The 57,671-nt window shown below is 39.1% G+C and carries 49 protein-coding genes and 1 pseudogene (2 of these 50 only partly in view); 11 read left to right on the top strand and 39 right to left on the bottom strand.

Going from position 1 to position 57,671, the window contains the following annotated elements; genetic code table 11:
- The 4 genes in view from BANVL01_RS07860 to BANVL01_RS07845 are tightly spaced (at most 2 nt apart) and all read right to left on the bottom strand, a layout consistent with a single transcriptional unit that may run on beyond the window.
- Nucleotides 1-431: the 5' portion of an ABC transporter ATP-binding protein gene (locus BANVL01_RS07860; RefSeq protein ID WP_066083728.1), read on the bottom strand. 319 nt of this gene lie to the left of the window's left edge; the window shows 431 of its 750 coding nt (coding positions 1-431); the start codon lies at nucleotides 429-431; its stop codon lies beyond the left edge, outside the window.
- On the bottom strand, nucleotides 428-1,582 hold the full coding sequence (locus BANVL01_RS07855) for an ABC transporter permease (protein ID WP_066083727.1): 1,155 nt from the start codon (nucleotides 1,580-1,582) through the stop codon (nucleotides 428-430). The genes BANVL01_RS07860 and BANVL01_RS07855 overlap by 4 nt, the downstream gene beginning before the upstream one ends.
- Complete coding sequence (locus tag BANVL01_RS07850; protein ID WP_066083724.1) at nucleotides 1,576-2,775, bottom strand: ABC transporter permease; 1,200 nt, start codon at nucleotides 2,773-2,775, stop codon at nucleotides 1,576-1,578. Before BANVL01_RS07850 ends, BANVL01_RS07855 begins: the two co-directional genes overlap by 7 nt.
- 2 nt (nucleotides 2,776-2,777) lie before the next feature.
- Nucleotides 2,778-4,547, bottom strand: coding sequence for a zinc ribbon domain-containing protein (locus tag BANVL01_RS07845; RefSeq protein ID WP_066083722.1), 1,770 nt, complete (start codon nucleotides 4,545-4,547; stop codon nucleotides 2,778-2,780).
- A gap of 247 nt (nucleotides 4,548-4,794) precedes the next feature.
- Here BANVL01_RS07845 and BANVL01_RS07840 point away from each other — a divergent pair, with 247 nt between their 5' ends.
- The 3 genes from BANVL01_RS07840 (at nucleotide 4,795) to BANVL01_RS07830 (ending at nucleotide 8,194) form a co-directional block, all read left to right on the top strand.
- Nucleotides 4,795-5,166 carry a DoxX family protein gene (locus tag BANVL01_RS07840; RefSeq protein ID WP_066083721.1) on the top strand — a complete coding sequence of 124 codons (372 nt, stop codon included), beginning with the start codon at nucleotides 4,795-4,797 and terminating at the stop codon, nucleotides 5,164-5,166.
- 142 nt (nucleotides 5,167-5,308) lie between these two features.
- Nucleotides 5,309-6,421, top strand: coding sequence for a GIY-YIG nuclease family protein (locus tag BANVL01_RS07835; protein WP_066083717.1), 1,113 nt, complete (start codon nucleotides 5,309-5,311; stop codon nucleotides 6,419-6,421).
- A gap of 282 nt (nucleotides 6,422-6,703) precedes the next feature.
- Nucleotides 6,704-8,194 (top strand): peptide MFS transporter, encoded by a 1,491-nt coding sequence (locus BANVL01_RS07830; protein WP_066083716.1) that lies wholly within the window; start codon nucleotides 6,704-6,706, stop codon nucleotides 8,192-8,194.
- Nucleotides 8,195-8,287: 93 nt separating this feature from the next.
- Here BANVL01_RS07830 and BANVL01_RS07825 read toward each other — a convergent pair whose 3' ends face one another.
- The 7 genes from BANVL01_RS07825 to BANVL01_RS07795 all read right to left on the bottom strand — a co-directional run bounded on the left by BANVL01_RS07825 (nucleotide 8,288) and on the right by BANVL01_RS07795 (nucleotide 16,449).
- A complete protein-coding gene (locus BANVL01_RS07825; protein ID WP_066083714.1) occupies nucleotides 8,288-8,611 on the bottom strand; it encodes a nitrous oxide-stimulated promoter family protein in 324 nt (107 codons plus the stop codon).
- Nucleotides 8,612-8,737: 126 nt separating this feature from the next.
- Complete coding sequence (locus BANVL01_RS07820; RefSeq protein ID WP_066083713.1) at nucleotides 8,738-9,643, bottom strand: Gfo/Idh/MocA family protein; 906 nt, start codon at nucleotides 9,641-9,643, stop codon at nucleotides 8,738-8,740.
- A gap of 179 nt (nucleotides 9,644-9,822) precedes the next feature.
- Nucleotides 9,823-10,260: a DUF4870 domain-containing protein gene (locus BANVL01_RS07815; protein ID WP_066083712.1), complete on the bottom strand. Its 438-nt coding sequence runs from the start codon at nucleotides 10,258-10,260 to the stop codon at nucleotides 9,823-9,825.
- A gap of 167 nt (nucleotides 10,261-10,427) precedes the next feature.
- Nucleotides 10,428-13,556 (bottom strand): efflux RND transporter permease subunit, encoded by a 3,129-nt coding sequence (locus tag BANVL01_RS07810; protein WP_066083708.1) that lies wholly within the window; start codon nucleotides 13,554-13,556, stop codon nucleotides 10,428-10,430.
- A gap of 130 nt (nucleotides 13,557-13,686) precedes the next feature.
- Nucleotides 13,687-15,042: a sensor histidine kinase gene (locus BANVL01_RS07805; RefSeq protein ID WP_066083707.1), complete on the bottom strand. Its 1,356-nt coding sequence runs from the start codon at nucleotides 15,040-15,042 to the stop codon at nucleotides 13,687-13,689.
- Nucleotides 15,039-15,716: a response regulator transcription factor gene (locus tag BANVL01_RS07800; protein WP_066083705.1), complete on the bottom strand. Its 678-nt coding sequence runs from the start codon at nucleotides 15,714-15,716 to the stop codon at nucleotides 15,039-15,041. The genes BANVL01_RS07805 and BANVL01_RS07800 overlap by 4 nt, the downstream gene beginning before the upstream one ends.
- Before the next feature lie 109 nt (nucleotides 15,717-15,825).
- Nucleotides 15,826-16,449, bottom strand: a complete 624-nt coding sequence (locus tag BANVL01_RS07795) for a hypothetical protein (RefSeq protein WP_066083703.1) — start codon at nucleotides 16,447-16,449, stop codon at nucleotides 15,826-15,828.
- An 84-nt stretch (nucleotides 16,450-16,533) separates the two neighbouring features.
- Here BANVL01_RS07795 and BANVL01_RS07790 point away from each other — a divergent pair, with 84 nt between their 5' ends.
- Nucleotides 16,534-17,373 (top strand): hypothetical protein, encoded by an 840-nt coding sequence (locus BANVL01_RS07790; protein ID WP_066083701.1) that lies wholly within the window; start codon nucleotides 16,534-16,536, stop codon nucleotides 17,371-17,373.
- Between the two features lie 91 nt (nucleotides 17,374-17,464).
- Here the strand turns inward: BANVL01_RS07790 and BANVL01_RS07785 are convergent, their stop codons facing one another.
- Complete coding sequence (locus BANVL01_RS07785) at nucleotides 17,465-18,646, bottom strand: C40 family peptidase (RefSeq protein WP_066083699.1); 1,182 nt, start codon at nucleotides 18,644-18,646, stop codon at nucleotides 17,465-17,467.
- A gap of 359 nt (nucleotides 18,647-19,005) precedes the next feature.
- On the opposite strand from BANVL01_RS07785, the gene BANVL01_RS07780 reads away from it, so the two are divergent.
- A complete protein-coding gene (locus tag BANVL01_RS07780; RefSeq protein WP_066083698.1) occupies nucleotides 19,006-20,361 on the top strand; it encodes a DUF4910 domain-containing protein in 1,356 nt (451 codons plus the stop codon).
- Nucleotides 20,362-20,526: 165 nt separating this feature from the next.
- Here BANVL01_RS07780 and BANVL01_RS07775 read toward each other — a convergent pair whose 3' ends face one another.
- The 7 genes from BANVL01_RS07775 to BANVL01_RS07745 form a co-directional block, all read right to left on the bottom strand.
- The gene (locus tag BANVL01_RS07775; protein WP_066083697.1) at nucleotides 20,527-21,234 is read right to left on the bottom strand and encodes a M48 family metallopeptidase; all 708 of its coding nucleotides are present in this window, start codon (nucleotides 21,232-21,234) and stop codon (nucleotides 20,527-20,529) included.
- A 28-nt stretch (nucleotides 21,235-21,262) separates the two neighbouring features.
- Nucleotides 21,263-21,760 carry a YehS family protein gene (locus BANVL01_RS07770; RefSeq protein WP_066083696.1) on the bottom strand — a complete coding sequence of 166 codons (498 nt, stop codon included), beginning with the start codon at nucleotides 21,758-21,760 and terminating at the stop codon, nucleotides 21,263-21,265.
- A 146-nt stretch (nucleotides 21,761-21,906) separates the two neighbouring features.
- Nucleotides 21,907-22,755: an MBL fold metallo-hydrolase gene (locus tag BANVL01_RS07765; RefSeq protein WP_066083694.1), complete on the bottom strand. Its 849-nt coding sequence runs from the start codon at nucleotides 22,753-22,755 to the stop codon at nucleotides 21,907-21,909.
- Nucleotides 22,756-22,969: 214 nt separating this feature from the next.
- Nucleotides 22,970-23,608 carry an NAD(P)-dependent oxidoreductase gene (locus tag BANVL01_RS07760; protein WP_066083693.1) on the bottom strand — a complete coding sequence of 213 codons (639 nt, stop codon included), beginning with the start codon at nucleotides 23,606-23,608 and terminating at the stop codon, nucleotides 22,970-22,972.
- Between the two features lie 153 nt (nucleotides 23,609-23,761).
- Complete coding sequence (locus BANVL01_RS07755) at nucleotides 23,762-24,361, bottom strand: NADPH-dependent FMN reductase (RefSeq protein ID WP_066083691.1); 600 nt, start codon at nucleotides 24,359-24,361, stop codon at nucleotides 23,762-23,764.
- Between the two features lie 22 nt (nucleotides 24,362-24,383).
- Complete coding sequence (locus BANVL01_RS07750) at nucleotides 24,384-25,445, bottom strand: LLM class flavin-dependent oxidoreductase (protein WP_066083689.1); 1,062 nt, start codon at nucleotides 25,443-25,445, stop codon at nucleotides 24,384-24,386.
- A 16-nt stretch (nucleotides 25,446-25,461) separates the two neighbouring features.
- The gene (locus BANVL01_RS07745; RefSeq protein WP_066083687.1) at nucleotides 25,462-26,313 is read right to left on the bottom strand and encodes a VOC family protein; all 852 of its coding nucleotides are present in this window, start codon (nucleotides 26,311-26,313) and stop codon (nucleotides 25,462-25,464) included.
- A gap of 245 nt (nucleotides 26,314-26,558) precedes the next feature.
- Here BANVL01_RS07745 and BANVL01_RS07740 point away from each other — a divergent pair, with 245 nt between their 5' ends.
- Both BANVL01_RS07740 and BANVL01_RS07735 read left to right on the top strand, forming a co-directional pair.
- Nucleotides 26,559-26,891, top strand: a complete 333-nt coding sequence (locus tag BANVL01_RS07740) for a winged helix-turn-helix transcriptional regulator (RefSeq protein ID WP_066083685.1) — start codon at nucleotides 26,559-26,561, stop codon at nucleotides 26,889-26,891.
- Nucleotides 26,892-27,077: 186 nt separating this feature from the next.
- A complete protein-coding gene (locus BANVL01_RS07735; protein WP_066083682.1) occupies nucleotides 27,078-27,737 on the top strand; it encodes a lysozyme inhibitor LprI family protein in 660 nt (219 codons plus the stop codon).
- Nucleotides 27,738-28,085: 348 nt separating this feature from the next.
- Here BANVL01_RS07735 and BANVL01_RS07730 read toward each other — a convergent pair.
- The 4 genes and pseudogenes from BANVL01_RS07730 to BANVL01_RS07715 form a co-directional block, all read right to left on the bottom strand.
- A pseudogene (locus tag BANVL01_RS07730) lies at nucleotides 28,086-28,406 on the bottom strand (tRNA-dihydrouridine synthase); the annotation flags it as partial.
- Between the two features lie 428 nt (nucleotides 28,407-28,834).
- Nucleotides 28,835-30,493, bottom strand: a complete 1,659-nt coding sequence (locus tag BANVL01_RS07725) for a M28 family peptidase (protein ID WP_066083679.1) — start codon at nucleotides 30,491-30,493, stop codon at nucleotides 28,835-28,837.
- Nucleotides 30,494-30,943: 450 nt separating this feature from the next.
- Nucleotides 30,944-31,531, bottom strand: coding sequence for a CalY family protein (locus BANVL01_RS07720; RefSeq protein WP_066083676.1), 588 nt, complete (start codon nucleotides 31,529-31,531; stop codon nucleotides 30,944-30,946).
- 319 nt (nucleotides 31,532-31,850) lie between these two features.
- Nucleotides 31,851-34,133, bottom strand: a complete 2,283-nt coding sequence (locus BANVL01_RS07715) for a M6 family metalloprotease domain-containing protein (RefSeq protein ID WP_066083675.1) — start codon at nucleotides 34,131-34,133, stop codon at nucleotides 31,851-31,853.
- Nucleotides 34,134-34,977: 844 nt separating this feature from the next.
- On the opposite strand from BANVL01_RS07715, the gene BANVL01_RS27685 reads away from it, so the two are divergent.
- A complete protein-coding gene (locus BANVL01_RS27685) occupies nucleotides 34,978-35,154 on the top strand; it encodes a hypothetical protein (protein ID WP_156487426.1) in 177 nt (58 codons plus the stop codon).
- 12 nt (nucleotides 35,155-35,166) lie between these two features.
- On the opposite strand, the gene BANVL01_RS07710 is transcribed toward BANVL01_RS27685, so the two are convergent.
- The 13 genes from BANVL01_RS07710 to cax form a co-directional block, all read right to left on the bottom strand.
- Nucleotides 35,167-36,060, bottom strand: a complete 894-nt coding sequence (locus BANVL01_RS07710; RefSeq protein ID WP_066083673.1) for a peptidylprolyl isomerase — start codon at nucleotides 36,058-36,060, stop codon at nucleotides 35,167-35,169.
- A 289-nt stretch (nucleotides 36,061-36,349) separates the two neighbouring features.
- The gene (locus BANVL01_RS07705; RefSeq protein ID WP_066147769.1) at nucleotides 36,350-36,937 is read right to left on the bottom strand and encodes a TasA family protein; all 588 of its coding nucleotides are present in this window, start codon (nucleotides 36,935-36,937) and stop codon (nucleotides 36,350-36,352) included.
- A gap of 169 nt (nucleotides 36,938-37,106) precedes the next feature.
- Nucleotides 37,107-39,398 carry an FIMAH domain-containing protein gene (locus tag BANVL01_RS07700; protein WP_066083668.1) on the bottom strand — a complete coding sequence of 764 codons (2,292 nt, stop codon included), beginning with the start codon at nucleotides 39,396-39,398 and terminating at the stop codon, nucleotides 37,107-37,109.
- A 1,510-nt stretch (nucleotides 39,399-40,908) separates the two neighbouring features.
- Entirely contained in the window at nucleotides 40,909-42,291 is a 1,383-nt protein-coding gene (gene rlmD, locus BANVL01_RS07695) for a 23S rRNA (uracil(1939)-C(5))-methyltransferase RlmD (RefSeq protein ID WP_066096187.1), read from the bottom strand.
- A 103-nt stretch (nucleotides 42,292-42,394) separates the two neighbouring features.
- The gene (locus BANVL01_RS07690) at nucleotides 42,395-42,823 is read right to left on the bottom strand and encodes a hypothetical protein (RefSeq protein WP_156482212.1); all 429 of its coding nucleotides are present in this window, start codon (nucleotides 42,821-42,823) and stop codon (nucleotides 42,395-42,397) included.
- A 70-nt stretch (nucleotides 42,824-42,893) separates the two neighbouring features.
- A complete protein-coding gene (locus BANVL01_RS07685; RefSeq protein ID WP_066083664.1) occupies nucleotides 42,894-44,252 on the bottom strand; it encodes a sulfurtransferase in 1,359 nt (452 codons plus the stop codon).
- Nucleotides 44,253-44,515: 263 nt separating this feature from the next.
- On the bottom strand, nucleotides 44,516-45,283 hold the full coding sequence (gene pdaA, locus BANVL01_RS07680) for a delta-lactam-biosynthetic de-N-acetylase (protein ID WP_066083663.1): 768 nt from the start codon (nucleotides 45,281-45,283) through the stop codon (nucleotides 44,516-44,518).
- A 65-nt stretch (nucleotides 45,284-45,348) separates the two neighbouring features.
- Nucleotides 45,349-46,305: a nuclease-related domain-containing protein gene (locus BANVL01_RS07675; RefSeq protein WP_235845507.1), complete on the bottom strand. Its 957-nt coding sequence runs from the start codon at nucleotides 46,303-46,305 to the stop codon at nucleotides 45,349-45,351.
- Between the two features lie 607 nt (nucleotides 46,306-46,912).
- Nucleotides 46,913-48,457, bottom strand: coding sequence for a fumarate hydratase (locus tag BANVL01_RS07670; RefSeq protein WP_066083659.1), 1,545 nt, complete (start codon nucleotides 48,455-48,457; stop codon nucleotides 46,913-46,915).
- Nucleotides 48,458-48,619: 162 nt separating this feature from the next.
- Nucleotides 48,620-48,820, bottom strand: a complete 201-nt coding sequence (locus tag BANVL01_RS07665) for an SE1561 family protein (protein WP_066083657.1) — start codon at nucleotides 48,818-48,820, stop codon at nucleotides 48,620-48,622.
- A 166-nt stretch (nucleotides 48,821-48,986) separates the two neighbouring features.
- Nucleotides 48,987-49,787 (bottom strand): YfkD famly protein, encoded by an 801-nt coding sequence (locus tag BANVL01_RS07660; protein ID WP_425311860.1) that lies wholly within the window; start codon nucleotides 49,785-49,787, stop codon nucleotides 48,987-48,989.
- A gap of 90 nt (nucleotides 49,788-49,877) precedes the next feature.
- Nucleotides 49,878-50,495: a YczE/YyaS/YitT family protein gene (locus BANVL01_RS07655; RefSeq protein WP_066083653.1), complete on the bottom strand. Its 618-nt coding sequence runs from the start codon at nucleotides 50,493-50,495 to the stop codon at nucleotides 49,878-49,880.
- 398 nt (nucleotides 50,496-50,893) lie between these two features.
- A complete protein-coding gene (gene cax / locus BANVL01_RS07650; protein WP_066083650.1) occupies nucleotides 50,894-51,952 on the bottom strand; it encodes a calcium/proton exchanger in 1,059 nt (352 codons plus the stop codon).
- A 175-nt stretch (nucleotides 51,953-52,127) separates the two neighbouring features.
- Here cax and BANVL01_RS07645 point away from each other — a divergent pair, with 175 nt between their 5' ends.
- Both BANVL01_RS07645 and BANVL01_RS07640 read left to right on the top strand, forming a co-directional pair.
- Nucleotides 52,128-53,303: an MFS transporter gene (locus BANVL01_RS07645; RefSeq protein WP_066083648.1), complete on the top strand. Its 1,176-nt coding sequence runs from the start codon at nucleotides 52,128-52,130 to the stop codon at nucleotides 53,301-53,303.
- A gap of 351 nt (nucleotides 53,304-53,654) precedes the next feature.
- A complete protein-coding gene (locus BANVL01_RS07640; RefSeq protein ID WP_066083646.1) occupies nucleotides 53,655-55,571 on the top strand; it encodes a heavy metal translocating P-type ATPase in 1,917 nt (638 codons plus the stop codon).
- A 234-nt stretch (nucleotides 55,572-55,805) separates the two neighbouring features.
- Here the strand turns inward: BANVL01_RS07640 and BANVL01_RS07635 are convergent, their stop codons facing one another.
- Both BANVL01_RS07635 and BANVL01_RS07630 read right to left on the bottom strand, forming a co-directional pair.
- Nucleotides 55,806-56,642 carry a YihY/virulence factor BrkB family protein gene (locus BANVL01_RS07635; protein ID WP_066083644.1) on the bottom strand — a complete coding sequence of 279 codons (837 nt, stop codon included), beginning with the start codon at nucleotides 56,640-56,642 and terminating at the stop codon, nucleotides 55,806-55,808.
- A 14-nt stretch (nucleotides 56,643-56,656) separates the two neighbouring features.
- Nucleotides 56,657-57,028 (bottom strand): YtxH domain-containing protein, encoded by a 372-nt coding sequence (locus BANVL01_RS07630; RefSeq protein ID WP_066083642.1) that lies wholly within the window; start codon nucleotides 57,026-57,028, stop codon nucleotides 56,657-56,659.
- 232 nt (nucleotides 57,029-57,260) lie between these two features.
- Between BANVL01_RS07630 and BANVL01_RS07625 the strand changes: the two genes are divergently transcribed.
- Nucleotides 57,261-57,485: a DUF1128 domain-containing protein gene (locus BANVL01_RS07625; RefSeq protein WP_024029733.1), complete on the top strand. Its 225-nt coding sequence runs from the start codon at nucleotides 57,261-57,263 to the stop codon at nucleotides 57,483-57,485.
- A 40-nt stretch (nucleotides 57,486-57,525) separates the two neighbouring features.
- Here BANVL01_RS07625 and map read toward each other — a convergent pair whose 3' ends face one another.
- A protein-coding gene (map, locus tag BANVL01_RS07620) for a type I methionyl aminopeptidase (protein ID WP_066083640.1) crosses the window boundary here: on the bottom strand, nucleotides 57,526-57,671 show its 3' portion. It continues 604 nt past the right edge of the window; 146 of the gene's 750 nt are visible here — the last part of the coding sequence; its start codon lies off the right edge, out of view — the gene reads right to left on this strand; it ends in the stop codon at nucleotides 57,526-57,528.

The raw sequence follows: 57,671 nt of genomic DNA, 5'->3' as shown, positions 1-57,671 counted from the left end.
GCAGCAGCGATATTTAATTTCCGTTTCATGCCGCCAGATAAACTTGAAACCTTTTCATTCCATTTCTCCTCTAAACGGACGGTCCGACAAAGCTCATAAAGTTCCTCTTTAGACACCCGTTGTTTGGAGAATTTACTCCAAAAAATCAAGTTGTCCTTTACTGTTAAATGCTCCCATAATGCGACATCCTGCGGGACATAGCCAATTTGCTCCCTGACTAGTTTTGCTTGCTTTTTTAGGTCAAGGCCATTGATTTCGACCCTGCCGGCAGCAGGCTTGGAAATCGTGGACAAAATAGATAATAACGTCGATTTCCCTGCACCATTAGGGCCAAGGACACCGAATACCTCCCCTTTTTCTATCTTCAATGTCACACCTTGAAGTGAGGGTTTTTTGCCATAATATTTACTCACATTTTCAATTTGTATCATCGCTTTTCTCTTAACCTCCGAATCGCAAGCATCCATAAAACAATCGCTCCAGAAACAAAAAGCGGTGTATGAATTTTCACCTGATCATTACTTAACAGTAAATTCTGTGGAAAAAACATAGACAACTTTAATAGTGTGGACGAAAATTCCTGGACAGGAAAAAAGCTTCCGCCTAAAATTCCAATAATTATTACGAATAAAAAACTTACAATATAATAGCTGCCAATCTGCTTTGTAAAGCTCGCCGACCAAACGCTTAATGCCATACAGACGAACGGATAAACAATCATCAACATCAAAAGTTCAGGCCGCATCTGGATGATATTTATTTTTCCAAAAATATAAAAAGCCAGCATTGTCTGGAAGCTATGAAAAAGAAAAAGGGCACCTGTGCTTTGAAGCAGATAGGACACAAGTCCATGATAGGTGCTTTGAATTCTTAAAAACAAGACACCCTTCTCGCGGATGATCCAATCGGATGTTAAAAAGCAGCTTAACATGGTAAAAAAAGTCCACAGCCTCAGGTAAGGGGAATCCCCTAATTCCTTCCTATCCTCTCCTGATTCTTCTAAATAAAGTTGGTCATACTGAATTGTCATCAACGGCTCAGGTTCCCACTGACTATCCGTATAATGGTAGGCGGCATTCCAGGTTTTCGACTGGTCTATGTGAATATCTAAATTCTTAAATACCTTCACAACCCAATCTGCGGCTTTCACATCACTTGTTAATCGGGCCGTCTCACTAGCAATCACTTCTCTTACAATTCCTTCAGCTATGGAAGAAGGGGAAGTCCAAACATCAATAATTTCTTCACGTTGCCCGGTTAGCAGCCTCTTTTGGAACCCTTTTTTGATCACAAATACACTATCAACATCATTTTTCAGCAGCATTCGCTCAGCATTCTCACCTGAAACCTTATAAAGATGGAGTTTTGCTTGACTCGATATTCTGTCAACTAGTAATCTTGAAAAATCCGAATGATCTTCATCAATAATGGCTATCGGGATTTCAAGTTGTTTTTGGCCCTTTTCTACCATGTGACCCACAATAAGCGTTAATCCCAGTGGAACGAAAAAGATCAAGAGAAGGGACAGCGGGTGACGAAGAATCTCCCGAATTTTAAAATAGGTAATACTTAAATTCACCATTTACACCTTCTATTGCCTGTTTTTAAATAAACGGCGCTAAAAACCAAACAGGAAATTGTTATTAGCCCTAGCATTTGTATCGATTGAAGGGCTGTTGGATCAAAAATTCCCCTTAATGCCCAGCTGTTTATTGTGAACGTTCCGATTCGTTCTAACCAATCAGGAAAGTAGATGGCAGGGATAAAATGCCCTCCTGCTACTGATCCAACAATGATCAAGCCGATTCCGAGTAATAAAAACAATTGATCATTCGAGACTAGGACCGCAAGCATCATGAAAAAGGCGGAAAAAGTTAAAACAATAAGAACTATGTACAATAAGATACCGTTATTGAGCGCTGTGCTGCCAAACCACCAGGTAATTGGCAGGGATAGTAAATAACTAATCAGTGAAACACTGACAACAATAGCGGCAAAACCTGCGAATTTTTCTTTCCATTCCGTTATTCCTCTAGAATTGAGCCGATTTCGAAGGGGCGCATTTATTCTTCCTCGCAGTAAAACATGGAAGCCAAAGCTCCAGATTATGATTAAAAGAAGGTAAAATGAGATCACATAATATTGAAGAATGTCCTGTTGAAATAGGCTTTTCTTCTCTTTCATCTCGAATATTGTCCCCCTGCCAAGGATGTGAAGCGAGAATGATAAAAGACTTTTTTTAAACTCGGCATTCCGGACATTATTTGGAACATCTTCTTCAGCTAAAAAATGATCAATCGTATTAATTCCGCTTTGTGCAGCTGTAGTCAGTTTTGCTGCACTCTCCATTAAATGGCGGACTAATTGTGCTTGCAAGGGGCGCTTCCCATTTCCAATGACTTTTACAGGGGTGTTTCGTCCTTTTTTCACATCCCGGCTAAATCCATCTGGAATCACAATCATCGCTGCTACTTTGTTCTTTTTCATCAGCTTACTCGCTCTGGCATAATCCACGATAATTACCTTCGTTACTTTTGTAAGATGGCTGTTGTCTAGCAATTGCCCAATTACATACTTAGTTTCTAGTGTCTGGTCTTCATCCACAATGGCAATTTCAAAAAGCTGCACATGAGCTTCTTCGCTAAAAAGCTTGATGCAAACTAACCCTATGCCTGCAAAAAACAGCATAGGGGTTAGCAGTAATACCACGGTTATTTTCCAAGAATGTACCAAGGCTTTTAATTGAAAAAATAGTAAAGTGAAAAAATCCTTCATAATTAATAATCAGCTAATCCGAAATCCTCAAGTATACCTTCCATGCTGTTTTCCATTTCAAAGAGGATTTCATTAATATCATCATCTGTTAATTCAGCTACATTTTTCCCCTCACCTGCATTTAAACTTGGAAGTTTAATAGATTCTTTTAACTTCGTTTTTGCATCCACTGTCAGAGAAATGATTCCCGGTGAGGGCACGTCCTGAACATTAAGCTTAATATCAAATTTTTGATTGGAATATTTATCTTTCAAACTGATATCTTTCGTTTGATAAATACTTCCCTTGAAAGCTGGAACATCCCGAAATTGATCTCCCCCTAATCGCAGGTTAAAATCTCTTTCCACTGTTTGTTTGCTTGCGCTCTTTCCTTTAAATAATGAGTTCATAGTGAAATCCACTTTTGATTCAATGTCTCCTCGATTTTCGAAAGTGAATAGCACTTTTACGTCTTCTTTTCTTATCTCTTTATCCTTTGTAATCGTATTGGTATAGCGCAATTCCATTTTTCCTTCCGCTGCATCCTTAGGAGCTATTCCGATACTTACTTCTTCAAAAATCTTATTATTATTCAGAGGAACATGTTTTGTCTCGATGACAAACTTAGCAAACTCTTTATTTTCGCCTACAGCAAAGTTGATTTTACGGTCAATAATTTGTTTGTTTTTATCAATTAATAAGACATATTTGAAACCGTCTGGATAGTTAAGCCTGTTCATTTCCTTCTTCAATTCTTTTAAGCCTGAAATAAGCTCTTCTTTCACATATGCTTTATCTGTTAAATCCTTGCCAACCTGGTCATCTAACGAGGCAGCTTTAGCAACTTTCACAACGCGATCTGTAATTAATTTTTGTAATTCATCATCTTTTATTAATTGATCTAAAAAGCTGTTTATGAAAGCGTTCGTTTCTGCTGGAGAAAGTTTAAAGGTAATTTCCCGCAAGGAAAGTGATTCGCCTTCATGGTCAAACTTAACTCCTTTTTTTAGCGTAAAGTTTTCCTCTTTCATTGCGGTTAATAGGAATTTTGAGTATCGCTTTGTTAGGCTTTCTTTTTCCTTCTCGCTCAGCTTTAGTTCATTCCATTGTAAAGTATTTATTTCAAGTGTCTCTGGCCCCTGATAATATGGATTAACCTTCCGCATAAACTCGCCATATTGATTAAAGTTCAAGTAAAAAAATTGGTCATATATCTTCGGTATTTTTAAACCCGCCTGTTTTTTTGTTTGTACATACTCAACATCTAATGCTTTCGTTCCATCGATATTTAGTGCAACTGTAGAATGATTCGCTTGTTTAATTGGATCCTGATTTGTTTTGATAGTGATTGCTGACTGCTTTAATAATTCTAGTAACATTTCTTCTTGATAATCCATATTTCCTTCATCCAAATCTAAATTTCCAGAAAGCTTAATCTCTGAACTTGATGGACTTTCAAGAAGCTTTTCTTGAAATGCCAAATCATCTCCATACATTGTATTCCAATCGTCTGCCATTTGCTGATACGAGTTGTACTCGGAAAGTAAGAAAAGCTCTTTTGGACTATTATTTAAGAAAAACATTCCCACTGCTGTTCCCCCGCCGATTAAAACCAAGGCTGCAATGGTGATTAACACCCATTTTTTTGAGAAGTTAAATTTTGGTATTGTTCTAGTCTCAACGTATTCTAATGAAGAAGCTGTTTCCTCCATCTGTTCAACCGGCGCGCCGCAAGAATTACAGAACCTCCCTGCACCTGAAAGTTCCTTCCCGCAATTTCCGCAAAACTTCATTTCATATCCCCCTTAATTCTCTCTACTTATTACATGTAGAACGGTATATCCCTTGTTTATCATAAGAGAAGAAGGTCTATTTCACCATAGATTCGACAAAAATAGACAATTTCTGTAATGGAAAACTACTGATTTTGGCGAATGACCGTTATAGATTCCCTTTGTTAGAAATAGGTTTGCTTCATTTATGGTTTTTCAGTGCTTGTTTGTCCTATTTCTGCATAGAGTTTTACAAAGGAGGACGGACATGAACAATTACACTTCTTTAGCTTCAGATAAACTTATCCGCTATGCTGTTGCTTATGTCTTCATTACATCAGGATTAATGAAATTAATCAGTGCTGAATTAGCTAATGGTTTTCTGAGCTTAGGGCTTCCCTATCCACAAATATTGCTTAAGCTTGTAATATTGCTGGAGATAGGGTGTGGAATTCTAATACTGGTTAATAAAGCGGTTAAAAACGCAGTAATTCCTTTAATTGCGATTATGATTACAGCCCTTCTCTTAACAAAAATTCCAACACTACACACGGGCTTTGTACAATTTGCTTTTAACGCACGCTTAGATTTTGTTATGTTAGTTTTACTGATAATTCTATATAAACGATATCCAAAATGAGAAGGTTGACAATACGGACCATTCTATAAACTGCACCGGTAACTAGGCAGTTTTCTAGGATGGTTCTTTGAAGTTCTGCAGCAGATTCCATTCTTTGTGGTAAAATGATAAAGATTTAAGCTATAGGAAGGGACGTATTCCTATGAATTTAAAAGACAAAGTAAAAAACCTGCCCGCATCCCCCGGTGTTTACCTGATGAAAGATTCTTCTGCTAGAATCATTTACGTGGGGAAAGCAAAAAATTTAAAAAACAGAGTACAGACCTACTTTCAAAACTCTAAGTCCCACTCACAAAAGATAAAAAAGCTGCAAGCAAACATTAACGATTTCGAAATTATCCTCACAGATACAGAATTTGAAGCCTTTTTATTGGAATGTAAATTAATACAGGATATTAAACCATTATTTAATAAAAAAATGAAAAATCCGCAATCATACACCTATATCCTGATCGATATGAAAGAAGACACGCGTAAACTTGAAATAAGCAATAATCCCGAAAAGGGAGGCTATCTATCATTTGGGCCATTTACCAGTATACATTCAGTTGAAAAAGCCGTTCAAGGACTCAAAGAATTCTATCAAATAAGCTGCAGCAGTCCTGCAAATAAGCACAGTCCATGTTTGAATTTTTCCTTAGGATTATGCCTTGGAATGTGCACCGGGGCTCCACAAGCAATTGCCCAGTACAATTACATACTGAATAAAATCATCGCCTTGCTGAACGGTTCAGACACAAGTATTCTTGAAGAAATCAAACAAAGAATGTCACTTGCAGCCGAGGAATTTGATTTTGAGACTGCTGCAAAATATCGGAATTACCTCGATGCCATAAACTTTCTTATCAAAAAAGAAGCTGTCATTGGTTTCACAGAAGCTAATAAAAACATCGTCATCATAGAACCGTTAACTGAGGACACTATTAAACTATTTCTTATTAAGGGGAACATAGTTTTATTTAGTGAGAGATATTTGTTACCGGTCATAAACTTGGAGCAGCTGGTTCATGAGATAAAGATTGCTATTTTGAGCTATTTTAACTCTAAGGCACACCATTTATCGCAAAAAGTAAGCAAGAATGATATCGACAAAGCCCAGATTATCCATAGCTATTTAAAAAGCAGAAATTGCATCCATCGAATTATTCCGCAAAAATGGATAAAGACAAGGGATTCTGCCAAAATAGCTGAAGCCTTAACCAAAACCCTGGTTAAAGTGAAAACAAGGTTAGAAAAAACCAATCTTCTCTCATAATAATAAAGCCCTCGTTTGCAAATCAGACAAAGGGCTTTTCGTGTTTCCAAAAATAATCTAGTATTTTACAGATTACTAATTCTATTTATCTATTTAGAGCAAATAATTAGTCGTTTTCGAATTTATTTACTATTTCAAAAAAACTTTCTTTTTTTATTTTATTTCTTCGAAACCTTAGTAAAATCAATGTTTGTAAGCGCTTAACTCTTATTTACCAAAAAATTAGTTTTGACAACCCAAAACCCTAATAAGTATTATAAAATAATAAGAGGAGGTTGGATTATGTCAAATATAAATAGGCAGAAAATTGTGGATAGTGTACCGCAATCAGGATTTTTTGGACATCCAAAAGGATTGTTCACACTATTCTTCACAGAATTCTGGGAGCGTTTTTCTTATTATGGAATGCGGGCAATCCTTGTATTCTATATGTATTACGAAGTCTCTAAAGGCGGCTTGGGGCTTGATAAAACCCTTGCGCTTTCGATCATGTCCATTTACGGATCACTTGTTTATATGTCCGGAATTATTGGCGGCTGGTTAGCTGACAGAGTCTTTGGTACATCGAAGTCAGTGTTTTACGGTGGAGTATTGATTATGTTTGGACACATTGTCCTCGCCATTCCTGGCAGTGTCAGCATGTTCTTCGTATCCATGGTATTGATTGTCCTTGGTACAGGATTGCTTAAGCCAAACGTTTCTAGCGTTGTCGGTGAACTTTACAGTGAACAAGACAATCGTCGTGACGCAGGTTTTACCATTTTTGTTATGGGGATTAACATGGGGGCATTTATCTCTCCACTAATTGTTGGAGCCGTAATGGACTATAGCTTCCACATTGGTTTTGGTATTGCCGCTGTCGGCATGTTTTTGGGACTAGTCATGTTTACTTTAACAAAGAAGAAAAACCTTGGACTTGCTGGTACAATCATTGCAAATCCAATGTCACCATCTGAAAAGAAAAGAACCTTTACTATTTTTGGCATTTGTGTCGTAATTCTTGCTATTATATGTGCTATTTTAATCCCTAACGGACTACTGACATTTAAGGGATTTGTCAATTTAGTTACCATTCTTGGCTTTTTGATTCCAATTATATATTTTGTTGTCATGTACAACAGCACGAAAACAACTGCTGTCGAACGTTCGCGTATTCTTGCTTATATACCATTATTTATTGCATCGGTTATGTTTTGGTCGATTCAAGAGCAAGGCTCCACTATTCTTGCCAACTATGCGGATGAACGTACTCAATTAGATTTTGCAGGAATTCACATTTCACCGGCATGGTTCCAATCATTAAACCCATTATTTATTATAATTTTTGCACCAATATTTGCTTGGTTATGGGTAAAATTGGGGAAACGCCAGCCAACGATTCCACAAAAATTTTCGTACGCTCTGCTTTTCTCTGGGGTATCATTCTTAGTGATTTTACTGCCAGCTTACCTTGGCGGTTCAAATTCTTTAGTAAATCCTTTATGGCTTGTTCTTAGTTATTTAATTTGTGTATTCGGCGAATTATTATTATCACCTGTAGGTTTATCAGCGACTACTAAGTTAGCGCCAGCAGCCTTCTCAGCACAAACGATGAGCTTATGGTTCTTATCAAATGCTGCTGCACAAGGGCTCAATGCACAACTCGTTAGATTTTACAAACCTGAAACTGAAATGACCTATTTTGGTGTGATCGGTGGAGCTTCCATCGCGCTTGGTATTTTGCTATTTATGCTATCACCGAAGATTCAAGGCTTCATGAAAGGTGTTCGGTAAGAAATAAAAAAGGTTCCTGCTTCCATCGAAAGGATGGAGGCAGAAACCTTTTTTTTGATATTTTACAGCCCGGCCGCGATCACCGCCATACTCTTACCTATTCAACAAGTGTTTTACTGAATAAACCGGATGATATAGGAGCATCCATGGGCCTGCATGGCGCATTACATTCTTCATCTGTTGTCGATAATTTGGTTTATAGCAGTGGACTTTGCAATTGGAGCAGGCACTTTTTTCTTCGCCGAACCTGCAGTGGGAAAGTCTTAAAAAGGCATAGTCTTTTAAATTCTGGCATTCCTCACAAAGCTCTTCACCGTGATGCTTTTTACGGCAATATAAACCGATCATTTTATTAACAATTTCTTTTTCCTTTTGAATATTTGGACCATTGTTAAGTTCTTTTACATGTTTACTCATGATTAATCCATCCTTTCGCAGGATAACTACAACAGTATCTTTACTTAGACGATACCATATATCCCTTTGTTTAAATGGAAAAATCTTTACAATTTCCGGACAAATGCAAAGTAGTAATGATTTGTTCTACTCAGTCAATTTTGCAATGATTTTTTCGCAGATCTCATGGGTCTCTAATGCATCCGCAGCTGAGATCATCGGCAAGCTATTTGTTTGAACAGCTTGAATGAAATCCGCAACCATTTGCTCAAAGCCACGTTTCCTTAAGGTCGATTCCCAGTCACTGCCCCGGACCTCGATATTTTCCATGTCTTTAGATATCATCAGCTGGGAGACATTAGAAACGGTTCTTTTCTCCATTGGCCCCATAACCTGGGCAACTTCTTCGTTCGTCCCATTATCACGATTCATAATCCCGACCGCTGTTGCCCCATTAGAAATAAACTGAATGACCACGTGATAAAGTGTTTCACCCTCCATACGGCCGTTCACGAGAAGCTCCTCAATTGGGTGTGGGAATAAATATCTCAGCGTATCCACGACATGAATAAAATCATCAAAAATAAAGATCCGTGGCTCACCCGGAAGACCTTTGCGGTTTTTCTGGACAATCACCATATTTGGATTGGCGACTTCCTTTAGTTTCAGGTAAGAAGGTGCATACCTGCGATTAAAGCCAGTCATCAGAATAAGACCTTTCTCTTCCGCAAATTCGACAAGTCTTTTCGCGCCCTCAAAATGGTCAGTAATCGGCTTATCAACAAACACATGAATACCACGATTAAGGAGCCGCTGAACAATTTCCTCGTGCGAAGCTGTCGCCGAATGGACGAAAGCACCAACAATGCCGCTTTCGACTAATGACTCAAAATCAGTATGAAGATGGTCAAAACGATATTGCCCGCCAATAGACCTTAGCTTTTCTTGATTTCTAGTATAAAAATGAAATTCAACATTCTTCATACTGCTATAGACCGGCAGATAGGCCTTTTGCGCAATATCTCCGAGTCCGATAACCCCAAATTTAATCATTGAAAAACCCCCATTTCTTTTCACCATTATCTCCATTCTTACCATACACCTTTGGGTCTTGAACTACCAATATTAAATAATAAAAGCTGCGGGATCACTTGCATCCACACAGCTTCCATTTATTGCTCTTTGCTTTCATTCAGCTCATCTATCAGTTGTTTATTACTGGGCAAATTCATTCACTTTAAAATTGATATATTCCCGATAATTGGCAGCGGTTTTTGTTCACCCTTATAGGCATTTACCATCCCAATAATCATCAAAGCGAACAATGCCAGACCCCATAAAGAAGAAACTAAAGACATTACTATCCACAATTGCCACAAAATGGCTGAAATGATGGACAACACAATTTGCCCGCCAACTGCAGTAATTAACAGGACAAGACTTTGATTGGCATGAAAGCGTCCAACCTTAGAATTAGGGCAGGCAACAAGCGGCAAGAAAAATAAGATTCCTAGATACGAGAGCACGAAAATCACCTTATTATCTTGATCCTCATTTTTCGCAGCAGGGGCTGTATTTTCCGTCTGTGGTTCGTTGTTTATTGCTGCGCCACAACCGTCACAGAACTTTGCATGATCCGCAAGCTGCTTACCACATTTGTTACAAACCATTTTGAAACACCTCCGGTAATTTGTATACTCCCCACCAGTTTATTTATATTTATGTATCTTTGTGCCAGGATTTACCTTGTCCCAATAATAAAAAACAGGCACCTATTAGGCGCCTTAAAACAAACTGCAACTTTTTATTTCTGCCTTTTGTTTACCCAGAACCCATATTAAAGTTCTGAGGTTAAATTCTTTCTAAACTTGCCGATAAGTGCATAGAAGACAGGGACAAAAATAAGGGTTAACAGTGTTGATGTTGTTAAACCGCCGATTACTGTAACGGCTAGACCCTTTGAAATTAACCCGGATGATTCTGATGTTGACATCGCAAGCGGGACAAGAGCAAAAATAGTCGCGAAGGCCGTCATTAGGATTGGGCGTAATCGCGTCTTCGCTGCCTCGACGACAGCCTCTTGTAGCTCAATTCCTTTTTTGCGATTTGCTTCCACACGGTCGAGGAGCACAACGGCATTGGTAACAACCACACCTATTAGCATCAGCATTCCAATTAATGCGCTCATGGAAAGTGGCTGTCCGCTAATTAGTAATCCTCCGAGAGCCCCAATTGGCACGAAAATCAACGAGGATAGGATGACAATCGGTGTCAATATGCCGCCAAATGTCACACTAAGGACTAAGAACACAAGGCCGATGGCTGCTCCCATGGCGATTCCCATATTAGAGAAACCATCTTGAATCATTTTCAACCCGCCGCCATATTGAATATCGACTCCACTCGGTAATGACAAGGCATTGACATCTTTTTTAACTTCCTTTGTTACACTAGCAGTGTCGTTTCCATTAATCACGGCAGACACTTTGACAAGTGGTTTACCGTCATCATGATACAAAGTTGTTGGAACCTTCAATTCTTTGATTGCAGCGACATCACTGACTTTTTGGATACCTGCCAACGTTTTTATTTCAATACCTTCAATATCCTCTTTAGAAGTCACTTTTTTATCATAGCTTAAGGTGACTTCCTCCGTATTTCCGTTTAGTTCGTATTCACCAACCGTGACGGGCGACAAATACTCGCGAATGGCTTGCATAAGCTGAAGATACTGAACACCGGCCTTTTCTCCATTATCGCTTATCACAAGCTGCCATTTCGTTTGTTCATCACCGAGGTTACTAGTGATATTTTTCAACTGATGGTTTTTCGCTAATAATGACGTCACTTTGTCTGACGCATCCGTTAGCTTCGCTAAATCTGAACTATAAAGCTGAATATCAATTGTATTCCCTGACGGAGGTCCGCCTTTTTGTGTTTCGCTCACTGTCACAATAGAATCTTGATATTGCTTCTGCACGATTTCCTCAATATTTTTTTGATACGTAGTTAAGACATCATTTACTTTTTCGCCCTTTTTCAATTGAATGAACAGTTTAATTTTATTTTTGCTGCCACTCATTAGCATGGCACGCCCATTTGACATGCCGATAGATACTTGACTGTAATCAATCGCTTGTTGATTTTTTAAAAATGATTCCACATTCTTTGCCACAGTATCCATTTGTTCAAGACTCAGCGTACTTGGAACCGTTACATCTGCCTGCATTGCGTTTGATTCGCTTGCAGGCAGGAAGGAAATCCCCAGTTTAGGAATCAACGCGAATGAACCGATTAACAGAAGAATCGATAAAGCAATGACAAGTCCTTTTTTTCGAAATGCCGCTCTTAACAGCTTTTCGTAAAGTTCTGCTAACCTGCTTTTCCTCTCGACATGTTTCACTTTCTTAAAGAACATGCTCCCTAAAACCGGAATTAAGATGATGGCAACGATTAAGGATACAGAGATTGAAAACACTACCGCGAGTGCGAATGGCCGAAACATCTCTCCAATAATCCCGCCAACAAAAGAAATTGGCAAAAAGACGACCAGTGTTGCAAGTGTGGATGATGTAACCGCTCCAAACACTTCTTTTGTCGCATGAAGTGCTACTTGCTTCATGCTTAGTTTATCTCCCTGTTCTTGACGCCAGCGGAAAATATTTTCAATGACAACAATACTGTCATCAATTATTCGGCCAACGGCAACGGCCATTCCCCCAAGTGTCATGATATTAAGGGTATAGTCAAATTGATGCAATAAAGAAATAGTAGCCAAAATCGATAACGGTAACGAAACGACCGCAATCAAGGTTGCACGGATATTACGTAAGAACAACAGAATTATCAGCACGGCAAACAGTACACCGTACCCGCCTTCCTTAACAAGTGAGGAAATCGATGATTCCACTTCTTTTCCTTGATCCTGCACGGTATAAAGCGTTAAATGGTTGTCCTTTTTAAATGTGTTGATTTTATCTTTTACATTCCGGACGGCTTCCGCTGTATTGGCATCCTGTGTCTTTGTCACAGAGACTAGGTAGCTGTCTTTACCATTGAAACGAGAAATTTCTTCTTGTTTCGTTGTTGTTTTGACTTCAGCGATATCTGAAAGCTTTACCTTCGTTTGCTGCGGAACGACTTGCTGCGACGGATTCAGGCCATTTGGCTGTTGCCCGGACACACTATTTTTCATCCCGTTTTGTGAAAAATTTGCTTGGCCATTTGTTTGGCTTACTGTAATTTCAATGTCATTTAACTCATCGAGGTTTTTAATATCCCCTGCCATCTCTAGCGGGATATTTGTTCCACCGTTGTTTACTTGGCCAAGTGAAACTTTATAATTTTTCAATTGAATGGCGTCTTTCACATTTTGTAAGGTAATGCCATGTTCCTTAGCTTGCTCTTGATTAAGCTCGATGGAAACCTTCTGCTGCTTCGCCCCTTGAAGCGTTACAGTCCCGACTCCGTCTACTTTTTCAAGTGTTGGAACAAGATCACTCTCTATTAATGATTGGATATTTTGTGTTGTGTTATCAGCCGTAATGGCAGCCTGATAGACTGCTTGACCGCCCATATCAATTTGTTTAACCTCAACCTTTGCCCCTTCCGGCACCTTTATCTTACTAATGACTTCTTCAAGCTTTGTCTTTTGTTTATCAATATCTGTTCCGTAAGGATAATTGACGGTGACTGTCGCCGCATTGTTTCTAGAAGTACTGGTTAATGTGTCATATCCTTTTTGCTGCTTTATACTGTCTTCAATTGGGTTTGTTAGCAGCTCTTCCAATTCTTGTGTTGAATGACCCATATAGGATGCTTGGACAAATAGGGCTGGAAATGTAACATTTGGAAACGTTTCTACTCTTATTTTATTAGTAGAATAGACGCCGCTGGCAATCACGAGAATCACAAGCAAGAGGATCGCCACTGAATTTTTCAAGCTTAGCTTAATTAAGTTGCTCAAAACAAACACTCCTTCTTCGATGATAACAACCAAAAGAATATACTAGTTTTGTGTCCTGAATGTGACCTAGTGAACAATTTATCAAAAAAATAACAGACCGAATTCGGCCTGTCCTTCTTATCATCTATCATTAATTTCCCTGTTTAGCTAACCGAACCACGAAAACTGTTTCCTGTCCCACAACACTTGTTACCGAGATTTCGCCGTTATGAAGCTCAATAATCCGTTTCACGACGGCCAATCCCAGTCCATAGCTTTCTGTTGTTCTCGTATGTGCCTTCTCGACGCGATAAAACCGCTCAAAAATATGCGGTAAATCATTTTGAGGAATCCCAACACCCGTATTGCTTATTACGACCTCAACATCGTCATCCAGCTCATATCCTCGAACTGTAATCCTTCCATTCATCCGATTGTACTTGATAGCATTTGCGAATAAATTACTCCACACCTGACTCATTAAACTATCATCGGCAAAAACCTTAAGCTCGGGGATGTCGAAATCAACTTCAAGCTGTTTTTCCATCCATAATGATTGCATCGCCACAAGCTGATTGCGGAGCTGCCGATCTAAACGATATTGTTTCGGCTGAAACGGTGATTGGTTTGCTTCAAGCGAGGATAAGTTCAACAGTTGTTTCGTTAAACTTGATAGCCGTTCACTTTCTTGTTCAATCAAAGCAAAATAATGCTTTTCTTCCTCCCGCTCGACCACACCATCTTTTAAAGCGATGGCCATCCCCCTAATCGCTGTAAGTGGAGACTGCAGTTCATGAGACACATTCGCAACAAAATCCTTGCGCATTTGTTCCGTTTTATCAAGTTCCTCAACCATGAAATTAAAGCTTTTCGAAAGTTCACCAATTTCATCTTTACTTTTTATCGGTAAACGGATTTGAAAATTTCCTTTTGCTAATTCCTTTGTCGCATGGGTTACACGAACGATTGGTTTTACCAAAAAGCGCGTCGTTACCAAAATAAGCGAAATACCCAAGAAAAGGACGAGCAATAGCGCCGTATATAAAATTTTCCTGATCTGACTAAATTGCTCCTTCAGACTAGGCTTTATGAACATAGCCAACCGTTCATTCTTATCATCAAACGGCAGGCCAATCAATTTATGATGTGAACCAGAATCTGATAGATTCCGATACACACCGCCATCTAGAACATAATCAATGTTTTTTTGATCAAATCCACTTGTTTGGGAAGCCTGAGGTGATTTGGTCACTAATCCATTCCGCTTATAAACATATATTTCATAAGGTATGGTAGTGAGGCTCTCCAAATATTCGTTAAACCCCGCTTCACCCAATCGTTGATATAAAGTAATGATTCCCTTCCCTTGCTCGATTGTTTCGGCTTCGCGCATTTGAATGACTTGCTTTTGATAAATGAAAAATGTGATCACGAATGAAAGAATTAATGAGACGATAATCACGAAAAAATAGTTCAGTATATTCTTTAGATAAATCGACCTAATCATGATGGGATCTCTACTTTATAACCAAGTCCCCTGACCGTTACAATTTGGAGCTGGTCTTCATATTCCCTGAATTGCCTGCGAAGCTTTTTAATATGGGAATCAACTGTTCTTTCATCACCCTCATAATCGATTCCCCAAATTCTTTCAATCAACTGATCCCTGGTAAAAATTTTCCCTAGATAGCTTGCTAACAAATACAATAATTCAAATTGTTTAGCTGGCAGGGGAACCACTTCACCCATAATTTGTACTTGATAACTGCTGCTGTCAATGGTGAAGTTAGTAAATTGTAAGTTTCCCGCAGCAATCACACGATACCTTTTTAATAGCGACTTTACCCGCATGACTAGCTCAACGGGATGAAATGGTTTTGTAAGATAATCATCGGTACCAAGCTGAAATCCTTTGATGATATCTTCCGTTTCGGCTCTTGCGGTCAACATCAAAACGGGAATCTCATAGTACGTTTTGATTTTCTCACACAGCTGCCAGCCATCTATATTGGGCATCATTAGATCAATAACCGCACAATCAATTTTCTCTGTTTCTAACTTGTTGAGAGCTTTCGCACCGTCACAAGCGATTGCGGTTTGAAACCCTTCTTTCTCCAAATAAAGCTGTGTTACCATGCGAATATTCGAATCATCATCGGCAATTAAAATCGTCGGTTTCATTATCCTGCTGCTCCCCCCAAAAAAATCTTAAATTCATCTTTCAATATTCTGAAGCTTTTTAGAGAAAATATCAATACTACCTGTATGGGGAAAGCAATATCTGTGTATTTTAGAATTCGATAGTTTTTTTGGCTTCGCTGAATGCTATCTCAGCCCGATTCAATAATGAGCAAACTTGAACAAAGACATAGATGAGAGCAGCCATCACCGCGATAATCAATAAAAATGCACTCAAACCATCGATAGAAATAGTAGGAAATGGCTGTTTGAAAACAATAATGGCTATTAAATTGACAGCTGCAATACTCATTGTATAAATAGAAAACAGTCTAAAAACTTTTCTTGCTTTTTCAGCTAGGGACTTATTATCTAATTCTTCTGCCGCCATTTCAATCCCTTTCGTGAGATGGAAGAACATATATACCATCATCGAAAGATAAGTAATCGTAAAAAGAACTACAAACACTCTGCCCTGGATCGTTTCAGGATTATTGATCACTCCATCTAAAAAAGATGAGTATTTAATAAACATATCCAAAGCGTTCAGGAAGATTAATAAAAGGCATGTTTTTTTGAAAATAGCAAAGTATCTATTTCCCATTTTGCTGATTACCTTTGCAGCTGCAAAATATATAAAAATGTAGCCAATTAAATCAGGCAAGATGTTTATTTTGCCAAAGTTAAAATCAAAAAATATAAAGAAAAAGCCCAATATCATCGTGCTAAAGCCCATTTTATCCCCCCCTAAAATTATCTCGAATTTTCCAATTATTACTGGTATTATTATACTATCAAATTATGGAAAGCAGGGGGGAATATGGGGACAAAGAAAAATTTTCTTCAGGCAGCGACAGCAATAACGGTGTTACTTTTTCTATATACCGCTTTAATTTATTTTGACCAGACATTTCAAGCATTAGTTATTACCAATCCGGAGAGACTTGAATCCAGCCAATCAGTCCATTCTGAAAAAAATGAAGCAGATGTCCAGCATTTAAAGAAGTTGGGTTTTTCCGACATAGTTATTTCACAAATGACTCAACCGGAAATTGACCAATATCAAGGTATTAACGGTAGTGTTGTCGATGAGCAATACATATACAGGAAAGTAACGGGGGAAAATGAGAAGCGATTGTCAAAGAAGGAATACAATAAATTATTACAAAGCTATTCAGAATCCAAATGGGCGCATAAAGCAGGCTTGGAACGAGTTCAACTAAAACTTGTCAATGAAGGGAATTATAAATTTCTAATCATTTCGGAACATCATTATGATTATGGCCCTAATAGGTTAAAACCTTTAGGAATTGAGGTTCAGTTAAGGTCGGAATATAGTTTACTAAATCAAACCTCCAAACAAATTTGGTGGACAACCTCAAGCTTTAAGCCTGAAAAAATAATATCCGGTGTAGAATATATCACTCCCTCCAACCAGATCCAGGAAAACAAGGAGTTAGGTTTAATAAATATAGTATCCGGTGACTCATTACTTTATTCTGTTCCCTGGAAGAAGCCTGGCTTATTTGAGGATGTAGTGGGCTTACACTTTTATACCGCTACTGAATTTGAGGTTCCAAAGGAATATACCATTATTGACGCCTTTATTCAGGGGCAAAATCCTTATCTTTCGGCGCATCTTCAGCATCAAATGTACTAGTAAAATTGAGATTTTCATTAAAAAGAAGAGCTGTTAAATAAAACAGCTCTTCTTTATTGTTAATCGTTATTTACTTCAAATATCTCCATTATTATGGCAATACTCTAGCTGCACTAGTAAATTTAGCCGGATTATACGAAGCAATTTTCACTACATCACCCGTTTGCGGGGCATGGATATATTGCCCGTTACCAATATAAATGCCGACATGATAGGCAGGAGAACCCCTAAATACTAAATCTCCTGGCTGCACTTGACTTGGAGAAATTCTTGTTCCAACATTTTGTTGATCTCGTGATACTCTTGGAAGACTAATGCCAACTGAACGAAACACATACGAAGTAAATCCCGAACAATCAAATCCACTTCTCGGATCTGTACCGCCCCAAACGTAAGGAACGCCCAAATATTTTTTAGCTTCCGCAATGACCGCACTAGCAGTAGCAGTAGGACTAGAGTTAGTTGGATTAGATACTCCAGCCGATGGTGTTGAATTGGAAGCTTTGTTAACTTTAGATTGCGGCTTGGACTGTTGCTGGGCTAATCTGGCTTGCTGCTCCAAAAGTTGTCGAGCCTGTTCCTCCTCAAGCTGTCTGGCTAATTGAGCCTGCCGCTCTTCTTCTTGTTGTTGCGCCAGTTGATCCTGTTGGTTTTGTAATATGTTTTTTGCATCTGCTAATTCTTTTGCAATTTCATTTTTATCTGCTTCGATCTGTTTTTGTTCAACAGCTAATTCATCCTGGCTCTTTTTTAATTTGTCGACTTCACTATGTAATTTTTCCTCTGCAGCCTTTAACGCTTGTTCCTTTTCATTTAAACCATTTAGTAAGTCTGTGTCACTTTCCATGATTTGAGATATCGCAGTGAAACGAGTTAAAAGCTCAGAAAGATTCTTAGAAGATAGCAAAAGTTCAGCGTATGTAGCAATTGACTGTTTTCCCTCTAACTGTATACTTTTTAATCGTTCAGAATAAACCTTTTTGTGAGTGTCTAATGACTTTTTAGCTGTTTCAATTTCAGCCTCGGTTGCTTCAATTTTCCCTTGTTGCGTTTTAATTTGATTATTCAGCTTTTCACTTTTCTCCATTGATGAAGAGATTCGGTCGTCCAATTGTTGAATCTTGGTTTCAAAGTCATTAATTTGTCCTTGTGTAGCATCAATTTGTCCTTGTGTTACTGGTGGAGCTACTGGACTAGCAAAAGTAGGTGTTGCTTGAATCATAGTAGCGAGAACCGCGGCCGATACCGTATATTTAATTAGTCTTTTTATCATATCAAAATCTCCTCTTATTCCCTATCATTAATTCAGCTTCCTAATATAATACTAGTGTATAGTCTAATAGGACTAAAAACAATGAAACTGTCGGTAATGTAATATAAATGTAATTTTATGTAGAAATATCTCATAAAGAATCGACTTTTCTATGAATTTTTTATAGGAAAAGGAGGAGCAGCCTAAAGACCTGCGCAATTATTACTTCAACTTCAAAAATCACCGAACCTTAAGTACCAAATATTACTTCAATTTAACCTACCGAATAGTTTAATAGATTCAATTTTCAAAAAAGGAGAGGATTACACATAGCGTAAGCGAATACATATGAGGAATTCAAACTCAAGGAGGTAATCATTTTGAAAAAAGGAAAAAAACGCTCTTCCATTATGCTATCTACTATACTAGTAACTTCAGGTTTGTATTTTTCTCCTGTGAATTTCGGTACTCAGGTGGAAGCAGCGGCCCAGAATAGTGTTAACCCTAGTGTAAAGGCTTTTGACCAGAAGGTAATTGCAAGAGTCAGTGCCGAACGAATTTATAAGGATATTCACTTTTTATCCGAAACTATTGGTCCACGTGTTACCGGAACTGAGGGGGAAGAGCTGGCAGCTAAATTCATTAAAGAACGCCTTTTATCTCTTGGCTATAAGGTAGAGACACAAGAATTCAGCGTTCCAGACAAAATGATTGGCCATTTACATACAAGTGATCATAATGAAGTGCTAGTTAATATCCCTTCTGGATCTGAGGCTACATCGAATGAGGGCGTTACTGCTAAACTTTTCAATGCCGGATTGGGAAAAGTAACAGATTTTACTGCAGAAGCAGCGGGTAAGATTGCCCTTATCTCAAGAGGAGACTTAACTTTTAAAGAGAAAGTGGACAACGCAATTGCGGCAGGGGCTATCGCAGTGTTAATTTATGATAATATCAATCAGACAGGTCCATTAAATCCTTCCATTGGAGGCAATGTAAATGTACCAGTAGGCGGAATAACTAAAGTGAGTGGTGAAGCATTACTGCAGGACGTGGTGGCACCGGGTAAAACGGTGTCGCTGAATGTGACACGGATTGCAAATGCGAAATCACAAAACATTATCGCGACCAGAGCCCCTAAACAAGGTAAAAACCACGACATAGTGCACGTATCTGCCCATATTGATAGTGTTCCGTTTGCGGCAGGAGCAAATGATAATGCTTCAGGAACGGCTGTTGCTTTGGAATTGGCCAATGTTTTAAAGAGTTATCCAATTGATAAGGAATTACGGTTTGCTTTTGTCGGCGCAGAAGAGATTGGCTTAGTCGGTTCGGAATATTATGTTAGTCAGTTAAGTAAGGATGAGGTCGGACGCAGCATCGCGAATTTCAATATGGATATGGTTGGAACTTCATGGGAAAATGCCACAGCGATTTATATGAATACACTAGATGGGAAGGCAAACATAGTGACAGATACTGCTCGGGCGACAGCAGCAAGAATCGGTACACCATCTCAATTGGTGTTATACCAACGCGGATCTTCTGATCACGTTTCATTCCATGATGCAGGGATCCCAGCTGTTAACTTTATCCGTCGTGAGCCAGGAACAGCGAACCTAGAGCCTTATTATCATACACCGCTTGACAAGATCGAGCTTAATGTCAGTCTTGAGCGTCTGAAAGAAGCTGGTGACTTAGTTGGAGCCTCTCTATACAGCCTAATCAGAAAATAGCCATTTGAATAGATAGTAAAAATGCTAGTTTTAGGAATGTTTACTCTTAAATAAATAAGCCTGAAATATATATAAAGGTGAATAAACCCTTATATATTTTCGGCTTTTAAAAAATAGTCGCTTTGATAAAATCAAATAAATTATATTCTCGATACCAGTGGGCTGCTAAACAGTCATTTTCCAGTTTGATATGGCCAGCCAGTTTTCCTTTTCCTTATAATCAGGAATTATTTTTCCAACAAGGCGCCAGAAGGAACGGTCGTGATTCAGATGGATCATATGGCACATTTCGTGGACGACTACATAATCAATTACTTCCTGTGGTGCCATGGCCAGCCTCCAATTAAATGTTAACTGTAATTTAGAATCACAGGTTCCCCATGTAGTTTTACTATCCGAGATATGAATAGAACGTGGTTTGGTTTTAAAATTGCTTTGATAGGATGAGATACTCTTCTTAACAAGAGCCTTACATTGCTGATAATAAAATCGTTTTAAAGCTTGTTTTATTTTCTCATCCTCAAGCAAATTTAAATATATAAGTAACTTCTCTCCCTCAAACACCACATAGTCCTGCTCGATATTTTTGACTTGAAAGATCTGTATCGGATAGGTGTTTCCTAAATAAAGAAAGGGTTCCCCATGCTCATAGACCTTTTCCTGTGGCCCTTGCAGCCTATCATTCATTTCATGTAATTTTTGCTGAATAAGATCCCATTTTTCCTCTAATAACTGAAGCACTCTTTCATCAGGGATCCCTTTCGGAGCCTGGACTTCAACATTTCCATAACTATCTATTGTAATTCCAATTGAGGTTCGGTTTTTGTATTTTATCTCAAAACGTATTGTCGTACCTAAGTACGTATGTATCATATCATCACCTGTAGATCCATTAATGCCGTTATCCCCTGTATTTGATTGCTAGTCCTTTTAAGAAATTCCTGGCAAATTTATCGCCGCACTCTTTATAATTCTTATGGCCTTCTTTTCTTAATAAAGCTCCGAGTTCACCTTTTGTTACGGTAATTCCTGCCTTTTCGAATAGCTCAAGCATATCTTCAGTAGTTAATGCTAGTGCTATTTTTACTTTCTTTAACAGGAGATTATTAACGTTCGCGCTTTTTTTGAAAGATGTCTCTAGTGTATCAGGCTGTCCTGGCTTCGGCTCTTGTTTTCCTCTTTTATAAATAATAAATCCATTTAAAAATGAATCGAACATACTGTTATTACATTTTATTTGCTCGTCATTTTCAGCTTCATCATCATCTGATTTTGTAAGAATTTTTATCACTTCTGGTACGGTTACCTCCACGCCGCCTAGATTAAATATTTCTGCCATTTCTTTATTTTTTATTTCCAGAGCATATCTCAATCGAATTAATATATCGTTATTATCCATTAATGTGCCTCCTATTTTAAAAACTAGTGCCTGTCCCCCGAAGCAACAAGCACGCTCATTCGTTTCTTCCTTTAATCGTTTTGACTAGCTAAGATTGTAACACAATGACAGCTAAATAGAGAAACCCCGTGGAGAATCTATCACTTTTAAGAAAATCCATTTATAAAATAGTCGATAGTTTCAATCTCTAATTCGTTTAATCCCCTATGTAACCTTTCAGACATTTCTCTGAAAATGGCTTCTTGTTCTCCCTTATACTTTTTGGTAAGAAGGGCTGCATCTTTTAAAAGCTGGATAAAAGACCCGAATTCCTCTTTGGTTAAGGGAGCCTCATGATGGGAAAGAAAAAACGTTTCTGCATCATATTTTTCAATTTTAGAAATCAGCTGAAGCATATTCTCAATGGTATAATTCCATTTTTCCGAATAAAGATTTGCATAGAGGCAATCCCCAATAAAAAGGCATTTCTCCTCACGAATATAAACAATGCTTGAGTCATTGGAATGATCTCCACCCACATGTTCGATTACACAGGACAGCCCCCCTAAATTTAATTCCATTTGGGTTTCAAACGTAATATCAGGTTCAGAAAGAAGGATATCCCGTTGATTTCCCAACTCTATCTTCATTGCATTCGCACAAAATGGAATTTCAATTCCTTCCTTAACACGCAGATCTATATCTCGATCTTCCCAGGACAACTTCTGTAATTCTTTGATTTTTTCCCGTGTCATGCTATGAGAAATAATCGGAACTCGGAACTCACTCATTCCAAATATATGGTCCCAGTGCCAATGAGTGAGGACAAGCCAGTCGCCGCTAATATTACGTTCTTCTAGTTGTGATATAAATAATTGGGCATGGCTTGAAGAGTTCCCGGCATCGATAAATAGTGTTTTTTCTTCTCCAACTATCGCTGCTAATATGGGCCGATCTGTTTCTTGATACGGTGGTAAGTATAAGATACGATTGGAGATTTGTTTTAGTTTTTGCATTTCCTTCCTCTCCTAATTCAATTTAATGAAAAGCATGATACTACTGTTTCCACATACAGATAACGCACTTTAAACAGTTAATTATTTACTCATAGGGTTTGAAAATATTATTACCTGAGTTTAATTTAACTAATTATATTACATATTTCCAAATAGCAAAGTACCATTAGTGTGAACACTAATGGTACTTTGCATGTTTATTGATTTTAAAAATTTATTCTGCTTCACCGACAACTGTAAAACGTTCATTTATATGTTGTGGATTTTCAATTTCATCCAATACTGCAATAGCATAGTCTGCATAGCTGATATAACTTTCACCTTTTGAATTAACTAGAAGGTGGTCTTTTCCAGACTGATAAGATCCAGTTCTTTTTCCTTCCGCATCAAATACCGCAGAAGGGCTGATAAATGTCCATGTAATAGTAGATGTTTCTTGTAATTCTTGCAAGTTTCGTCCTTGCCCTTTCGCTGTTGGGAGAACGATTTCTGGAAAATCAGGTGTATCTATTACCTTAACGGTTTTATTTTCATCTACATAAAGACTTCCAGCTCCACCTACAATGATGGCTCTAGTATTTGTTCCTTTCAGCGCCTCAATTAAAGCATGGCCAGCATCAACGTGTGCCTGCTCTTCACCAAGAGGAGCACCAAAGGCATTAACCACTACTTCAAACGTTTTAACATCATCTGATGTTAGATCAAAAATATTTTTTTCAATAATAGAAACACTTTTATCTTTAAGTTTTGACGCATCTCTTACAATTGCTGTTACTTCATGTCCCCGACTAACTGCTTCTTTCAAAATAAGACTTCCTACTTTACCACTCGCACCAATAATTCCAATTTTCATTATATAGCCCTCCTATAATTACAAATTATTAATTTTCCTGTTGCTCCAGTCAATATTATTTCCGCTAATTTCCATCTAGATTACATAAAAAGAATATCAGACACCTAAATTGCGTCTGATATTCTTGGTACAGTTCATTTATAATATTTAAATTTAACGTAAGGTTTTTAAAGCTCCGCTCCAAGCAAGAACATCATCAAGCATAGCATTTACATTATCGAGATGTAATTCTTGTGGCTTAAACTCCGTTCCATTAACAAAATCAGTAAATAAACTCAAAGTTGGATGTGTGCGAACATCCGCAACTTTCTGTTCTGCAAGAATACCACGTAAATGTTCAGCTGCACGAGCACCACCGGTAGAACCATAACTTACGATACCAGCTGCTTTGTTATACCATACTTCACGGGCAAAATCGATGGCGTTTTTTAACGCACCGGTAATACTGTGATTGTATTCTTGAACAATGAATACAAACCCATCAAGACTTGCCAGTTTCTCATTCCAAGCAGCAATACCTGGCTCCGTTCCATCAGTTGTTCCTAAAAACGGAAGATTAAAGTCAGCAATATCGACAATTTCATAATTCGCGTCTCCACGTTTGTCAGCAATTCCTTTTACCCATTCTCCTACTTGTGGGCTCACACGTCCTTGACGAGTGCTTCCTAAAATAATTCCAATGTTTAATTTTTCTGTAGTCATTGTTTCTTCCTCCTTAGTTTGTTTACCAAATAGTTTTTCTAAAAAACTCATTTTTAACACCGCCTATAAAGATTTATTTACTTGTTTCTCTTCGAATTATTGGAGCAATTTCGGTTGCTAACAATTCAATACCTTTTGCGACATTCTTAAAAGGTTGACCACCAATATCTAACTGTGCAAGGAAACGTTGGTGACCAAAGAGTTCGTATTGTTTAAGAATCTTTTCGATGACTTGCTGTGGACTTCCCACAAACAAAGCAGTATCCGGACTAGCCATATGTTCAAAGTCATCCCAAGACATCCTTGTCCCCATTCCACGCTGGCGGTTCACATATCCCCAATAATTGGAGTAATAAGGATAAAACTCGTCTTTTGCTTGCTGAGTTGTCTTGGCTAGATAAGCATGGCCGGTTACACCAACCTTCAATGTTTCTGGAGTGAGTCCTGCGTCTATTCCTGCTTGACGATAAAGATCGACAAGTGGCTTAAACCGTCTTGGATTACCACCCAAGATAGCTAAAGCCATTCCCACCCCAAATCTTCCAGCACGAACGGCACTCTCGGGTGTACCTCCGACTCCAATCCAAATTGGTAATTTTTCTTGTACCGGTCTCGGGGCAATTTCAGCATCCCTTAAAGAAGGACGGAACTTCCCCGACCATGTGACGGTCTCATTTTGGGTCAGTTGTAATAGGAGGTCCAAATGTTCTTCAAACAATTCATCATAATCGTTTGTGCTATAACCGAAAAGTGGAAAAGATTCTATAAATGCTCCCCTGCCAGCTAGTATTTCGGCTCGACCATCCGAAAGTAAATCCAAGGTAGCAAAATCTTCAAATAGACGAACAGGATCAAGCGTACTTAAAACACTTGTTGTACTGGTTAATCTAATTTGTTTTGTTACTTGTGCAATAGCAGCCAATAGAACCGCAGGGGAAGAAGAAGCGTAATCCAGACGGTGATGTTCTCCTACCCCAAATACATCTAGTCCTGCCTCATCAGCAAGTTTTGCAGCTTGAATGATTTCTTTTACTCTTTGACCAGCCGATATGGTTTTTCCAGTTAGGGGATCCGCACCAATATCGGCAAGCGTATAAATACCTATTTCAATACCTGGACTTTCTTTAGCAGCCATTTGGATACCTCCCATCTTATACAGCTAATTCGATGCGATTTCCAGAAGGATCAAAGGTTATATAATTATTATTGTCTTCAAACACATCCGCATCAATACGCTTTAAATTCGTTATTGCTTGTTTACGAGCCCCTTCATTATCAAAAATGAGCGTAAACGATTCGAGACCTACACTATTTTTGGCCGGTGCTGGAGCCCCTGCACCATTCCAAGTGTTGACCCCGACGTGATGGTGGTATTTTCCGTAGGAAAGGAATAAGGCCTGCCCCCCAAATCGATTTACGACGTCCATTCCCAGTCCTTTTACATAAAATTCTTCTGTCTTTTTAAGTTCTGACACGTGTAAATGAATGTGACCCATTACCGTTTCAGCCGGCATTCCTTGCCATGGTTTACTTGGTGTAGCATATTTAAGCAAATTTTCAAAGTCGAGTGGATCAACAGTCATTGCCACTTCATCACTATTCCAATTCCACTCAAAAGGAGCCCGATCACGATAGATTTCAATCTCGTTTCCATCTGGATCATGCAGGTACAATGCTTCACTAACAAGATGATCTGAAGAGCCAAAACGAACTCCTTTCCCCACCAAATGAACAACAATATTTGCTAAAGCCGATTGATCTGGTAATAAAATCGCAAAATGATATAAACCAGTAGTTCTTCCCTGTTTTGGGATAACATTTTCAGGTTGTTCTAGTGATAAAAAACTCGTTTTCCCATCAGTTGTTAGTTTTACTGTTGAAGTTGTTTGTTCTAAAATATTGAATCCCAGGACATCTTGATAAAATTCTATTGAACGTTGTAAATTTTCCACTTTTACTTTTACATGCCCAATAAATGTTGTTGGTTTCTTGTGAAATCCCATAGATAACCCTCCTAGAGTACATTTTTTATGATTGAAAAAATATTTGATCCAATGAAATTTTTGATTTCTCGACAAAAACGAAATAAATTGATACGGCTAATAAACCTACTTCTTTTCTAATTAAGTTACTTTATGTAAGTAAGTATATTTATATAATAACATAATGTCAAGTAACTTGATTTTAATTTGTAACTTAATTTCTGTATTTGTGGTACAATAAAAATCAAGAGAGGTGCATTTAGAAAATGAAACAACCTACAATTTGCCCAAAATTTGAAAAGGCAATTTCGCTATTAAGTCAGAGATGGACAGCATTAGTTATCTATCAATTATTATTGGGACCACAAAGGTTTAATGAAATTCTATCTTCCATTGGTATAAGTGGAAAGGTTTTATCAGATCGTTTAAAGGAATTGGAGTACCAAGGGTTGGTAAAACGTGAGGTTATACCTGAAACACCAGTCATCATTGAGTATTCTTTAACAGAAAAAGGACAATCCATTGAACCCATTTTGAGAACAATTGAAAACTGGTCACAGCTTTGGGTTAAAGAGGAATCAGATTCAACTGAAAATTAGTAGAGGGAATGTACAGATTTTATGAAGTTAATTGAAAATCAAAAAGAGACATTAACATAGGATTCCTTATTTGGAGTCGCTTTGCTAATGTCTTTTTTTAATCATTATCTTCGTCAAGCCATTGAATTAAACTGCTATCATACAGCATTATTACCTAGATTACAGAAGAAGAGAGGTTGAAGTTTAATGAAAAATAATCGTAAATTTTTAATGGGAATGTTAACAGCAGTATTAGTTATATTGGCTGCTTGTGAAAACTCATCTGACAAGTCAAGTGCTAGGTTGGATAATCAGTCACAAAATAATAACTCGACTCTTAACACAAACGACGATTCTCTGAATGCAGTTTCGACAGAGGATGCTTCAAAAACTGACAACACTAATGAAGATACCATTGATACAGGAAATAATGATGCAAACGAAAAAGTAGATACAACAAACAATGTACTTAAAAAAGTAGAAGACTTCTCAACAAATAATACAGCGAGTTTGAAGGAAGGATATCTCAATAAATTAAATGATGCTAAAAATGAAGTGGAAGAGATGCGAAAAAATCCTTTAGACGACACAACATTAGCTTTGAAAAAAGTAGAAGGAGATACATACGATGTTTGGGATGGATTGTTAAATGAAATTTATGAAGTCCTAAAGCATCAACTCCCTACAGAAGAGATGGACCATCTAAGAAAAGAACAACGTGAGTGGATTGATTACCGAGATAATACTGCAAAAGAGGCATCACTTAAATATAAAGGCGGTACAATGGAACAATATGAATATGTAAGGGTCGAGAACAATCTTACAGAAAAAAGATGCTTTAAATTAGTTGAAGACTTTATGAAATAATTTTTCATCATAAAGAGTAATTGATTATCCTTTAAGTCATTCCCTCCATTGACCATAATCGTAACAAGACATTGGAAGTATTACCACTTTTACTCATAAAAAAACCGAAGGTCTACCGGACAAATAACGGAAAAAACCTTCGGTTTGGAAACATTGATTTTCTTTAAGGAACGTTATTCTCTTTTAAGATTCTTAAGACCTTTTTCTCTCAGAAAACAGACTTTATCAAAACATAAGTTGCCGGCTGCAAAGAAACTTGGAACTGAATAAAATAAGTAAACATGAGTTGATGGGATTCATTTTTCTCTAACTTTTTGAGAGTTACATCATTCTACTATCCCCGTCCCATCAACTTCCTTTTCCAAAGTTATCAAGCAATGAACGCACTTCATCTGTTGATTTTGTGCTCATCAATTGATTCCTTAATTCTCCAGCTCCACGGAATCCTTTGACATAAATTTTGAAAAAGCGATGAAGCCCTGTGATTGAACGTGGCAGTGCTTTCGCATATTGATCTTGAATATCAAGCTGCAGTCTTAAAAGATCAAGGTATTCTTTACTGCTATGCTCTTTTGGCTCTTTTTCAAAAGCAAAAGAATTTTTAAAAATTCCTCGCCCGATCATAACGTCATCAATACCATATTGTTCAGCAAGCTGCAGCCCAGTTTTTATTGATACCTTTGGATATCCATCTGGTTAGATAGATTCCACACCAGAATTTGTCAAATCAGATATAAAACGCGGAATAAATTGCTTATTCAAAGCAAGTTTATTTCCAAAAGTGTCACGAATTGCAAGTATTGAACCCCTCAAAAGAATAAAATGCCCTTTCTTTAATTAGGGAATTGAGTCTACAGGTCCTCACTATTGCAAAATTGGTGAATACTTTTTTATTACTTTCAAAACCATTGGTGCTTTGTTTGGTAGTTAGGATTAGGTCTTTAATTTATTTAGCAGTCCATGCCTGGCAATTGAAATCAAGTTATTAAAATATCAAACATTCCCTTGGGGCTTCCCAAGGAAATGTTTGATATATTTGTTGCTTATCTGGAGATTCCTTACGGAATCATGCTGTTCGCCAGGCATTCACTATGGATCTATGAAGCTTTCTTTAGTGGTGCAACTTCATTCTTACTACTATTTTTCTGGAAACCAATTAGATCGGAAATAGCTTTAAAAACTACATCTCCGGTAAGTTGTATTCTTTCAGGGCTTACATGCTCTATTTTATCCTCTAATGAGTGATAATAAGGCTCGATATTAGCTCCCCCAGGTGGTGTTCCAGGTTCCATCCAAATGAAAAGTGCTGAAGGTACCCCTTTCTCGTGGAATGGAACATGATCAGACCTACTCAACATATGAACAGGCAATAAATTTTTGTTAATATCTAGTTTTTCAGCAGCCTGATGTGTTGATTGCGTAACAAGATTCGTTTTCCCATCTACAGTATTAATAAAAAGTTGCGAGGCAGGTACCCAAGCCGTACCTGTCATATCCATCTGGAACTGAACTTTTGTTCTTTTAACTTCATCTTGTGACAAATTACCGATATGGTATTTCGAGCCGACAAATCCAAGTTCTTCGCCCCCAAATGCAGCGAATCGTAATTCCTTGTCGCCATTATAGTCCTTAAAGATCCTTGCCAACTCCATTAGTGTAGACGTTCCAGAGGCATTATCATTGGCCCCAGGCGCGAATGGAACACTGTCCAAATGTGAGCCAACGTAATATATTTCAGGATTTTCAACGCCTTTTGGTTTTTTTACAGCGATTACATTTACTGTTTTTTGATTCGTAAGCGTTTTAATTGAAAGTTGGACTTGCACATTTCCCTTGGAAAGTTGAGAAACAAATGCTTCCCCATCCTTCTTGGTAATTGTTCCAACCGGAATGTTAGGGCGTACGGTGCCTAGGGAGACAGTTGGAAGGGTAAAACGATCTTGGTTGTCATATATAAGGACACCTATCGCACCTGCAGCCATTGCGTTTTTCGCTTTGTCACCGGCAGTGATTCCCCCATTTTGTATTAAGGCGATTTTGCCACTCGCTGCCGAAGTGAAATCACCCGGTTGGCCTGTACCCGCAGAGTATAGATTTCCTGTGATCCCATCCCCAGTCGTTTGAGGAGCATTGCTAACGGCCTTCAATGGAATGATCTTGTTATTATCGGATAGTACCTTAAGCAGCAATTCTGTCCGATTGCTTCTTGGTGCTTCCTCGATAGTAGTTTCATAGCCGTAACTTTTCAACACACTTTCAATGTATTCAGCACCCGCTCTCTCTGCGGCGCTGCCGGCCTCCCTAGGCCCAATATCAACACTTAGATGTTTGATATGTTGCATAACATTATCAGAGTTAAATGGACCATTAATTTTTCCGATCGCGTATTGCGTGTACGTATTCAGAACATCAAACGCTATTCCGGAAATGGCCCCGTTGCTTTTCTGATTATCAAGCAGGCGTTTAAAACTCTCCATTTGCTTAAGGACCTTATCCGTCTGTCCTTGTTTTTGAAAAAGATTTACTCCGCTAAGGTGCATTTTTAAGGAACGGACCGTGATATCATCCCGAATATCCCCATCTTCTTTAAAATAATCAATTTGTTTTTCCATGTCCGCGAAAACATTTCCCGTATGTGGCATATCATTGAAAATTCGGTTACCCGCAGCCGTAGCATCCCCCATTAGGTTCGTACCAAGTAGAAATGCTATTATTATCGCTATGGAAAAAACTTTTTTCAACCCAAACCTTTTCATCATAATCCTCCCTCTATAAATGTTGTAGTACCAACGGTTTTAACCATTGGTATAGTGTCAAAAAAATATTTTTTGATAAAATCTCTTACATTTAGTCATCAGTGTGACTGCATTCCTTCGTTCGATCCAGTCATAAGGCAGAGGCTTTCGAAGCTCTCTTTGGGACTCAAGGACGAATGAAAAAATAGTGTCAGCTTCTCCTTGTCATCCTCTTGTCCAGCGATGTAGGGGCCTTATGCATAATAGCTTACCGCATACAACCACGCTGGTGGCGGGACAGTTCTCCAACTATCCCAGCCATTCTTTTATTTTTATTTCCTATGAATCTCATAAAATTGCGAAAATCGAGGAAATAGATATGCCCCAACACAACCGTACCCTTGTTCAAGTTTGATAGGGAAGTATCCAAATCGAAATAAGTAAGCTGCATTAACGTACCTTTTTTTAATCTTATAGGTCTCTGCCGGCGCCTTGTGTGGCATTAAAAGTCCATGTTAGATTGAGCTTATCCCCCTGGAATTGGTTTTGATTTTTCCCGTTATCAAGGAAATTGAACTTCACTACCAAATCATGTTCTTCGCCCGTCTTAAGAATGCCACCATCTAGAGCTTCGTTAAATATCTTTTCTGACACTGCTTTAGGGCTCATACCCTTTAGCTGATCCAATGTTGTTTTGTAAATGACTTCATTAAATTGGTCCATATTGTACAGAAATTCCACTTCAATATACTTGGCGAAATCCTCCGTGTTATCCCCTTTAGCATCAACCACGGTATACGCGGTATCCAACGTCACGTTCTTGATATCCAGTGTCCCTTCATTATGCAGTTCAAAGATACGCGTCATTGTGTCTCCAGGCGCGATGTTTTCGATATTGATGATTGTTGTCGGTTGAACTGACAAATCGAGCGTTCCCGCCGCAAACGTATTGTTCGTAACTTCACTGTCACTAAAGTATGCGTAAGTTCCCCCTCCAATTAAGGAAACCCCCATTATTCCCGCCATAATTCCCATACCTAACTTCTTTTTAAATCCCATGTTTACTCCTCCTAAAGCTTTTTCCCCTTTTCAGGGCTTTTATTTTTGAACGGCTATTAAGTTGTAGTTTTATAACCGATTCCAACTGGTTAAATAGGCTAAAAAAATTTTGTTCCTTCGTTTTCTTCTTTTCTACTAATTTCCCTTAGAGTCTGCCAAATGGTATAACCTGCAAGTCCAGTAACAACACCCCTGGTAGTGGAATTAGTAGTAAAGCCTTCCCACACGTGAGTTGGCAATCTAAAAAGTTTTTGAGTTTGTTACCCCCTATGCCGGGCGCCCCCGGCACAGAAGGTATATCCAAAACCGTGAATCTAATCTATTGCCAGACCATAATCATTGCATCGACATACGCTTTCAAACTGTTATAGGCTTTCTCAGAGATCACATTCGTATCTTTATCATGGTCCAATAGCACTTTAAGACCATTCAGATGTTTGACAACCTTATCCGCAGATTTAGTCTTTTCAAATTGGGCAAGGCCCGCCAATTGAAGTTTCAAAGCTTGTGCTGCTCCGGCTTTGAAGGCTCCCGCCTTGTCAAAGCTATCAATTACAGAACTTAGACCGGTTGCGCTTAAGCTGCTCGGCAAAACATTGGTATCAGTTGCGCTTTGCTTGGAGTCAGTCTCTGAAGTAGCCGTGAAAGTAAGGTTAGCCGGAGCTGTCTTGCCCTTCGGAATTTTCACGTATACCGGTACATCGACAGTTGCCCCCGGCTCCACGGCCAATACGTTGTGATCTAGTTGAACTGTCCAATCAGCACCAGCGGAAGCTTTGATACGAATGAGATCCTTTGCTGCGCCGGTATTAGTAACATTAAAATGATAGACTGCCACTTTGCCCTCTACAGCAGGTTGTACATTGTTAGCGCTTACATTTACCCCGCGCTTGTAGGCACCTGCGCCATCAGTGTTACGGATGGCAACCTGATAACGAAGTACGCCGTCAGCATCTCTGTAATTCCCTAAAGTATAGAAATGAAGTTTATTGTACGAATCTTCGTACTCACTGACAACTGTATCCTTGCCAATGGAACCATCGAATTTTCCACTGACCAATTTGGCCCCACTCCCAGCTTTGAATAAAGCATCAAGAGCTTGACGGGGGTCACCTTTGCCAACCATTGCTGTTGTACCGTCAGGTCTTGTAAAGTCCTTCAGACTTATATCTTCGGGATGTGAATCAACTACCCAAATGAACGGGGCACTTTCTGCATTTTTTGTTTTGGCAATCAATACACCGGAATCTGCTGCGAAGGAGTCCGCGCCAACGCGGTCTACCACTTCAATGGTGTAGTTATTGTACAGTGCTCTTGAAGGCATATCGTTACGCCAGTCACCAGTAAGGTAATTGGTTGGTGTTAAATCGTTCATGGCGATGTTGATACCGTGGAGCCCTGTTCGGCCAAATTTACTGCCAATTGGTACTTCTCGCGCGACAATATCCGCAAACACCGGTCCAGAATCTTTTAATGCATCACGGTTTAGCTGCAAGACTTCATCATTGGATAAAAATCCTTGTTTCATCTTATTTCGAAGTGTATGCGGTGCCGGTAAGGAAGAACCAAGGGTGGCCGGAATCATCCAGCGGGTGTGCGTTCCACCGGGACCATTGAATGACCCCCGGCTCATCGTTTCCCAATAACCCGAATAGGTTCGTGGGTCTAGTGCCGCATTATTGTAATTATCGCCAAGTCCTTTGAGATGGCCAAATTCGTGAGCAAATGTGGCCATGCCATCACTTTCGCCTTGAATAGAAACACGAATCGAATTGCCATTTATTCTTGCGCTAGATGCGGCAGACCAAATTGTTTTGGCTGCATACCAGGAAGTCCACGGCACATAACGGGTACTTGCCCAGTTTGGCATGTTTTCAAATCCAGGTAAATTCTTCGGCGGCCCAAATGCATCAGGCACCGCTTCTTTATTCAAAAACCTCATTTCGCCGAGTTCTTGCCAAACGGTTGATTCATCATAGCCAGCATGAACAATGAAGGCAAAGTCATAGTCTTTTCCAGATGCGGTTATGTCGGCTGTTGCTGCATTTACGCCATCAGTAAAAAGGTTTCCACCTGAATAATTCTTTGGCAGGTAACCGGCATTCATACTGTCAAGCCCATACTGAAATTCGTTTTTATCCAAGCGGTAGGGACCATAAGAATCAAGGCTTACGCCCCATTTTCCTTGTGAGTTCTCCTTCCAAAATCCATCAATTGACTGATAATTATTCATTGCACTTGGAACGTTCAAGAAATTTTTCCAAAACTCCCCAAGTTTCTCGCGGGGAATTGCGTCAATTTGCGGGTTACCGATGAGCTCCGAACCCTTAGGTTTGGTCAGGATAAAATCCTGATCTGGAAAGTCGACCAAAATCAAGGCCCCTCTAAGTTCTGTTTCCGGTTTAATATCCGTGGTATTCCAGTTAATACCCTGAACCTCTTTATAATCATTCCATGTCATATTATCTGGATTCACCCACGACTGGGGATCCACTGGGCCAGGCATTTTATCCAGCCCTGGATCCGCTGCAAAAGCGGATGTTGAAGTCATTGCAAGCAATATCGTGGTTGATAATGCGGCAATCTTAATTCTTAGTTTCAAAGTATTTCTCCTCCCCCTTGGAAAATAACCTACTTCCTATGTAGGCTTTTGTTTTCGAATTCCCCCTGATGATTACGTTATGTCGTCATTTCTATATCGTTATTAGCCCTTTTATCACCTCCTTTCACAGCTTAATGCCATACCTAGGTCTACCACCCCCTTTAAAGCCATATACCATACAGTTATAAAACAGACAGCACCTTCATGAAATCTATTATTTGGGTAATATTGAAAACTCCCAAATAAAAGAATCTTCTATTAGAATTTTCCTATATGTAAAAATATGATGATGTCTTTATAAAATATTTAATAGTCTTTTATACCCTATTGTTAATTCTAAGCATTATTTATTGAAAATTCCGTCAATCATTGACGTTTTAAAAATCTTTTCATTGACAAATCCCTTCATACAATTAGTTTAATGATCAGGAATCGACATATTTAACGGGTGCCTTTCAAAGTATTTGTCACTTGTTCATGGATTTCGACCTGTTCTACGGGGATATTTTTGGTATAGAAAAATACTTGCCGTTGCCCTTAATGATTAAACCAATGTAGGGTCTGACATTTTATGTCCTGGAATATTGTCATGCTATGGAATTGTTAGAGCAGTCGATGGATACTGGTTGTGAAATGGTCCATAATTTGGATCAAAGTTAATACTTCAGATATAAATGCTAGTCTAAGAATGTCCAAAAGTGGTTATCAAAAATGTAGAGTTGGAGAATTAAGGACAAAATTTTACGCGTGTTGATTATCAAAATTAGGCAGATTAATCCTAAATCATTTTAAAAAATGCCTCCTTGGATTTTTCTTAAAAGAGAATGGGTTACAGTTCGAAGCGATGTATCGCATCGTAATGAACCCACTCCCTTGTCCGGTTGAAAGTGGAATTAAGACACCACATAGCTTGGCCAATTTTCATCAAATCGTGATTAACATCATTAACTATGTAATTGGTGTAAAGTTCGGTGATAATCATACCAACTACGACTATTTTGTCATACTAACCAGTCAGTAATGACCAGACATTTTAGTGGAGCTTTGGTTGTTGAGGTTCTACATCCTTAAATACATCTTTAAATGCATCATCTTTAATCTCAATTTCTTTATTCAATTTGTTTAATATCTCCTGTACCGGTTTTGCCTCTTTTCCCAGCAGTGTTTCTCTGATTTGATCTTTCACCTTGCTTAATGTCGTTTCCTTTCTATCTGTTACCTTAATGATGTGATAACCAAACATTGTCTTAACCGGTTCGCTCACTTCATCTTTTTTCAATTTCATAGCCGCCGCAAGAAATGTCGGGTCCATTTCCTTGCTTCCCCCGGAAAGATAGCCCAAATCTCCGCCTTCTGCTCCAGTCACCTTATCCGTCGAATATTTTTTTGCCAATTCGGCAAAGTCAGTTCCTTTCTTTAGTTCCTGTTCAATCTCTTTAGCAGTTGACTCCTTATCTACGAGAATATGGCTGGTTCTTACCTCCGTGTATTGGTCTTTATTTTGTTCATAGTAATCTTTTATTTCTTTATCTGAGACTTTCACCCCATCTGTTGTTGCTTTAAAGAAATAAATAGTTTGTTTAATATAATCCTTTAGTTCATTTTCATTTTTAAAACCCTGTTTTTCTAGGAACATTTTAAATCCATCTTTATCGCCGGCCTCTTCCTTTATAAGGTCCAGCCGCTGCTTCACCTCTTTAGCAGATACCTCATATTTGCCCTTCAAAATTTGCATATAGACCAACTTCTGAATCAATTCTTTTCCCCGCTCGGAACTGATTACTTCTTTATATAAATCATCTTTTTCGATAGTTCCATAGTCCGTTTTAACAAGTACCTTGCTCCCTTCGCCTGAGGTCAAAGCCGAACAAGAAACAAGTAAAAATAACAATGATAAAATGGCTAAAACCATGATTATTTTCTTCAATTATCTTCACCCCTACTTTTGACATATTTCCAAAGTCATTGTCGCCAACTAAGCCTTAAAATGCCTTCGCTATTTTTGTTTAAAAACGTTTCTAAACCTTTTTTAATGAGGCGGGACAGTTTCTTTAACTGTCCCAGCCATTCTATTGTTTTTATTTCCTATGAGCCTCATAAACTTGCGGAAATTTGGGAAATAGATATGACCCAACGAAACCATACCCTAGTTTAAGTTCGATAGGGAAGTATCAAAATTGAAATAAGTAAGCTGCACTACCGTACCTTTTTTAATCTTATAGGTCTCTGCCGGCGCCTTGTGTGGCATTAAAAGTCCATGTTAGATTGAGCTTATCCCCCTGGAATTGGTTTTGATTTTTCCCGTTATCAAGGAAATTGAACTTCACTACCAAATCATGTTCTTCGCCCGTCTTAAGAATGCCACCATCTAGAGCTTCGTTAAATATCTTTTCTGACACTGCTTTAGGGCTCATACCCTTTAGCTGATCCAATGTTGTTTTGTAAATGATTTCATTAAATTGGTCCATATTGTACAGAAATTCCACTTCAATATACTTGGCGAAATCCTCTGTGTTATCCCCATTAGCATCATCCACGGTATACGCGGTATCCAACGTCACGTCCTTGATATCTAGTGTTCCGTTATTATGCAGTTCAAAGGTACGTGTCATCGAGTCTCCAGGAGCGATGTTTTCGATATTAATGATTGTTGTCGGTTGAACCGACAAGTCGAGTGTGCCCGCTGCAAACGTATTGTTCGTAACTTCACTGTCACTAAAGTATGCGTAAGTTCCCCCCCCAATTAAGGATACCCCCATTATTCCCGCCATAATTCCCATACCTAATTTCTTTTTGAAACCCATGTTTATTCCTCCTTAAGTTTTTTTCCCCTTTTTAGGGCTATTATTTTTATTGTTGTGATAAACAAAATGAACTACAGTACCGTTATTGCGTTACTGATCCCTTTTAGATTGTTACCCTTTGTGCCGGGAGGCCCCGGCACAGAGGTATATCCTGAACAGTAAATCTAACCTATTGCCAGATCTCAATCATTGCATCGGCATACGCTTTCAAACTGTTATACGCTTTATTAGTGATAACATTCGTATTTTTTTGTTGATCCAACAGCACTTTAAAACCATTCATATGTTTAATAACCTTATCCTTAGTTCCAGCCTTTTCAAATTGGGCAACGCCCGCCAATTGAGCCTTCAAAGCTTGTGCTGCTCCGGCTTTGAATGCTCCCGCTTTGTCAAAACTTTCAATAACAGAACTTAGACCGGTTGCCGTTAAGCTGCTCGGCAAAAGATTGGTCTCTGTACCGCTTTTCTTGGAGTCAGTCTCAGAAGTCGCCGTGAAAGTAATGTTAGCCGGAGCTGTCTTGCCCTTTGGAATGTTGACGTATACCGGAACATCGACGGTTTTACCAGGTTCCACAGCTATTACGTTGTGATCTAGTTGAACTGTCCAATCAGCACCTGCGGAAGCGTTCAATCGAAAAATATCCTTTGCTTCGCCGGTATTTGTCACATTATAATGGTAAACCGCCACTTTGCCAGGAACGGCAGGTTGTACGGCTCCATCGCTTACATTTACTCCGCGCTTAAAGCTGCCTGCACCATCTGTGTTACGGACTGCAACCTGATAATGAAGTGCACCTTCAGCATCTTTGTAATTTCCTAAAATGTAGAAATGAAGTTTATTGTACGGATCAACGTACTCACTGACAACAGTGTCATTGCCGATTGAACCATCGAATTTCCCACTGACCAAAGTTGACCCATTCCCTGAATGGAATAAAGCGTCGGCAAGCTGTCGCTCATCCCCTTTGGAAAACATAGCTGTTGTGCCATCAGGTCTTTTGAAATCAGGCAGATTAATATCTTCCGGATGTGAATCAACAACCCAAATGAACGGGGCACTTTCCGCATTTTTCGTTTTCGAAATCAATACACCTGAATCGGATTGGAAGGAGTCTGAACCGACACGATCCACCACTTCAATGGTGTAGTTATTGTACAATGCTTTTGAAGGCATATCGTTACGCCAGTCACCTGTAAGGTAATTGGTTGGTGTTAAATCTTTCATGCTGATGTTGATACCGTGAAGACCAGTGCGGCCAAATTTGCTTCCGACGGGCACCTCACGGGAGATAATATCCGCAAACAACGGCCCGGAGTCTTTTATATTATCACGGTCAATCTGAATGATTTCATCATTGGATAGGAATCCCTGTTTCAACTTATTTCGCAATGTATGTTCCGCCGGTGAAGACCCACCCTGGGTGGCAGGAATAAAATAACGCGTATGCGGGCCGCCTGGTCCATTGAAACTTCCGCTGGCCATTAATTCCCAATTCCCCGCATAAGACCGTACCGGAGGGTCACCAAATGGGTTGTTATAATTATCACCAAGAGTTTGTAGATGGCCGAATTCGTGGGCAAATGTAGCCAAACCATTACTTTCGCCTTGAATAGAAACACGAATCGATTTGCCGTTGATCTTTGCACTGGATGCTGCAGACCAAATCGTTTTGGCTGCAAAATAGGAAGTCCATGGTACATAACGAGTTTTTGCCCAGTTTGGCAAGGTTTCAAATCCAGGTAAATCCCTCGGAGGTCCAAATTCGTCAGGTATTGAATCAGGATTTAGAAACATCATTTCACCGAATTCCTGCCATACGGCTGATTCGGCATAACCCGCATGAAGAATGAACGCAAAGTCATATTCAACTCCAGATGCGTTAAGGTCGGCCATGGCCGCATTTATTCCATCCTGAAAAAGGTTTCCGCTTGGATAGTTCTTTGGCAATGTACCAGGGTTCATGCTGTCAAGTCCGTACTGAAATTCGTTTTTGCTCAATTGGTATGGACCAAAAGCATCAAGGGTAACACCCCATTTTCCGTAGGAGTTCTCCTTCCAAACACTATCCATCGTTTGATAGTTGTTTAGGGCGCTTGGCTTGGTGAGATAGTCCTTAAAAAACTCAGGAACTTCCTCTCGGGGAATAGATCCGACGCCTCTAGGGTTCCCGGCCGGATCGGAACCTTCGGGTTGGCTAAGGATAAACCCTTGATCAGGAAAATCTACTACTATCAATGCTCCCCTTATTGGCTTCTCAGCTTTGATATCCGAGGTGAGCCAGTTGATTCCCGGAATCGGTCTATAGTCATTCGCTGTCATATTATCTGAAAGCATCCATGACTGGGGATCCACATGTTCGGGCATTTTATCCAGCCCTGGATCCGCAGCAAAAGCGGATGTTGAAGACAACGCAAGCAATATCGTGGTTGATAATGCGGCAAACTTAATTCTCAATTTCAAAGTAATTTTCCTCCCTCTTGGAAAATAACCTACTTTTTATGTAGGTATTTGTTTTCGTACCCCCTGATAATTACGTTATGTCGTCATTTCTTTATCGTTATTAGCCCCTTTCCCGCCTCCTTTTACAGCTAAATGCCTTACCTGGGTTTATCACCCCCCTCAAAGCCAAAACCATATAGTCATAAATCGGTCAACACCTACAAAAAATGTCAACATCTTCATGAAATCTACTATTTTGGTAAGCTTGGCAATTTGCAAGTAAAAGAATCTTCTATTGGAATTTTCCAATGCGCATAAATATGATGATGTCTTTATAAAATATTTAATAGATTCTTTTAAACCTTAGTGTTAATTCTAAGCATTGATTAGTGGAAATTTTGTCAGTTTTCCGAATTATGGGAAAGTTTTAATTGACAAAACCCTACATACAACTTGTTTAATAGTTAGGAATCGACGTATTTAATGGTTACTTTTCAAAGTATTTGTCAATTTTTCATGGATTTTGACCTGTTTTGTAGAGAGATTTTTGGTATAAAAAAAACTTGTCGATGCCTTTAATGATCAAGTCCATGTAGAGCCTGACATTTTATGCCCCGAGATATTGGCATGCTATGGAATAGTTAGTGCAGAGTTGGAGGATTAAAGACATAATATTACCAAGGTGAATATAGTTCATTTGATGTCACTTTGATCATTGCCACTTTTTTTCATTCGACTGGGGCTATTATTAGCGTTTGCCTTTTGTTGATTGTTTTCGGAAACTGTTTCTTCGAATCTATCAGATTTTTCACTAGGGCTGCCCTAGAGCCTGGGCATGGGTAGTAATCGAAGATACGAACAGTGGGGATGTGGCAGATACCAAAAGCCCTCTTTTTAAATAACATGTCCCTTGTAGGTTCTTTATACAAATTTCCGCCCAATATCTTCCATACTCGAGGCGTTACTAATAAAAGTAGGGATCAAGTTGGTTCTGATAAAATTAATCGTTGTCTGCAATACCCATGAGGCGATTATTTCTAAAAGGGATTTTGAAGCTGTACAGCAACAATGATTAGTAGAAAACAAACTCTTCCCCAGGTAGAAAATCATCTATTTACAAATAATTCTTACCGCACAGATTGTGGCCGTGGTATGCTTTTTTAAAAGAATTGTCGAGGATATATTTGTGGAAATTACAATAAACATGGTATTAAAGCATGTAGTGATCATTTGATAAGAGAGGCTAACTTGATACGAATAATATCACTACTAAAATCGATTTGTTGAAGTCCTCTCTTGAAACAAAAGAAGATGACATAGCAATCATTTAGCTAAAACAACAGGCCGACGGATTCGCAAATTTCCAAGAACTAACACCAGATATGTTGAACCGCTTAATTGAAAGAATTGAAAGAATTGAAAGGATTGAAAGAATTGAAAGGATTGAAAGAATTGAAAGAATTGAGAGAATTGAAAGAAAAGCAGATGGATGTCCGAGAATCTTTTACAGATTCTTGGACCCATCTGCTAATTATTTTATTAATTTTATCAACGCACAGCACTCCACATGCGCCGTCTGCGGAAACATATCCACCGGCTGGATATACTTAACCTCATATTTCGAACTTAAGGTTTGAATGTCTTTTGCCAAAGTCGACGGGTTGCATGAGACATAGATGAGTTTCTCTGGTTTTACTTGCAGGATGGTTTGAAGTAGTTGACCGTCGAGGCCCGTCCTTGGTGGGTCGACAACTACAACATCTGGTTTCCAGCCCTTTTTGACCCATTTTGGCAGGATCTCCTCTGCCTTTCCAGGTACATATTTAGTATTGGTAAATCCGTGGCGCTTCGCATTTTTCTTGGCATCCTCAATTGATTCAGGGATTACGTCCATACCGCGGATTTCTGCTGCTTGATTGGCGAGCCATAACCCAATGGTTCCGACTCCACAGTAAGCATCGACCACTTTTTCGTTGCCAGTTAGGGCCGCCGCTTTTTTCACTTCGTTATAAAGCTTGATCGTTTGAACAGGATTTAACTGAAAAAAGGTTCTGGCGGATAGCTCGAATTGCAGGTCACCCAATGTTTCTTGAATAAATTCTTCGCCAGCGAGCGGAACTGTTTCCTCGCCAAAAATAAGCGATGTTTTTTGGCCATTAATATTTTGGACAACGGATTTCACATTTGGCAGCCGTTTTTGGATTTCTTCAATGATGATCTCCATTTTGGGGATCTCATTTTGTGATGTAATTAGCACAATTTGAAGTTCGCCTGTTTGCACCCCGACACGGGTAACAATCGTTCGGATGATTCCCTTTCGTGACTTTTCATTATAAATAGGGATTCTTAATTCTTCTAAAATTTGTTTTACTTTTGATGTCGCTTCATTGGTTTGCGAATGCTGTACCGCACATTGGTCGATGTCAATGAGTTGATGCGAATTAAGGCCATATAGACCTGCCAGCACTTTTCCGTCTTTTTGTCCAACTTGGAAACTGCTTTTATTACGGTAGCCCCATGGATCCTCCATGCCAATCGTTTCACGGATATCAAGCTTGTCGATTGCCAGCTTCGTATGGCGTTCTAGAGATTGAAGGATAATGTCACGTTTTTCTTTAAGCTGCTGGTCATAATGCAAATGCTGAAGCTGGCAGCCGCCGCATTGATCATAAACCGGGCACAGCGGCTGCACTCGGTGCGGGGATTTAATCCGAATCTTTTTGATTTTCGCTTCAGCAAATTTAGGGTTTATTTTTGTTGCCTCGACGACCACCTCTTCACCAGGGAGGGCACCTGGAACAAAGACAACTTGTTTTTTAAAATAGCCGACACCTTCACCGTTAATGCCAAGCCTTTTTATCGTTAGTGGGAATGTTTGATTTAGTTGGATTTTGATTCCTTGTTCTGTTTTCATTTTTTCACTCCAAATTTTTGGATAAAGCTTGAGTTCCAATTTTATTTTCCCCGTATTATAGCATGTATCACAAAGAAAAACCGAATTCCAGACGAAATTCGATTTAGGTAGATTTTGATTCTTGTTTGAAGAATTTCATGATCCAAACATACTGAACAACAATTACGATTACCATTCCGATGATAAAGAAGTGATAGGCCATTAAATCCGCGCTGAATTGAATAAAAATAATGCCAATAATATTGGCAGCTACAGCGACTAATAGCATAATAATTTTCCCCCTGCTTTTCCCTTTCGTTAGGAGAAGCAGAGTACAAATTATTGCTCCTATACCCAGAATAATGGTATATATTAGGATTAATTGAGGTGTAAAATAAGTCGATTCAAACTGTTGCTTTTTAAAAATTAAATAGCGGGCAACTCCCATTTTTTCAGCTGATAAATTTTCTAGGACAATGGCTAAGATGATTCCCGAAAATTGCAGCAATGTAAGCAATGGGTATAAGAAAAATGTTTTCATGGCTTTTATCATTAAATCATCACCTTTTTCAGAAGAAAAAGACAATACCATTCGTCGTATTGTCTCTCCCTTAAACATATCATTATTTCTTATTTGGTTCACCTTTTTCAACAGGATTGGACGTGTCCATACTCCATTCATTCCAACCGCCATCGTATAGTGTGATATTATTTACGCCTAAAACGTCGGCATAAAATAATACTTCCGCAGCTCTCCAGCCCGTTCCACAATAGAACGCCAGCTCTTTATCCATGTTAATTCCGTCTTTTTCCCACATACTCAAAATCTCTGAGCCGCTCCGCATTGTATTATCGATATTTCTGAAATCTTCAAGTTTACTAGAATCAGAGCCTGCATGTCCCCAAACAGACCCGGCAGGACGCCCTTTGGCCTCTATATAATCATAACCCGATATTTTTCCGGTATATTCTTCCCAACTTCTAATATCAACAAGTGTTCCATTATTTTTATTAGCTTGTATTGCTTTTGCTTCAGGCAAATCAATAATATATTCCGAATTAGCAGGAATGACCGTTCCAAATGCTGTAACTGATTTCTTAGTATTCACCTTTTTTTCCACCTGGTAACTGCCATTTTTCCAGGAGGTAAATCCTCCGTTTAACACCCTAACATCAGTAACACCCATATATTTCAAAATAACAGCTGTACGAAAAGCAGGCATGGAATCGGCGCCATATAGAACAACAGTTGTGTCCTTTGTGATTCCATTTCTTAAGGCGAACTTTTCAAGCTCTTTGTCTTTCAGACGATTCCATACTGGCCCTTCCTCTACCTCATCCGTATTAATATGGACGGCACCTGGAATATGGCCGTTTTTATAATCCTTGGCTTCATCTCCCCAGCTGACTTCAAAAATTTTATAAGGATTGCCGTAATTTTTATTGTTAATTAAATCATTGACCCAAGATGATGGCACAAGCATTTCGTAATTAGGATAGGCTTCTAATGCCAAGTCTTGGTTTTCTGCCCATTCTTTCACATCATATTTATACATATTTTTGAAACCTTTATCTTGTAAGTATTCAACAACGTTTTGAGCATCTTTTCCGTTTGCATCATAAAGAACAACGTTTTTGTCGGTGGTAATACCTTTACTTTTTAATACTTCTGTTAGTTTTTCATCTTGTTTATCCACTTTTACCTTTAGCCAGTCAGCGGAAAAATCAACGGCGTCTTTAATATGACCGCCCCTTTTAACCCCATCTAATGCCCAGCCGTTAAACGCATCATTTGCTCTTGTATCAACAATTACCCAGTCATCTTTTCCGATATTTGCTTTCAATTCGTCTGTCTTGATATTTTGGGTTACCACTGATGTTTCCTTTTTGTTCTTACCCGCCGTATTATTATTCGAACAGGCTGAGAGTACTAGAAGACTGCCCAACAAAAGCAATCGGATTGCCTTTCTGTTAACTACCATTTTGTATTCCTCCTATAAATTTGCATGTGTCCATGGCAGAAGTTTGTTTGGATAACTGTTTCATGTTTTTCACCATTAACTACAGTACAAATATTGATTCCTATTTCATTATAAATAAATGGTATTCTAAAATAAATTCATTCTATCTATTATATAAATGGTTAGGAATCGATTTTCTGATTAGTACTATGAGGGTGTTGGTAAGTGCCTGTAAACGACACGCAAAAAAGCCGAATTTCTGTTGAATTCGGCCTTTTTGCGTGTTATTTCTTCTTTGTTAAATCGTTAAGGCTTTTGAATTTGTAGCCTTTCTTTTTCAAATCTTGGATTGCTTTTTCAAGTGCATCTGCGTTGTCTTTCGAGACGGAGTGAAGCAACAACACGCAGCCAGGATGGATTTGTCTCATAATATTGTCGTATGAGTATTGCCACCCTCTTTGCTGGTTAATATTCCAGTCGACGAAAGCGAGTGACCAGAATACATGCGTAAAGCCCTCTTCTTTTGCAATTTGCATCGTTCTTTCGCTAAAAACCCCACGCGGCGGACGTAAATACTTCATTTTTTTTTGGCCCGTTAATTCTTTTGTTTTTAGTTTCACACTATTGAGCTCTTCGCGGACTCTTTCATCACTCACCGCTGTGAAATCGGGATGATGCCAGGAGTGGTTGCCAATAATATGCCCCTCTTTTACCATTTGTTTTACAAGTTCCGGTTGTGAATTTAAAAAATGCCCCGTCACAAAAAAGGTGGCAGGCACCTTTTCCTTTTTTAAGACCTCGAGAATTTTTGGGGTATAGCCATTTTCATAGCCGCTATCGAAGGTAAGGTATAGGGTCTTTGAGTTTGGATCTCCTTTGTAAAATGCTCCGTACTTTTCAAGAAGCTGATCATACTGCGCACCTGCATCTGCCGGCTGTTCATTTACCGCTTTTTTGAATCCCCAGTGGATCGGTTTATTGGGTACTGATGCGTATGTAACATTAGGTAATAGTAAAAGCAGCATACTAAGGATGCCTAAAAAAATTTTCATCCATGTTCCCCCTAGTTTATTTGTTACTATTGTTTGTTTTATGGGGGAAAAACATTATTGGCATATTAAGGAAATGCATTTGGATGATGGTAGATACGTCCTTTTTGGGAACCTGAATAGGGGTAGTTTAATTTATGTAAAAACGCAGTGGTCGTTCTAGAATTCGGCAAGTGAAGGAATTCCCGTATTTCACGATTGCTAAAGGTAGGCTTATTCAGCAGGAAATAATCGTTTATACCATTTATAAAGGCTTCTGTTGAGAACAAAAAGCATTTTGGACAAATCCATTTTGCTCTTTTATAATCCATAGGGATGTACAAACATCTAGGACATTGAACTCCGGTAATTTTTTCTTCTTTTGCAATTTGAAACATTTTTAAAATATCAATTCTTTGAGGAGTATGCTGTGATAATAAAAGGTTTATTACTTTGGTAACGCTTTTTTGACTTATCTTTTTTTCACTATATCTTTCCTCTAGTTCTTCGATTCTATTTAACAAATCAAATGCTTTAATGACTTTTTGGTCGGCTTCTTTGTAGCCCGTGCTAATAATTATTTCTGTAGAGGGTTTGCAAACTGTGACTAGATTTTCTATAGGTATAAAGGGGATATTATTTTTTTCAAATAAATTTCTGAGTTGAATTTTATGTCTGTTTACTTGCGCTACCGGATTTTCATAAATTTCTCTATTGCCTGCATACTCATGAATCAATTGATTTTTTTCGAATCGTAAAATTCCTGAATGATTTTTAGCATCCAAAATAAGAATTATTTTTCGGGAAAGAAGAAGGGCATCTATTTGAAAGAAGGCATTCCCTGTGGGGAGGCGAAGTCCGTGAAAAATATGATATTTGTGTTCAGGGATTTGTTCCAGATAATATTTTAAAGTTTTTTCTCCGTTATATCCCGATCTTAAAATTCGTATTTTTAATTTAATATCCCGCATACTCCGATGAGTTTCTGTTATCCTTCTTTCTAAGGCCTCAGCCTGTAGTAACAAAGTGGGGGGAGTAAGTTCCATTTCAAGCAAAATTCATTCCTCCTCTGTATTTTTAAGTATTATTTCAATAAAAATCATAATAATCCTACTCCTTTTACAAAAATATTTTGACAATATTATGTCTTTTTCTAAATTGGAGTGAAATTCCCTAAATATTTTTAGTTAACTACCTATTTTTGAATAATTACTACATATCTCCTGCAATTAACTACACCTTTTTCGACTATTTCAACATTTACTGGATAACAATTGAAAATCCACTACCACTCAGGGAATAACTACATCTTTCTAGCCAATTACTACATATCTCCGGCAATTAACTACACCTTTTTCGACTATTTCAACATTTACTGGATACTAATTGGAAAATCCATCACCACTCTGGGAATAACTACATCTTTTTAGCCAATTACTACATATCCCCGGCAATTAACTACACCTTTTTCGACTATTTCAACATTTACTGGATACTAATTGGAAAATCCACTACCACTCTCAAAATAACTACACTTTTTCCGAAACTTTCCTCACATTTACTGGTTATTACCTGAAGCTACTTCATTTCCTCTTAACCTTTAGGCATATAAAAAGGGCAGACGCCATTATCTCACGCCTACCCTTAATCATCCTATTTAAAAACCGGTTCCTTAAACTGCGCTAATTTTTCCAACGAAGATTTGTCTACGTCTGCGTGCAGGCTATTGCCATGTGAGTCCATTGTCACCACAGCTGTGAAGCCCTCGACACGAAGATGCCACATTGCTTCTGGGATACCGAATTGCATTAAATCAACGCCTTCGACCCCTTTAATGCAGTCCGCGTAATATTGAGCTGCCCCACCGATCGCGTTAAGATAAACGCCGCCATGCTCCTCCAATGCTGCCAACGTCTTAGGTCCCATGCCGCCTTTACCAATCACAGCGCGGATACCGAATTTCTTCATGATGTCACCTTGGTAAGGCTCTTCGCGAATACTTGTCGTTGGACCGGCAGCTTTAACATGCCACTCTCCTGCCTCGTCCTTTAACATCACCGGGCCGCAGTGATAGATTACCTGCCCATTTAAATCGACAGGTGCATCATGATCGCTTAAGTATTTATGAATCGCGTCACGGCCAGTATACATTAAGCCGTTGATTTGAACGACATCTCCGACCTTCAACGAACGAATTTTCTCTTCCGTAATTGGTGCCTCTAATGTAATTACGTCTTCAGACCTTGAAGCAGCCGTTTCTTTTTCAGCCTCATCAGCAGCAAAATCAATAAACTCACCATCTTGGTACATCCATTCATTGATTTCTCCACTAGCAGCGTCAACGCTTACACCTAAACGGCGGAATGCCCAGCAGTTGTACGCAACAGAAACATAGAAGCTGGCCGGAATACGGTTCATGACTCCGACTTTACAGCCAAGCAATGTTGCTTCACCGCCAAAGCCCATCGTGCCGATTCCTAATTTATTTGCATTTTCCATTACATACTCTTCCAACCGGCGAAGATCCTCATTTGGATTCACATCTTCAACGGACCGGAATAACTGTTCTTTCGCTAAATCGTAGCCGGATGAGCGGTCGCCGCCGATTCCGACACCGATAAAGCCGGCGCTGCAACCTTGTCCTTGTGCTTGATAAACGGAGTGCATGACACATTTGCGAATGCCATCAAGGTCGCGGCCGGCACGTCCTAGCCCTTCTAACTCGCATGGCAGGCTGTATTGAATATTTTTATTCTCACAACCGCCGCCTTTTAAAATCAAGCGGACATCAATGTAGTCTTTTTCCCATTGATCAAATTTAATAACCGGGACCCCTGCACCAAGGTTATCACCGCTGTTTTCTCCTGTTAACGAATTAACTGAATTTGGACGCAATTTCCCCTCTTTCGTGGCAAGCACGATTGCATTGCGAATGGCTTCTTTTAATTCTAATTGGTTTACACCAACCGGCGTTTTTATTTTAAAAGTAGGTAAGCCAGTATCCTGGCAGATTGGAGACACTTTGTCATCCGCCATTTTGATATTGTTTGTGATCGTATCAAGGCTCATCGCAGCACTAGTGCCGGCATTTTCCTTTTGCTTGGCAGCCAAAACTGCCCGGCGGACATCCTTTGGAAGTTTGGTAGAAGTTTCAACAACAAGCTTGTACATGCTTTCTTGAAATTTCGCGATATTCAATTCGAGTACCCCTTTCCCTTTGTTCCTCTAATTAATCTATTTTAATTTTACAACATTTTACACGGTTACATTATACTCCTACAGCCGCTAGAATTAAAGGATTTGCTTGAAAACGAATACATGGAATAAAAAGGGGATTTCCAGACCATAAAAAAGAGCCTGCTATTTAACAGACTCACTCACGTCACGATTATTAAATTCTCTGCATTTTGATTCCATATCATCAAGCATGGAAATTAAGCGGTCAATATCCTCAAGATCCGTATCTTCAGGATCAATGGCATCAAGCACATCGATGAACATATTTAAGCGTTGTTTTAAAAAGTCTACTTGTGAATTTTTATCATTAATCGGGATACCCAACAAATTTCTCTCCTTTCACTGTCTTTATCATCCTACCGAAATAATGGAACTGTGACAAATTTATTTTTCCATATGAATAAAAGACCCCTGCATGAGGAGTCCTAACGTAACAATAAATTTCCGGTGCTAGCACCAATGAAGACGCTCTTCTATCTTTTTCAAAAATTTACCGTGGCCGCTCTGAAGCAAGAAAACCAAAGGAAACAAAATCCTGAACTGGAATCCAGGCGCCGATTCCCTGTGATGTCACGTTCTTGATTACGATCAATTTTTTATTGCCTTTTAGCATTAAATAAACTTCACCGTAAGTCACTTTCCCTTTTTCGTTTACACCAGGTGCATAGGCATACAAGTAGCCTAAGCGATTTGCCGGGATGTTATAAATATGGTCGTTCTTCGTGCCTGAACCGATAATCGTTTCAAAAGAAAGCGGAAGCCGGGTCTTTTCCATTGATTTTAGAAGCATCATCTTTTTGACATCTTCCGCATTAGGGATTTTCGCTGTCAGACCGCCTCTAATAACTTTTTGCGACTCCTGAACATACTTAATTTGATAAGGTAACTTACCACCACGGTTATCAAAGTAATTCGTATTAATTTTTTGGAACTCCCAGTTCGGTGATGTCTCAGCGGACTCGTAATTCAACGGCCATTGGCCTAAGTAAACAATCGCCCGATAGCCAATGGCAAACGGGGTGCTGTTAATACTTGACTCATTCAGCATCCGAATTAAATCTGGGTTTTCAATTTTGACCTTCGAAGAGTTAATTAACTTCTTGGTTAGATCGCTTGGCTGCAATAATGGTAAGTCCTGTGTCGAATTCGGATAAGTATTCTCCTTCGAAATGTTCCGAACAGAGGATGGCACCTGATATTTTACTGAGCTTTTTTTCGCTGGTGCTTTTTCAGCGAAAGCGGGCGGAATAAAAGTAAGCATGAAAAGCAGTGGCATGAGGACAGAAACCATTTTTTTCACTAAGTTTAACTCCTTTCACTAATAGCATTTTTAAGTCTGCTACTAGTTTTTTCGGAGTTGATAAATATTATCCATTCCCCTTCAATATTTCGCTTGAAGCCGTTGCATTAATTTTTCAAAATGCGGAAAGAACAGTTGGATTGCTGGTCCTACCGTAAAGGTGATAATGAACGTTCCATAGGAAATTGGTCCCTTCAAAATGAATGCTGGGACTAAGGCCGTGATTTCACCAATCGTTTTTGCCATCATCAGGTTGACACCAAACCGCTCTCTGATCGCCAACATAAAATTATCAATTGGACTTTGCGGAAATTTTGCCTGCAAATAAATCGCGGCTCCTAATCCAACGATGATGATGCCCAGCAATAACATACAAACCTTAGCTATTAAGTGGTCGACATTAAATAATTCGAACACAGTAAACAGCCAAAAATCGACTAAAGAACCGATAATGATAATAGTAAGGAGCGAGAGTAAATCCGGTCTCCTTTTGACTAAAAGGGAGTTGATGATAACTAATAAGGCACCATCAATCATAACCCATTTTCCAACCGATAAGCCTACCTTTTCAGTTAGCGCGACATTAAGGGCATCCCACGCCCCGACACCAATATCGGCTACTTTAATGGTCATGCAAACCCCAAATGTCATAATGGTTAAACCGATAATAAAAAATAATAACCGGATAAAAAATTTCATCTGTTGCTCCTCTGATATTGGTAAAAAGTAATGAAAGTGTAATAATCTGAACATTTACAAAATTCCATTTACCATTTATAATATAAGTAACCTTTCAAAAAGGAGGGCTGTAATCAATCGGCTAACCATTTATTTCAATTCCTTAAGGAGGTTGGGAATCTCGTTTAATATGACATTCAACACTCGTGTTTTCCTTGTTCTGAACTAAACATGAAAGTTGGTGATGGATGGTCCTATAGAGAAGCGATTGATTTTTTCCCCTAATAAAATGTGCTGTTTCATTATAGCACAACAATTGCAATTTAACGTACATTGTAAAAATTGAAAAAAGTTAAAAAAAGAGACTCTAAGCCGCTCGGCTCAGAGTCTTTATTTTTTGAAAACATGGTGCCTGACACCTAAAGTAAGAAAAACCCAATTCCCATTATCACATAGGCAGCTAGCAGTGTTAGGCCTTCGAACCAATTGGATTCGCCGTCGTTGGAGATGATGACCATTAGGAGGACGGATGATACCATGGCGATTAGTTCCTGCCAGCTAAACAAGAGCGGCATTGATTGCTCAAAGAAAAGCGATATGAGGACAAGCACGGGTAATACGAACATTGCTACCTGGAGGGTAGAGCCAATCGCGATTTCAACCGCTACATCCATTTTATTCTTGTAGGCCATTAATACTGCGGATGCGTGTTCCGCTGCATTTCCCACGATGGCGACAATAATCACTCCGATAAACAGCTCTGTCCAGCCAAAAGATTCTGCTACATACTCAAACGTATGAACCAAATGCTCCGATATGTAGGCAACAGCAATTGTGGCAATGAAGAGCACAGCGATGGCCTTCCCTTTCCCCCATTCCGGTACTTCCTCTTCATGTTCCTCCGTTTCCCCGCTCGGCTGATAGACACCGCGGTGGGTAACAAGTTTAAAGAACAAGGCAGCCAGATAAAGAACAATAAGAATAACCGAAATCCCAATACTTAATGAAATCGTTTTTGTTTCGTTCATATTCATTGAAAAAACTTCTGGAATAACGAAAGCAATCATCACCGCAAAAATGAGCAGTCCCGAATTATGACGGGCATCAAAGACATTAAATTCCTGGCGCTTAAATTTTAGTCCGCCAATAAAAAATGAAAGTCCAGCAACAAGAAGTAAATTTCCTAATACCGAACCAGTTAATGAGGCAAGAACAATTCCAACAAGTCCTGCTTTAAGCGAAAAGATAGAAATAATCAGTTCCACTGCATTTCCGAAGGTTGCATTTAGCAGCCCACCGATTCGCGGACCAGCCACAATGGCAAGACTCTCGGTTGCTCTGCCCATAAAGCTTGATAACGCAATAATTGTGAGACAGTAAATGATAAATAGAATCATACTCGGCCATTGCATTAGTGTCCCAATCACGGAAACTGGAACTCCAATGAGAGTCAGTAGCATGAAGATTTTGTTCGTCATCGCGTTCCCTCCACATATTATTTTTTCTTCTATCTATGTTATTTCCCTTTACCCCGATATTTACCTAGAAAAACTTATGATTAATAAGGCAACTTTTTTCTTGCAAATGCAGAATATTCTCGTTACCATCATTTAGAACTATATTTTTGAAGGAAAGTAGAATTGAGGAAGTTATATGAATAAACCTTATTTTCGTTTTTGGATTCTGGTTAGTATTGTCGCCATATCTGGCTTTTCTCAGGGGATGCTCCTGCCGCTCATCGCGGTAATATTTGAAAAAGGCGGTGTTTCTCCATCCTTAAACGGCCTAAATGCCATTGCTCTCTATATCGGCATTCTCCTTGTCTCCCCTTTTATGGAGATGCCGCTTAGAAAATACGGTTATAAGCCGATCATTATTTTCGGCGGCGCACTTGTATTCATTTCGCTTGCTTTATTTCCATTATGGAAAACATTTTGGTTTTGGTTTGCATTAAGATTGCTAATCGGCATCGGCGACCATTCCTTGCATTTCGCCACCCAGACGTGGATCACATCCTTTTCTCCCGCTGAGAAGAGAGGACGGAATATCTCCTTATATGGTTTGTTTTTTGGAATTGGTTTTGCGACAGGACCGTTAATGACACCATTGGTAAATGTGAATGAAGCCCTGCCCTTCATCGTCTCTTCAATCGTTTGCTTGGCCGGCTGGCTCTTTGTTTTTTCCTTAAAAAATGAACTTCCGGAACAAGTGGTAAACATTAATTCTTTTTTGGCAACGATTAAGCAGTTCAGAAGAGCTTTGAAATTTGGCTGGGTCGCTTTCTTGCCGCCATTTTCCTACGGCTTTTTAGAATCATCATTAAACGGTAGTTTCCCCATTTATGCCTTAAGAATGAATATTGATGTTTCAAGTGTCTCACTCGTTTTGTCCGCTTTTGCGATTGGCAGTATTATTACCCAGCTTCCGTTAGGGATATTAAGTGATCAATACGGGCGGCGAAATATCTTGATGTCTGTTCTTTTCCTTGGATTTTTCAGCTTTACAGCCGCTAGTTTTCTTGAACATTCTTTTATCGGTCTGTTTATCGCATTCCTGATCTCCGGGATGGTCGTCGGCTCCACCTTCTCGCTTGGCATCAGTTATATGACCGATTTAGTACCGAAGGACTTATTGCCAACAGGAAATTTGTTATGCGGCATCTTTTTTAGCCTCGGTTCCTTAAGCGGGCCAATAATCGGCGGCTTATTTATTAAATTTTTGCACGGCGTCAGCTTCTTCTACATTATTAGTACGATGCTCTTAGTCTTATCAACCATCATCTTTACCTTTGGAAAGAAGAACCAGTTGGTACTTGAGCAACAAAATTGATTTTGGAGCAAATTCATATCGCGCGCATAATATGTATGGTAAAATAAAAGAAAAATATAGAAGTTTTAGAGGATTCTGCTGTCATCACTTAGATGACAGCTTTCGTGTTTTTTAGGGGTAATGAGGTTGATTATTCTTCTCAATTCCTAATTAGTCTTTTTCTACTTTCAATTTTTTCTATATACTAAATGATAATAATTATTATTTATAATTAACCAAATTAATAAAAAGTCATATGTTATTAAAAGTAACTCTGATTTTCATTCTCAATTATAATATAATATTATCAATTAGAATTGACAGATACTTTTTCTAACAGTACAATGAAATTATTAGGGGGGGAGATACAAGATGAGTTCCGATACAAAAGTACTCACGAAAAAGGAACAGAATAATAGCCTTTTTGAAAAAATCAAACCACATTTGGAATTAATTGCTGCATCGCTAAGCGGTGTTTTCATTGCCCTTGGCTGGATTTTCGATAAATATGGATTTGGAACGGACTCCATCATTGCTTACTTGCTGGCATTTGTCATCGGCGGGTTTGCAAAAGCAAAAGAAGGCATTGAGGCCACGTATGAAAATAAAGAATTAAATGTGGAAATGCTGATGATTTTTGCCGCTGTTGGGTCAGCGATCATTGGTTACTGGACAGAAGGGGCCATCTTAATCTTCATTTTTGCCGTCAGCGGTGCCTTAGAAACCTACACCATGAATAAAAGCCATAAGGAGATTTCCTCTTTAATAGAGCTTCAGCCAGAAGAAGCCCTGCTAATCAGCAATGGCTATGAAAAGCGAGTCCCCGTCTCGGAGCTTCGCGTTGGCGATCATATTCTGATTAAACCAGGTGAACGGGTGCCATCTGATGGAATGATTATTAAAGGACAGACAAATATTGATGAAGCAGCGATTACCGGTGAGTCGATGCCCGTCTCTAAAGGGGATCAGGCAGATGTGTTTGCCGGAACCGTTAATATGACAGGTGCTATTACCGTTCAAGTGACGAAAGAGAGCAGTGACACCCTTTTTAGAAAAATTATTCAGCTTGTGCAATCCGCACAAAGTGAAAAGTCACCGTCGCAGCTGTTTATTGAACGCTTTGAAGGAACCTATGTCAAGGTTGTCTTGTTCGTCGTGGTTGCCATGTTCTTCCTGCCTTACTTTTTACTGGGATGGAGCTGGCATGAATCGTTTTACCGCGCGATGATTTTATTAGTGGTCGCCTCCCCTTGTGCTTTAGTGGCTTCGATCATGCCGGCATCGTTATCGGCGATTTCGAATGGGGCCAGACATGGGATATTAGTAAAAGGCGGTGTCCATCTTGAAAATTTAGGACATCTTGAAGCCATTGCCTTAGATAAAACCGGCACCCTTACAAAGGGCAAACCGGAAGTAACCGAGGTGATTGTGAAAGAAGGACTTAAAAAGGAACAGCTCCTTTGGCGGGCGGCATCGATAGAGAGCCATTCGAACCACCCGCTGGCGATGGCGATTGTGAAGTATGCAAAGCAGAACGTAACCAAAGACCTTTTTCATCCCGACAGTCTCGAGGATATACCCGGCTGGGGGGTTAAGGCAGAAGTTCATGGGGAACAATGGAAAATTGGCAAGGCTGCTTTCGTTGGGAAGGAAGATGTCGACCAGTTTGCTGACGGAAAAGCGAAAGAACTTGCAAGTAGTGGTAATACGCTTGTCTTCATTGAAATCAACGGTGAGCTTTGTGCGATGATTGCCTTAAAGGATGTTGTTCGCGAGGAAACAAAGCTGGCGATCGATCATTTAAAGAAACAGGGCATCCATACCGTTATGCTTACAGGTGATAGTGAGAAAACCGCCCGTGCAATAGCGGCAGAAAGCCATGTTGATGAATTTTTTGCTGAATGCCTGCCGGAATCAAAGGTAGAACATCTTAAACAGCTTAAAGCAAAATATAAAACGGTTGCCATGGTAGGGGACGGGATCAATGATGCTCCTGCACTGGCAATAGCCAATGTCGGGATTGCGATGGGGGGAGGAACAGATGTTGCACTGGAAACAGCCGATATCGTGCTGATGAAGAATGACCTGCCGCGAATTGCCGATGCCATCAACCTTTCACAACGAATGAATAAAATTATCAAACAGAATGTCATTTTCTCGATTTTGGTTATCATGCTTTTGATTTCATCAAATTTCTTTCAGATGCTTGATTTGCCATATGGAGTCATCGGCCATGAAGGCAGCACCATCCTCGTGATATTGAATAGTTTACGCTTGTTAAAGTCGTGAAAAAAAGGACCACATTGGCCCTTTTTTTTTTGACTAAATTGTTAGTTAGTGATATCCATTAGAGCCATTTGCTGACCCTGAAGTTTTTTGTTTTGGGTTACTCTTATTTCCTTTTTGCTTTGTACCGCCATCTTTTTTCGTATGTTTCGTCAACAGAAAAACCTCCCTTTGTGTTAGGGCCAGAAGCCCATAATGATAGTGTGGACAGATAAGACTTTTTCATAAAGGAAAGTATTAGCAGTTCGTACGATTTCTATCACTATAAAAGGCATTGATTTCTCCGCCAATAATAATAATAAATGCCGATATATATAACCAAATCATTAACACAATGATTGCCCCGATACTTCCATAAGTAAGTGAATAGTTGCTAAAGTTCCCGACATAGAAGGATAATCCAATCGAGGAGATAATCCAGCCTAATGTCGCAAAAATGGCGCCAGGAAAACTACTGCGGCACCGCAATTTCACATTGGGTGCAATCCAGTACAATCCGGTAAACATCAGGAACAAAATAATGGCACTGACCAACCAGCTTAACGCATTCCACAGCTTAATAAATTCGCTGGTGTAGCCAAATTTTGAAAACAAGAACAGACCAATTTCCTTGCCGAAAACCGGTAAAACAATGGCAAGGATAAAGACAAAAATCATCCCAAAAGTTAATAGTATTGCCACTCCTCTTGAAACAATAAATGAACGGCTTTCCTTCACATTGTAAGCCTTATTAAAAGCCCGTACGATAGCATTTATTCCGTTAGAGGCGGACCAAATCGTACCGATAATCCCGAATGAAAGCAAACCGCCATTCCGATGGTTCATAATCTCATTTACATTTTTTTCAATTAGATCCATTGCTTCAACTGGGGCAAAATCCTTAATCATCCCCAGCATGTCTGGATGTGGAATCGGTAAATACGGCAGCAGTGTGAATAAGACTATCAGGAGTGGAAACAAGGAAAGAAGAAAAAAATAGGCTAACTGCGCACTTAATCCTGGAATGTCATCTTCTTCAATCCGGTGCCAAAGCAATTTTAGTAAAGAGGAGCGTACATTCCCTGTCTTTTCCATGTCCAGCACTCCTTTTAGTTGATTTTTTCCTCTTCTCCCAGTATGTCCTCTAAGAGCTGTGATTCCTCACTCTTTGAAAAGGCATCTTTTGTTTCTTTTAGAATATCCGTCACTTGCGGTGTCAGCTCGCGTATTTCATCCACCTTATTTGATATGTAGGAAATATCTTCAGTTACCTGTTGCGCGGTTGTTTTGATTTTGGCCGCAGTTTCCTTCACCTTTTCGGTTATTTTGCCAGGATTACATAGAACATAGGAAACCTTGCTGGATGTTTTTTGAACGTTTTCCTTCATTGCCTGCCTTGTTTGTTTATCTAAAAGGCTGATTGCTCCGCCGGCGATGGCACCGATTAGCATTCCCTTCCAGAATTGATTTTTCTTCGTCATCTTAAACTCTCCTTCCACAATCCTAATTATCATTAATCTTTCTCTAATGAAAATAATAGCAAAATCAGCTCACCTTTATTTTGCTTTATATCAATTCCCTTTTGCAAGCCCGTCCAAACTTTTATTTGCTAACACCGGAAAAAGTAATGCCTCTACTTCAAAGAATGTTTGTATTGACAGATGCTTTTTAACATGAAAAGATGGAAATATTAATTCGGAAAGGGTGGCCGAAATGAATTTATCACAAAAATCTGTTGAAAATGTCGAATATATGATTGAACAAATAAAGGAAAAATTAAAGGTCCTCAACCTCGGAGCGATTAAACCATCACACTTTGATGAAGAAATGTACGAGGAATTAAAGGAAATTTATGAGATGGTCCTAAGGAAAAATTCTTTTAGTCCTAATGAAATGCAGGCATTAGTAGAAGAGCTAGGTAGTTTAAGGAAAAAGTAAGTAAAAACCCGTTATTTTTTCTGAATAACGGGTTTTTTGCCTATTTTTGATCCGTTAGGATAATCGGGCCGTCCTTCGTAATCGCAAGTGTATGCTCATATTGCGCTGAATATTTACCATCAAGGGTCCGGGCTGTCCAGCCGTTATCATCCATTTTTGTTTGGTACCAGCCGACATTGACCATCG

Source organism: Neobacillus novalis NBRC 102450, from assembly GCF_001591805.1.
Lineage (GTDB): Bacteria > Bacillota > Bacilli > Bacillales > Cytobacillaceae > Neobacillus > Neobacillus novalis.
Note: the sequence above shows the minus strand (reverse complement) of the source record. Positions and strands in the feature narration are given on the sequence as shown.

Coding starts and splice junctions, on each gene's coding strand:
- BANVL01_RS07855 (WP_066083727.1), bottom strand. CDS start 1,582: ATGGTGAATTTAAGTATTACCTATTTTAAAATTCGGGAGATTCTTCGT.
- BANVL01_RS07850 (WP_066083724.1), bottom strand. CDS start 2,775: ATGAAGGATTTTTTCACTTTACTATTTTTTCAATTAAAAGCCTTGGTA.
- BANVL01_RS07845 (WP_066083722.1), bottom strand. CDS start 4,547: ATGAAGTTTTGCGGAAATTGCGGGAAGGAACTTTCAGGTGCAGGGAGG.
- BANVL01_RS07840 (WP_066083721.1), top strand. CDS start 4,795: ATGAACAATTACACTTCTTTAGCTTCAGATAAACTTATCCGCTATGCT.
- BANVL01_RS07835 (WP_066083717.1), top strand. CDS start 5,309: ATGAATTTAAAAGACAAAGTAAAAAACCTGCCCGCATCCCCCGGTGTT.
- BANVL01_RS07830 (WP_066083716.1), top strand. CDS start 6,704: ATGTCAAATATAAATAGGCAGAAAATTGTGGATAGTGTACCGCAATCA.
- BANVL01_RS07825 (WP_066083714.1), bottom strand. CDS start 8,611: ATGAGTAAACATGTAAAAGAACTTAACAATGGTCCAAATATTCAAAAG.
- BANVL01_RS07820 (WP_066083713.1), bottom strand. CDS start 9,643: ATGATTAAATTTGGGGTTATCGGACTCGGAGATATTGCGCAAAAGGCC.
- BANVL01_RS07815 (WP_066083712.1), bottom strand. CDS start 10,260: ATGGTTTGTAACAAATGTGGTAAGCAGCTTGCGGATCATGCAAAGTTC.
- BANVL01_RS07805 (WP_066083707.1), bottom strand. CDS start 15,042: ATGATTAGGTCGATTTATCTAAAGAATATACTGAACTATTTTTTCGTG.
- BANVL01_RS07800 (WP_066083705.1), bottom strand. CDS start 15,716: ATGAAACCGACGATTTTAATTGCCGATGATGATTCGAATATTCGCATG.
- BANVL01_RS07795 (WP_066083703.1), bottom strand. CDS start 16,449: ATGGGCTTTAGCACGATGATATTGGGCTTTTTCTTTATATTTTTTGAT.
- BANVL01_RS07790 (WP_066083701.1), top strand. CDS start 16,534: ATGGGGACAAAGAAAAATTTTCTTCAGGCAGCGACAGCAATAACGGTG.
- BANVL01_RS07785 (WP_066083699.1), bottom strand. CDS start 18,646: ATGATAAAAAGACTAATTAAATATACGGTATCGGCCGCGGTTCTCGCT.
- BANVL01_RS07775 (WP_066083697.1), bottom strand. CDS start 21,234: ATGATACATACGTACTTAGGTACGACAATACGTTTTGAGATAAAATAC.
- BANVL01_RS07770 (WP_066083696.1), bottom strand. CDS start 21,760: ATGGATAATAACGATATATTAATTCGATTGAGATATGCTCTGGAAATA.
- BANVL01_RS07765 (WP_066083694.1), bottom strand. CDS start 22,755: ATGCAAAAACTAAAACAAATCTCCAATCGTATCTTATACTTACCACCG.
- BANVL01_RS07760 (WP_066083693.1), bottom strand. CDS start 23,608: ATGAAAATTGGAATTATTGGTGCGAGTGGTAAAGTAGGAAGTCTTATT.
- BANVL01_RS07755 (WP_066083691.1), bottom strand. CDS start 24,361: ATGAGTTTTTTAGAAAAACTATTTGGTAAACAAACTAAGGAGGAAGAA.
- BANVL01_RS07750 (WP_066083689.1), bottom strand. CDS start 25,445: ATGGCTGCTAAAGAAAGTCCAGGTATTGAAATAGGTATTTATACGCTT.
- BANVL01_RS07745 (WP_066083687.1), bottom strand. CDS start 26,313: ATGGGATTTCACAAGAAACCAACAACATTTATTGGGCATGTAAAAGTA.
- BANVL01_RS07740 (WP_066083685.1), top strand. CDS start 26,559: ATGAAACAACCTACAATTTGCCCAAAATTTGAAAAGGCAATTTCGCTA.
- BANVL01_RS07735 (WP_066083682.1), top strand. CDS start 27,078: ATGAAAAATAATCGTAAATTTTTAATGGGAATGTTAACAGCAGTATTA.
- BANVL01_RS07725 (WP_066083679.1), bottom strand. CDS start 30,493: ATGAAAAGGTTTGGGTTGAAAAAAGTTTTTTCCATAGCGATAATAATA.
- BANVL01_RS07720 (WP_066083676.1), bottom strand. CDS start 31,531: ATGGGATTTAAAAAGAAGTTAGGTATGGGAATTATGGCGGGAATAATG.
- BANVL01_RS27685 (WP_156487426.1), top strand. CDS start 34,978: ATGTATCGCATCGTAATGAACCCACTCCCTTGTCCGGTTGAAAGTGGA.
- BANVL01_RS07705 (WP_066147769.1), bottom strand. CDS start 36,937: ATGGGTTTCAAAAAGAAATTAGGTATGGGAATTATGGCGGGAATAATG.
- rlmD (WP_066096187.1), bottom strand. CDS start 42,291: ATGAAAACAGAACAAGGAATCAAAATCCAACTAAATCAAACATTCCCA.
- BANVL01_RS07690 (WP_156482212.1), bottom strand. CDS start 42,823: ATGATAAAAGCCATGAAAACATTTTTCTTATACCCATTGCTTACATTG.
- BANVL01_RS07685 (WP_066083664.1), bottom strand. CDS start 44,252: ATGGTAGTTAACAGAAAGGCAATCCGATTGCTTTTGTTGGGCAGTCTT.
- pdaA (WP_066083663.1), bottom strand. CDS start 45,283: ATGAAAATTTTTTTAGGCATCCTTAGTATGCTGCTTTTACTATTACCT.
- BANVL01_RS07675 (WP_235845507.1), bottom strand. CDS start 46,305: ATGGAACTTACTCCCCCCACTTTGTTACTACAGGCTGAGGCCTTAGAA.
- BANVL01_RS07660 (WP_425311860.1), bottom strand. CDS start 49,787: ATGGTTTCTGTCCTCATGCCACTGCTTTTCATGCTTACTTTTATTCCG.
- BANVL01_RS07655 (WP_066083653.1), bottom strand. CDS start 50,495: ATGAAATTTTTTATCCGGTTATTATTTTTTATTATCGGTTTAACCATT.
- cax (WP_066083650.1), bottom strand. CDS start 51,952: ATGACGAACAAAATCTTCATGCTACTGACTCTCATTGGAGTTCCAGTT.
- BANVL01_RS07645 (WP_066083648.1), top strand. CDS start 52,128: ATGAATAAACCTTATTTTCGTTTTTGGATTCTGGTTAGTATTGTCGCC.
- BANVL01_RS07640 (WP_066083646.1), top strand. CDS start 53,655: ATGAGTTCCGATACAAAAGTACTCACGAAAAAGGAACAGAATAATAGC.
- BANVL01_RS07635 (WP_066083644.1), bottom strand. CDS start 56,642: ATGGAAAAGACAGGGAATGTACGCTCCTCTTTACTAAAATTGCTTTGG.
- BANVL01_RS07630 (WP_066083642.1), bottom strand. CDS start 57,028: ATGACGAAGAAAAATCAATTCTGGAAGGGAATGCTAATCGGTGCCATC.
- BANVL01_RS07625 (WP_024029733.1), top strand. CDS start 57,261: ATGAATTTATCACAAAAATCTGTTGAAAATGTCGAATATATGATTGAA.